This is a genomic window from Streptomyces sp. NPDC048331, assembly GCF_043201215.1.
In the GTDB taxonomy this organism is placed as follows: Bacteria; Actinomycetota; Actinomycetes; order Streptomycetales; family Streptomycetaceae; genus Streptomyces.
The window spans coordinates 283,087-340,395 of record NZ_JBICYT010000003.1; the positions used below are offsets into that span (position 1 = coordinate 283,087).

A 57,309-nucleotide genomic window follows, 5' to 3' on the forward strand; every position below is an offset into this window, starting at 1 on the left:
GAGGGAGTCCTCGTCCTCCCGCTCCCGCCAGCGCTCGGGCGCCGCCGGGCTCCGGCCGCCCGTACCGTTCCCGCCTACCGCCTGTGATGTCACGGCCGTACCTCCGCCCCTGAGTCGAGACGCAGCCGGGCCAGCGTCTCCAGCATCATTTCGGCGGTGCCGCCCGATATCCGCATCCCGGGGGCTTCGCGCAACGCCGCGTCGAGTGGGTGTGCCACCCCGTCGACCTCGGGGTCGTCGAGGGTCATGCTGCGGTCACCGTCGAGTTCCGCGGCCCACCAGGCCACCTCGGCGGCCAGCTCGGTGGTGTACCACTTGGCGGCGGCGGCCTCGTCCTCGTTGAGCTCGCCCCGGTCGAGGCGGGTGAGGACGCGCCGGACCAGCGTGCCCGCCGCCAGCAGCCGGGCGTTGAGTTTGGCCAGGCCGATCTGGTCGTGCTGGCCGGCCTCCAGCCGGTCGGTGTGGACCTCCAGCCGTTCCACGGCGGCCCGGTACCAGCGCAACGCCTTGACGTAGTAGTCGAGTCCGGTGCGCTCGAAGGCGAGCGTCTTGACCACGATGGCCCAGCCCTGGCCGGTCTCGCCGACCACGTCGTCGGCGGTCACGGCCACACCGTCGAGGGTGACCTCGTGGAAGGCGTCGTCGCCCATGCCCGGGATCTGCCGGATGGTGACACCGGGCTGGGCCAGCGGGACGAGGAACAGGCTGAAGGCGTCGTCCTCGCCGCGGGCCAGGCACAACCCGTAGTCGGCGAGTCGGGCGAAGAGCGAGTGGACCTTGGTGCCGTACAGCTTGTAGCCGCCCTTGCCGTCGGAAACGGCCCGGGTGGACAGGATGTTGAGGTCGGAACCGGCCTGGGGTTCGCTGAACAGCACGCAGCCGAAGGCGGTGCCGGCCGCGAAGCCGGGAAGGTGTCGGGCCTTCATGGCCGGGCTCGCGACGTTGAGCAGGGTGGATCCGACGATCTGCACGGTGAGGGTGTGCAGCAGGTCGGGGACGTCGTGCATGGCCAGTTCCTCGACCAGCACGGCGGCCGCGACCTGGCTGATGCCGCGGCCGCCGTACTCCTCGGGCCACTGGGGCGCGAGGAGGCCCTGTTCGCCCAGGGCCCGGTGGATGGGCCGGGGATCGCGGGTGCGCCGGGCCTCGGCCACGGGGGCCGAGACGAGGATGTCGTGGATGTCCTCGCGCAGGGCCCGCATGGGGGTGCGGGGCACGTCGGCCCCGCTCCGTACGAGCCCGCAGTCCGCGGGCGCGCGGTAGAACTCGGTGGTGAGCACGGGCAACTCCCTAGGTGGTGAGCGGGGATGCGGGCGCGGCGACGGCCCGGTCCAGCACGTCCTCGATTCCGGTGAGCAGCCCCCGCACGTCCTCGGGCGTGGCCGCGTGGCGGTTGTACTCGGCGGTGCCGCCGATCTCGCCGTCCCGTTCCACGAGGCCGATGCAGGCGAGGGCGGCGGCCGGGTCGGGGCTGTACAGCTCCAGGTGCCGGGCGGGCGGCCCGGGCAGCTGGCCGACCTCGATGCCCGGCAGGTCCAGGGGGACCGACGGGTAGTTGTGGAGGGCGAACAGGACGTTGTACGGCGGGGGTGTGCCGTCGTCGAACAGGACGTCCACGGGCAGGCGTTGGTGGGCGAGCGCTTCGGCCACCGCGGCTCGGGTGCGGTGCAGCAGTTCCCGGAAGGTGGGGCCGCCGGCGAGGTCGAGCCGGATCGGCACCACGGTGGTGAACTGCCCGACCGCGCCTTCGAGGGCTCCGGCGAAGCGGCCGGCCGCGGGGGTGCCGATCACCTGGGAGGTACGGCCCTGCCTGCGGGCCAGTACGACGGCCAGCGCGGCGAGCAGGGTCATGAACGGGGTGGCCCCCTCGGCCGCGCCGAGCTCCAGCCCGGCGTCGACGGGCCCGCGGGCCAGCCGTACGGGCAGATGACCGCGTGCGAATCCGCCGGGGGCCCGGGGAGCGGGCGGGTCGGCGGCGAAAGCCGCCCGGCGGCGGGCCAGTTCGGCGGAGCCGTCGGGGCCGGAGAGCCAGCGGTGCTGCCAGTCGGCGTAGTCGGGGAACTGGAGTTCGGGCGGGGTGAGGCCCTCGGGGCCCGCGCGGTAGCCGGCGGCCAGGTCCGCGAGGAAGACCCCGGAGGACCAGCCGTCGAAGACCGCGAGGTGGGAGGCGAGGATCAGGACGTGCTCGTCGGGGGCGAGCCGCAGCAGCCGGAAGGCGCTGGTGCGGCCGCTCGCCAGGTCCAGGACGGTGGAGGCGCTCTCGGTGCTCTGCAGGGCCACGCGTTCGGCGGCGGCCTGCGGGGTGAAGCCGGAGAGGTCGGCCCGGGTGAGCCGCAGCACCGGTTCCTCGTCCACGTGCAGCCGGGGTTGGCCGGTGGTGGAGACGGTGAGCCGGGCACGCAGTGCCTCGTGGCGGCGCAGCACCCCGGTGAGGGCCGCCACGAGCCGATCGGGGTCGAGCGGGCCGGTCAGCCGCAGGGCGTGCGAGCCGGTGGCGACGGCCGGGTGGGTGCGCTCACGGCGCCACAGGCGGGACTGGAGGGCGGTCGGGGGGACCGGCCCCGCGCCGGAGCGCGGGGCGGGGTGGGCGGGTACGGGCCGGCGGGCGGCCAGCAACAGGCGGGCGAGTTCACGCTTCGCCTCGGGGAGCGCGGCGAGCGCTCCTTCCACTCCGGCCGGGTCGGCCATCAGGGACCGTCCGGGTGCTGGAGGGAGCCGAGGAGGGCGGCGGCCTCGTCGTCGCTCATGTTCTCGATCTGCTCGAAGACCGCGAGCAGCCGGTCCTGTTCGCCGGCGGCCTCGGCCTTGGCGGTGCGGACCAGTTCGGCGAGGCCGGAGACGGTCGGGCGGCCGAAGAAGTCGGCGAGGGCGATGTCGATGCCGAAGAGGGCGCGGACCCGGGAGACCACGATGGTCGCCTGCAGGGAGCTGCCGCCCAGAGCGAAGAAGTCGCCCTCCACGTCCGGGTTCTGCCATTCGAGCAGCGGGGTGAGGATGTCCCGGCAGATCTGCTCCTCGATGGCGTCGCGGGGTGCGGTGCCACCCTCGGCCGACAGCTCGGTGGGCTGCGGCAGCGCGGCGGTGTCGACCTTGCCGTGCGGGGTGAGGGGCAATTCGTCCAGGACGACGACGACCGGCACCATGTAGCCGGGCAGTCGGCCGGCCGCGTAGGCGCGCAGGCCCTCGGCGTCGGCGACCTCGGAGGCGTACGAGCCCACCTGCTCGACGGTGACGTAGGCGGCCAACATCCGCTCGCCGCCCGCGGCGGGCTGGGCGACGACAACGGCCTGCTGCACGGAGGGGTGGCCGGTGAGCACGGACTCGACCTCGCCCGGCTCGATGCGGTGGCCGCGTACCTTGAGCTGGCGGTCGGTGCGGCCGAGGAAGTCCAGATTGCCGCCGGGCAGCCAGCGCACCAGGTCGCCGGTGCGGTAGAGGCGCTCGGTCTCCGGGCCGTCCGCGTAGGGGTTGTCGGCGAAGCGGTCGACGGTGAGCTCGGGGCGGCCCAGGTAGCCGCGGGCCACGCCGGGACCTGCGACGCACAGTTCGCCGGGGACGCCGGGCGGGACCGGCCGCAGCCGCTCGTCGAGGACGAAGGCCTGGTGGCCGGGCATGGGGCGGCCGATCGGCGGGTTGCGGTCGTAGCTGCCGGTGCAGTCCATGAGCGTGACGGCGACGGTCGCCTCGGTGGGTCCGTACCCGTTGACGAACCTGCGCTCCCCCGCGGTCCATTCGGCGACGAGCCGGCCGGGGAAGGCCTCGCCGCCCACCGAGACCAGCCGCAGGTCGGGCAGACCGGCCTGGTCGAGCAACGGCAGCAGGGCGGGCGGGAGTTCGGCGACGGTGACCGCGTCCTCGCGCATCCGGCTCTGGAGCAGTGCCGGGTCGCGGCGTTCGTCGTCGGTGGCGATGACGAGGGAGCCGCCCGCCAGCAGGGTGGTGAAGATCTCGAAGACGGAGACGTCGAAGGTGAGCGGGGCGAACTGCAGGACGCGGTCCTCGGCCCGGATCTCGTAGGCCTTGGCGATGGTCCGGGAGAAGTGCGTGACCGACCGGTGCTCGATCATGACCCCCTTGGGGGTGCCGCTGCTGCCGGAGGTGTAGAGCACATAGGCCAGGTCGCCGGGGGTGGCGGTCGGCGCGAGGGAGGGGACCTCCCGGACAGGGGCGGCCGTGCCGGTGGTCACCAGCTCCAGCGGGACGGGCAGTTGTGCGGCCTCGTCGACGAGCGCGTGCCGGACCTTGGCGTCGGCGAGGACCGCACGGGTCCGCTCGGCCGGGGCGGTCGGGTCGATCGGGAGGTAGTGGGCGCCGGCTTTGAGCACGCCCAGGACGCCGGCGACGGCGGCCGGGCCCCGGGAGACGCACACGGCGACGGGATCGCCGTGGCGGACCCCGCGGTCGCGCAGCCGGTGGGCGATGGCCTCGGACCAGCGGTCGAGGGCCGCGTAGTCGAGCCGGGTGGAGCCGTGTCGGACGGCGACGGCGTCGGGGTGGATCGTGGCCCGCTCGCGGAAGGCGCGGTCCAGGGTGGTGGTCCAGGCGGCCTCGTCGACGGGGCCGCCGCGGGACAGCTCGCGGGCGTGCCGGGAGGCGGCCGGCTCTTCGACCAGGCTGATGTCGCCGACCTGGAGGTCGGGGTTCTCGGCGACCTGCTCCAGGACCTGGCGGAAGGCGCCGAGCAGGGCGCTCGCGGTGCCGTGCCGGTAGAGGGAGGTGTTGTATTCGAGGGAGAGTTCCAGGCCGTCGTTCTCGCCGACCAGGAAGCTCATGTCGAACTTGGCCGCGCCGTCGTGCAGTTGGTCCATGGTGAACTCGACGTCCGCGGCCTGCGCCCGGTGGGTGCCCCAGCGGCCCAGCGAGGTGAACTCGATCTGGAAGAGCGGGTGGCGCAGCGGGTCGCGCACCGGGCGGACGGCCTCGACCACCTGCTCGAAGGGCAGCTCGCTGTTGGTGAAGGAGTCCATGACGGAGGACGCGGTGCGGGTGACCAGCTCGCGGAAGGTGAGCTGGTCGGTGACCTCGGTCCGCAGGGTGATCATCTGGACGAAGCAGCCGATGACCTGCTCCAGGTCGGGGTGCGGCCGGGAGGCACTGGCCGTGCCGACGACGACGTCCTCGGTGCGGGTCCAGTGCCGCAGCAGCGCGTTGAAGGCGGCGAGCAGGGTGGTGAAGACGGTGGTGCTGTGGGCGTCGGCCAGCTCGGTGAGGCGGTCCAGCAGCTTCTGGTCCAGGGTCAGTTTCAGCCCGCGGCCGTCGCCTCGGGTCTCGGGGCCGCGCGGGTGGTCGGGCAGCACCTCGGTGGCGACGGCGCCGGCCAGGATCTGGCGCCATTTGGTGGCCAGCGCCCGGCCGTGCTCGTCCTTTTCCAGCTTGGCCCGCTGCCAGGCCGCGAAGTCGGCGTACTCGACGGTGAGCCGGGGGGACTCGGGGCGCCGGCCCGCGGCGGCCGCGGCATAGCCGGCGGTCAGTTCCTCGGTGAAGATCCGGGTCGAGCCCGGGTCCCAGGCGACGTGGTGGACGACCCAGAGCAGGACGTGGTGCTCGGGGGCGAGCCGCACGAGGTGGGCGCGGACGGGCGGGCCGGCGGCCAGGTCGAAGGGGGCGGCGGCGCAGCTCGCGGTGAGCTCGGCGAGTGCGCGGTCCGCGTCCTCGCTGCCCGAGAGGTCGGTGCTCTGGACGCCGAGCACGAAGGAGGGGACGGGTTCCTGCCAGGGGACTCCGTCGATCTCGACGAGTTTGCTGTGCAGCACCTGGTGGCGGGCGACGACGGCGTTGAGCGCCTCGTGCAGGGCGGCCCGGTCGAGGGGGCCGCCCAGGCCTATGGCCAGGGCTATGTTGTTGCGGGCCTTGCCGGCGCCGAGCTTGTCGACGAACCACATCTGCTCCTGCTGGAAGGAGGAGCGGGAGCGGGGTCCGTGGTCGGCGCGCTTCAGTTCGACGCGGCGGCCCACGCCGGCCGTCATCTGGTTGCGCATCCGGCCCAGCAGCCGGGAGCGCTGTCCTTGGGGCAGACGGCCGAGCCGTTCGGCGAGATCAGACATGGTTTCCTCCGTTGCGGTGCAGGTCGGCGAGGAGAGCTGCCAGGGCCTCGGGCAGGTGCTTGGCGAAGTAGTGGCGGCCGCCGGGGATCACGGCGAGGCGTACGTCGGCCGCGTACCGGTCCCAGGCGCGGTAGCCGTTCTCGTAGCCCTCGGTCGCGTCGTCGGCGTCGCCGATGATGCAGGTGAGCGGGGTGGCCAGCGGGCGGTCGTAGCCTTCTGGGGTGCGCGCGAAGAAGCGGGCGGCCTCGGTCATGTCGTGGCGGACCATGCGCAGGACCGCGGTGAGGTCGCTGTCGTCGAGGACGCCGTCGAAGCCGTCCATGGTGGTCAGGTAGGCGACGAGTTCGTCGTCGCCGGAGACGCGTTCCATCTCCAGGGCGTACTCGGGGTCCTCCTCGGGGAGGGCCGCGGCGAGGTCGAGGGCGATCGGGCGCTGCCCCAGCCGTTCCAGTACGTGGGTGGTCTCCAGGGCGGTGACGACTCCGGCGCAGTGGCCGTAGACCGCGTACGGGCCCCGTACGGTGCGGGCGATCTCCTCGGCGGCGAGTTCCGCGAACTCGGGGACCGGCAGCATCGGGCCGGGGCGCAGCGGGTCGTGTCCGGGCGGGGAGACGGCCAGGAGTTCGATGTGCGGCGGGAGCTGGGCGGCGAGCGGCTGGTAGGCGATGGCGTCGCCGCCGCCGTGCGGGAAGCAGACGAGGGTGAGTTCGGTGGTGCCGGCCGGGCGTTCGGGGGTGAGCCGGTGCAGCAGTCGGTGGTGCCGCGCTCCCGCTGCGGTGTCCGGTCCGGCGAGTTCGGCGGTGCGGGCGGCGAGGCCGGCCGGTGTCGGGTTGCTGAACAGGTCGACGACGCGCAGGGCGGCGGCTCCGCCGTCGGGCAGGGCGGTGGCGACGGCGCGGACCGCGCGCACGGCGGCGAAGGAGTCCCCGCCGAGGGCGAAGAAGTCGTCGTCCGGTGCCACCTCCGCGACGCCGAGCACCTCGGCCCAGACGGCGGCGATCCGCAGGGCGACGGGGTCACCGTCCACCGGTACGGCGGTGGGCCGGTCCGGGGCGGCGGCGGGGCGCGGGTCGGGCAGGGCGCCGCGGTCGACCTTGCCGTTGGGGCTGAGCGGGAGCCGCTCCAGCAGGACCAGTTCGGCGGGGACGCAGTGCGGGGGCAGGACGGCGGCGAGGGCGGTGCGCAGGGCCGCGGGGTCGAGGTCGGCGCCCTCCTCGGGCACCACGTAGCCGACGAGGCGGTCGGAGCCGGCGGTGCGTCGGGCGGCCACGACGGCCTCGCGGACGCCGGGGCGCTCGCGTAGGGCGCTCTCCACCTCGCCGGGCTCGATGCGCAGCCCGTTCAGCTTGATCCGGAAGTCGGTGCGGCCGAGGAGTTCGATGGTGCCGTCGGCGCCGTAGCGGGCCAGGTCGCCGGTGCGGTAGAGGCGTTCGGTACGGCCGGGCTCCAGTTCGACGCGGACGAACTTCTCCTCGGTGAGCTCGGGCCGGTGCAGGTAGCCGCGGGCGAGGCCGACGCCACCGAGGTGGAGTTCGCCGGGTACGCCGACGGGGACGAGGCGGTCGTGCGGGTCGAGGATGTAGGTGAGCTGGTTGGCCATGGGCCGGCCGTACGGGAGCTTCGTCCACTGCGGATCGACCCGACCGACCGGGTACTCCACCGAGTGGATGGACGCCTCGGTCGCGCCGCCGAGTGCCACGAAGGACAGGTCCGGCGCGAAGGCGCGGATCCGGTCGGGCTGGGTGACGGGGATCCAGTCGCCGCCGAGGAACGCGGTCCGCAGCTTCGGCAGTCGGGGCCCGCCGGCGTGTTCGAGCTGGTCGGCGAGGAGCCCGAGGAGGGCGGGGGCGGAGTTCCAGACGGTGACGCCGTGCCGCTCGACGAGGTCGGCCCAGTGGGCCGGGTCCTTGGCGGCGGCCGGGTCGGGCAGGACGAGCGTGCCGCCGGCGGCGAGGATGCCGAGGGTCTCGTAGACGCTCATGTCGAAGCTGGGCGAGGACAGGGCGAGTACGGAGTCCGCGGGGCCGATGCCGTAGGAGCGGTTGAGGTCGAGGAGGTTGTTGACCACGCCGCGGTGTTCCAGGGCGATGCCCTTGGGGGTGCCGGTGGAGCCCGAGGTGAAGATGACGTAGGCCAGGTCCCTGGAGGTGACGGGGACGGACGGCCGGGTCGCCGGCAGCTCGGCGAGCGCGGCCCGGTCGGCGTCGAGCAGTACCTGGGCGGTGCCGGCGGGGACGGGCAGCCGGCCGATCAGCTCCGCGTCGGAGACGACGATCGGCGGCGCGGAGTCCCGCAGCAGCAGGGCCAGGCGCTCGGCCGGATAGTCGGGGTCGAGGGGGACGTAGGCGCCGCCGGCCTTGAGGACGGCGAGGATCGCGGTGACCAGGCCGGGGCCGCGGCGCAGGCACAGGGCCACGGTCCGGTCGGGGCCGGCGCCGGCTTCGATCAGCCGGTGCGCGAGCCGGTTGGCGCGTTCCTCCAGCTCCCGGTAGGTGACGTTCCAGCCGCCGAGTCCGCCGAGGACCACGGCGGGCGCGTCGGGCCGCCGGTCGACGTGCTGCTCGAACAGCTGGTGCAGGCAGGCGTCCTGGGGGAAGGGGGCGCGGGTGGCGTTCCAGTCGTCCAGGACGGTCCGGCGCTCGGCGTCGGTGAGCAGCGGCAGGGCGGACAGCGGGGCGTCGGGGCGGTCGAGCGCCCCTTCGAGGGTGGTGAGGAAGTGGCCGAGCAGCCGGTCCACGGTCGCGGCGTCGAACAGGGCGGTGGGGTACTCGACGAGGGCGCGGACGGCGGTGCCGGTGTCGTGGACGCTGATCATCAGGTCGTACTTGGTGGCGTGCGAGGAGAAGTCGATGGGCTCGGTGGCGACGCCGGCGAGGCCCGGGGCGGTGTCCGGTGTTTCGTCGAGGAGGAACATCACGGAGGTGAGCGGCGGCCGGCTGGGGTCGCGGGGCAGTCCGAGGGCGTCGACGATCAGGTCGAAGGGCAGTTCCTGGTGCGCGTACGCCTGGAGGGTGGTGTGGCGGGTGGCGCGGACCAGCTCGGCGAAGCCGGGGTCGCCGCCGGTTCTGATGCGCAACGGCAGGGTGTTGACGAAGAAGCCGATGAGCTCGCCGAAGGCCGGGTGGTCACGGCCGGAGACGGAGGTGCCGACGACGATGTCCTCCTGGCCGGTCCAGCGGCGCAGGGTGGCGGCGAAGCCGGCCAGCATCGTCATGTAGAGGGTGGCGCCCTCGGACTTGCCGAACTCCCGCAGCCGGGCGATGAGCCGGGGCGGGAGGTCGATGTAGCGGGAGGCGCCGGCGTGGCCGAAGACGGGCGGTCTGGGCCGATCGGTGGGCAGGTCCACGGGGGTGGCGCCGCCCAGTTCCTCGCGCCAGAAGGAGGTGAGGCTCTCCAGCCGGTCCCCGCTGACGCGGCGGCGCTGCCAGGTGGCGAAGTCCGCGTACTGGAGGGCGAGCGGGGCGGTCGCCTCGGCGGGGGCGCCGGTGCGGGCGGCGTAGGCGCGCTCCAGCTCGGTGTAGAGGACGCGCATGGACCAGCCGTCGGTGACGATGTGGTGCAGGTTGAGGACCAGGACGTGGTCCTCGGGGGCGATGCGGCCGAGCCGGGCCCGCAGCGGGACGGCGCCGGCCAGGTCGAAGGGGGCGCCCGCGTCGGCGTCGTAGAACGGGCGCGCCGCCGCCTCGTCGGGCAGTTCGGTCAGCGGCAGGGGCAGCCGGTAGCCGTCCACGACGCGGGGGACGGCCTCGGTGGCGCCCTCCTGGTAGGTGTAGACGGTCCGCAGCACCTCGTGGCGGTCCACGATGTCCTGGAGCGCCGCGTGCAGGGCGGGGACGTCGAGCGGGCCGCGGATGCGGGTGGCGACGGGCACGTTGTAGGCGGGGCTGCCGGGCTGCAGTTGGTCGATGAACCACAGGCGGCGCTGCGCGAAGGAGAGCACGGGCGCCTCGGCGGGGTCGCGGGGTGCCGGCTCAGGGTCCTCCCGTACGGCGGCGCGCCCAGCACCTCGGCCGGTCAGGGCCTGGAACAGTGCCCGGCGGGACTTCGGCAGTGCGGCTATGCGTTCGGCGAGGGACTCGCTCACCTTGAGCCTCCGTGCGTCTTCGGGAGTCGGGAGAGGGATACGGCGAGGTGGCGCCGCGGGGTGCGCGGCGCTGCGTGTGCGGGGTACGGACGCGGGTGCGGACGTACGGGGTGGGGCGCGGTGCGGAGTGGGTGCCGTTCGGCCGGCACCCACTCCCGCTCCCCCGTGGTGCGTCGATCAGGCGGTGATCCTGGCCTCGTCCGCCGCCGGAGATCCCTCCTCGGCGTTGTCACCGGCGGGCATTTCCTTGATCTTGGCCACGGGCCCGGTCAGCAGGGTCAGGCCGCCGACGATGGTGACCGCGCCGGCCACCGCGAGGCCGGCCGTCAGGCCGATGCCCTCGCCGAGCGCGCCGCCGGCGAAGTAGCCCAGCGACAGGGCGCCGTAGACGGCGGAGAGGGCGGTGCCGCTGACGCGGCCCATCTGCTCGTTCGGGGTGACCCCCTGGACGAGGCTGAGCACGTGGATGTCGAACATCGGGGAGACGAAGCCGATGACGGCCTGGACCACGATCAGTCCGACGAAGCCGCCGATCGAGCCGCCCGTCGGGACCAGGATGTAGCCGGCGCCGAGCACGACCGCCGTGATGACCAGGAGGCGGCCCACCGAGAGGCTCTTGGAGACCACCTCGGAGAGCACCGCGCCCACGATCACGAAGACCGACATGACGGCGAAGGCCGCACCGACCTGGCCGGGGCTGAGGTCCAGCACCTTGTACGCGTAGACGATCAGCAGGGCGTCACCCATGGCGGCACCGAGGTTGACCACGACGTTGGCGGTGAACAGTCCGCGCAGGACGGGGTTGCCGAAGAGGGTCCGCATTCCCTCCTTCATCTCCGCCTTCGCGGAGGCCTTGCGCTCCTCGGTCCGCTCGCGCACGTCCCGGTGGCGGATGACCAGCAGGGCGACGAGCGAGATGAGGAAGGTGAACGCGTCGGCGGTGATGGCGCGTGCGGCGCCGAGCAACTGGATGAGCGCGCCACCGGCGCCCGCGCCGACCGCCTCGGCGACGCTGCGGCTGATCTGGAGTTTGGTGTTGCCCTCGATGAGGTTCTCGGTACCGATGAGCTGGGGCAGCCAGGACTGGTACGAGACCTCGAAGAAGGTGGTGAGGCAGCCGGTGATGCCGGCCACGACGAAGAGATGGGTCATGGTGACGGAATCGAGCGCGAACGCCAGCGGAATCGTGGCCAGGGCCAGGAATCGGCCCAGGTCGGCCACGATCATCACCGTGCGCCGCGAGACCCGGTCGGCCACCAGCCCGGCGATCGGGGCGAGCAGCAGGAAGGGGAGGAAGCGCAGCGCGCCCAGCACGCCGACCTCCAGGGCTCCGCCGTTCAGGACCACGACCGCGAGAGTGGGAAGTGCCAGGAGGGAGATCTTGTCGCCGAAGTTGCTGACGGTCTGCCCGAACCACAGGCGATTGAAATCGGAATGCCGACCGAGTGCCATGTCGACGCCCTTTTCTGATTGGGTACGGAATTGTCGGACGGCACTGACGCTATGGACCGCGAGTTAGCGGCCGGTTATGAATCCGGGGACTGTAGAGCGCTTGTAGAGAGGCGATGAGATCAGCTGGAGAAGCGTCGGATGTCGGCGCTCTCGCGGGCGATGCCGGCCGCCACGGCGGGGGTGTGGGGCTCGGCCCCGGAGAAGGGCTCGACGGTCACCTGCGCCCCGCGGCGGCCTCCGGACCAGGTGCCGACGGCCAGGCCGTCGACCAGCACGGTGGCGCGGATCTGCCCGCCGCCGGGCCACACCCGGCGTTCGTGCGCGGCGGGTACGGACAGGTCCCGGCTGCGGTAGCCGACGAGGTAGTTGTCGTACGCCGGCAGCAGGCGTACGTCGGGCTCGCCCGGGGTGGGTAGCGGCTCGGGCCCGGTCTCGCGCACGGCGGCCCACGCGTTCTTGCCCGTGGTGGCCTTCAGCCCCGACCAGTGGACGAAGTCCAGGGCGTCGGAGGGGCCGTAGGCCACGCGGTAGCGGCGCGCGAGTTCGCGTTCGGCCGCGGCTCCGGTGAAGGGCAGGGGTCCGGTCGCGGGCAGCCAGTCGTCGAGGAGGACGAAGGTGGCCTCGCCCTCCCGCTGCGGTCCGTGGCAGATGAGGCCGGCGAGTGCGGCGCGGCGGATCAGGTGGAAGGCGGACTGGCCCTTCGGTTCCACCCCGAGTGTGGTGAGCCGGTCGGTGAGCTCGGCGCGGGTCAACGGGCCCTCGGCGCCGATCGCTTCGGTGATGAGCCGTTCCGAGCGCGTGCACAGGGACTCGTCGAGGCCCAGCTCGCGCAGCCGCCGGGCGGCGAGCGCGAGGTAGACCGGGCCGAAGAGGGCCAGCAGCCAGCGAGCGTCGGCGGCCGGCACCAGTTGGAGGGTGCCGCGCATGAACCAGCCGCGGACGGCGGTGCGTTCGGTGTCGGTGGCCCGGCGCACGGCGTCCTGGGTCAGCCCGCGGGCCCGCACCCGCAGGCCCAGCTCCGCGGCGGGCAGGTCCTGCGCCTGTACGGCCAGCACCCGGTCGAGGACGGCGGCCACCGATTCCTCCCTGGCCTCGCCCCCGATCGCCTGTGCGCGCGCCCTGAGCAGCCGGTCGGTCGTCGTACGTCGTTCCACGTGTCCAGTCTTTCAGCCGTGCGGCCGTGGCCGCGTCTTCTCACCGCGGGCCGCCGCGCGTCCGACGGCCCGTTCAGCACGACCGCTCCGGTGCTCCGAACCACGCGCGGGCCCTGTGCCGGGCGGCGGGGAGCCGCCCGGCACAGAGCCGGACCGGAGCGTGCGGTCGTCAGCGCTTGCGGCGCAGCACCGCGTAGTAGCCGGGCAGCCGCAGGGCGTCGGAGTCCGACCGCGGGTCGATCGCGTGCAGTTCTATCGCCTCGTCCTCGACGACCTCCCACCCGTCCGCGCCGAACGCCTCGGCCAGTTCGGGCCGGGTGAAGCGGTGCGAGTGCCGGACACCGGCCGCCTCCAACGGGCCGACCAGGTCCTCGGCGCGGCCGCGCTTGCCGCCGACGAAGCCGAGGTAGCCGAAGGAGTTGCTGGAGTAGTCGGGCTCGTGGACGATCAGGGTGCCCTCGTCCCCCAGCAGGCGGTCGGCGACGGCGGCGAGCCGGGCCCGGGCCTCACCGTCCAGGACGTGGAAGACGCCGCGGACGAAGATGTTGTACGGCCCCTCCCCCAGAACGGCGGCCTGCTCGGCGTCGGTCATGTCGATCGCCAGGTAGTCGACGTTCGGCACGCCCTCGGCCTCGCGCTTGGCGTGGTCGATGGCACTGGCCGAGACGTCGACGCCGATGACCGAGGGGTAGTGCGGGGCGAGCTCGCGGCTGTAGCGGCCGTTGCCGCAGCCCAGGTCGATGACCGGCAGGCCGTCGCGGAAGTGGCGCCGCGCCTGGTCGAGCAGCCAGTGGAACTCCTCGCCGCTGTCGGCGTCCCAGATGACGTCACCGCCGCGTCCGGTGCGCCGGATGCCGGCCCAGTACCGCTCCCAGGCGTCGCCGGTGTCGCGCTCCTCGGTCGTGACGGGGGCGGCGCTCTCCTCGCCGGGCGGCGGGGAGTGGCGCTCCCAGATCTCGTCCTCGGCGAGGGCGTCCAGCAGCGCGGTGAACTCCTCGAACATCGCGTCGATGAGCCCGTCCGGGTAGACGGCGGGCAGGAAGTCCCAGTTGAAGGTGAGGCCGTCGGGCTTCTCGAAGACCTGGAAGTCGAGGGAGACCTGCGGGGTCTGGGAGATGCCGTAGACGGGCGCGCCCAGTTCGGTCTCCTCGTACTGCGGCGGGTGGCCGGCCAGGCTGGTCATCACGACGGGCATGGCCGGGGCGAGAGAGCCGCGCAGCTTGGTCAGCTCGCGCAGCACCTGCACCCCACTGAAGTACCGGTGCTCCAGGTCGGCCCAGAGCCGGCGCTGGACGGCTTGGGCCCGTCCGGCGAAGGTGTTGTCCGTCTGCTCGACGGCCAGCAGCAGGGTGGTCGTGGTGTCCGCGAGCAACGAGTTGACCTGCGGGTGCAGCGGAAGGCGGTTGAACAGCGGGAAGTTGATGGTGAACCGGGCCTGTCCGGCGGCCCGGCCGAGGATCTCGGCGTAGGCGGCGGCCAGGACTCCGGACGGGGTCACCTCGCGGGCGTGGGCGCGCTCCTGGATCCGGCTCCACCGCTCGGGGGCGACGACGTGGCTGCGGCGCTCGAAGCGGACGGGCAGCTCGGGGGCGTCGGCAGGGCGCTCGGGCAGTTCGGGGGCGGGCGGGAGGGTGGCGAGACGGTCGCGCCAGTACCACTCGGAGCGGCGGTACAGCTCGCTGTCGCGCAGCGAGTTCCCGACGGCGAGCACGTAGTCGCGGAAGGTCAGCTCCAGCGGATCGAGTTCCGCGCCGGGTTCCACGTAGTAGGTGACCAGGTCGGGGATGAGGACCTGGAAGTAGCTCCAGGCGTCGGCGACGAGGAAGTCCAGGCAGAGGTGGATGCGGGCCCGGCCGCCGCCGAGCAGGCTGATCCGTACGTCGAACAGCGGCCAGGCGTCACCGTCGAGGACCTGGTGGGACAGCCGCTCGCGCAGCGCGGCCAGTTCGGTCCGCCGGGCTTCCTCGTCGAGGTCACCGAGGTCGGTGACGGGGATCTCGTAGGCCGGGATCTCCTCGAAGACCTGCTGGGTGCCGTCGGGCAGGACGCGGGTGCGCAGGGCGTCGTGGCGTTCGACGAGCCGGCGCCAGGCGCCCTCGAAGCGGGGCACGTCGAGCTTCTCGCTCTCCCACTCGAAGTAGCCGTGGCAGCCGACGTTGCCGAGCTCGACGAGGCCGCCGCGGCCGATCCACAGTGCCTGCTGGCTTTCGGTGAGCGGGAAGGGCTCGAAGCGCGCGGCGGGGTCCGGGACGATCGCCGGAAGTCCGCCGAAGGAACCGCGGCCGCCCGTGCGTTCGGTGGTGACGAGGGTGGCGAGTTCGGCGACGGTGGGGCAGGTGGAGAGGTCGGAGAGGCTGAGCTCGACGCTGTAGCGGCGGCGGATCTCGTCGATCAGCTGGAAGGCCAGCAGTGAATGTCCGCCCAGCTCGAAGAAGTTGTCGTGGATGCCGACGCCGTCGGTGCGGAAGGCCTCGGCCCACAGCCTGCTGAGCCCGTCCTCGACCTCGTTACGGGGTGCCTCGTAGCCGGCGCCGACCGCGTCGCGGCCCTCCGGGGGCTCGGGCAGGCTGCGCCGGTCGACCTTGCCGTTGGGCAGCCGGGGCAGGGAGGGCAGGACGACGACGGTGGCGGGGACCATGTAGTAGGGCAGGGTGCGGGCGACCTCGGCGCGCACGGCGGCGGAGTCCGGTGCGGCCCCGCCGGCCGGGGACACGTAGGCGATGAGCCGCTTGTCGCCGGGGCCGCGCTCCTGGGTGACGACGACGGCCTCGGCGATGTCGTCGAGGCGGGCGATGTGCGTCTCGACCTCGCCGAGCTCGACGCGGAAGCCGCGGATCTTGACCTGGGAGTCGGAGCGGCCGAGGAGTTCGACGGCGCCGTCCTCGCGGCGGCGGGCGAGGTCTCCGGTGTCGTAGAGCACCGGGTGCGGGTCGTCGGCGAGGAAGTTGGGGTGGAACTTCGCGGCGGTGAGCTCGGGGCGGCCGTGGTAGCCGGCCGCGACCCCCGCGCCGGAGACGTGCAGCCGGCCGACCTCGCCCTCGGGCACCGGGCTCCCGTCCTCGTCCAGGAGGTGGACGCGGAGGTTGGCGATGGGCACGCCGACCGGGACCTGTCGGGTGGCGCGGACCTCGTCGGAGGTGGCCTGGCTGGTGAAGTCGACGCCGGCCCCGAGGTCGAGGCAGGACAGGACGTTGGTGGTCTCGGTGGTGCCGTAGGTCATCACGACCCGGAAGGGGGTGTCGACGGGCGGCCAGCTGTGGACGCGCTCGGCGGTGGTCACCAGGATCCGCAGCGCGGTGTCCGCGGGCCAGTCCAGGCCCCAGGCGGGCTCGGCCAGGGCGGCCACCAGCATCGTGTGGGTGATGCCCTCGCCGACGAGCCAGTCGCGGATCTGCTCGGGGGTCTGTGCCTGGCCCGCCTCGGGGATGTGGATGGCCGCACCCGCGGGCAGGTAGGCGAGCCACTCCATGATCTGGACGGCGAAGCCGGGGGTGGACATCCAGGAGGCCCGGTCGCCGGGCCGGACCCCGTAGGCGCGGGTGGTCCAGTGCACGAGGTTGGTGAGCGCCCCGTGCCGTTCCAGGACCGCCTTGGGGGTACCGGTGGAGCCGGAGGTGTAGATGAGGTGGCTGACGGTGTCGGGGCCGGTGACGACCGTGGGCGCGGTGTCGGGCAGGCCGGCTCCGGCGGTGGCGACCTCGGCCCGCGGGACGTCCTCGGGTATGCGACGGCCGAGGTCGGCCGGGGTGAGGACGAGCAGCGGCGCGGCGTCGGTGATCATCGCCGCGAGCCGGTCGTCGGGGTTGACCGGGTCCAGGGCGACGATCGCGGCGCCGGTCTTGAGGATGGCGAGGGAGCCGATGACGTAGTCGGCGCTCCGGGGGTAGCACAGGCCGATCCGGGCCCCGGCGGCGGCGCCGCGGGCGATCAGCGCGTGCGCCAGCCGGTTGCTGGCGGCCTCCAGTTCGGCGTAGGTCCAGCTTCGGTCGCCCTGCGCGAGCGCGGTGGCCCCGGGGGTACGGGCGGCCTGTTCGGCGAGGAGCTGCGGATACCCGGTGGTGGGGAAGGCGGCGTCCGAACGGTTGAAGTCGACGAGTGCGGTGGTCACAGTGCGGGCCCTTTCTTACTTCGCGAAGGCTCGGCTGCGCAGCAGCCGCACGGGGAGACTGTTGATCCCCCAGGTGAAGTTGGAGGAGTTGAAGGTGACGGGTCCGGCGAGTTCGAAGCCGTCCAGCGCGCCGAGCATCTCGGTGAGCAGGGCGCCGAGTTCGAAGCGGGCCAGGCGTGCGCCGAGGCACAGGTGCCGGCCGTGCCCGAAGGCGACGTGCCGGTTGGGGCGGCGGTCGACCCGGAAGGCGTGCGGGTCGGCGAAGACCTCCTCGTCGCGGTTGGCCGAGACGTTCCACAGCGTCACCCGGGCGCCCGCCGCCACCGGGATCCCGTTGATCTCGGTGTCGCGGACGGCGGTGCGCAGGGCGTGCACCCCGGGGGTGGTCCAGCGCAGGATCTCCTCGACCGCCGGGGCGATGCCGGCCTGGCCGAGGCCGCGCAGCAGCCGCCACTGGTCGGGGTGTTCGGCGAACATGTGGACCGCGCCGGCCGCCGAGTAGCGGGTGGTCTCGTTGGCCCCGGAGAGGACGCCGTTGAGGTTGAAGACGATCTCGTGGTCGCTGAGCGGGCGCTCGACCCCGTCGCCCTCGTCCACGAGGGTGTCGTGCGCGATCTGGCTGACCAGGTCTTCGCCGGGGCGGGAGCGGCGCTCGGCGAGCAGCTCGATGAAGTAGAGGAAGATCTCCGAGTGCGCGTTGGTGCGGACCTCGTCGTCCGGGGAGTCGAAGGCGTCGGTGGTCAGGGCCCCGATCCAGGCCCAGTCGGCGCGCGGGATGCCCATCATGGCGCAGACGACCCGGTTGGGCAGTTGCTTGGCGAGGTCGATGAAGTCCAGTTCGTCGCGTTCGACGGCCTCGGTCACCAGCTCGCCGACCACCTTCTCGACCATGGCCTCCAGGCGCGGCATCTGCTGCGGTCCGAAGGCCTGGTGGAGGGCCCGCTTGAGGCGGGTGTGGTGGGGGACGTCGGAGACGATGAGCATGCGCTGGGCGACGGCGGCGACGGCGGCCGGGTCGCTGCCGAGGCGCATGCCGCGCGCCGAGCTGAAGGTGTCGCTGTCGGCGTAGACCTTCATGATGTCGCGGTGCCGGCTCAGCGCCCAGAAGCCGCCGTCCTCGCTGCCGGGCTCGGGGTGCCAGTGGACGGGCGAGTGGGCGCGCAGCCAGGTGAAGGTGGGCCAGAAGTCGTTGCGGCCGAAGGGGCCCGGGTCGAGCAGGTCGAACTCCATCTCAGGCTCCTCGTAGGCTGAGCGGGCGGGTGTCGGGCCAGTGGGCGTCCACGAAGCCGGCGCATTCGTCCTCGGTGCCGTCGAACCCGGCCGGCGTCCAGCCGTCGGGGGTCTCACGTGTGGCGGGGTACAGCGCGTACTGCCCCTCGTGGTTCACGAGGACCTGGTGGGTGGTGGGCACGGTGTCCTCCGGACTCGGGCGGGTGGGGACGGTCGGGCGCTCAGGCGCCGGTCGTGGTGGGTGCGGGGGCGGATGATTCGGCGCCCTCGGCCCGCAGCAGGGCGGTCAGTTGGTCCAGTACGGGCCGCGGGTGGCGCAGGACGGCGTGGTGGCCGCCCGTGGTGGTGTGCCGGGTGAAGGCGGCGGTGGTGATCGCGGCCCAGCCGTCCAGGTCGGCGGAGGTGACGGTCTCGTCGCCGTCGGCCCCCCAGGCGTGGACGGGCACGCCGAGGCGGACGCCGGGCCGGTGGACGTAGCTCAGGGACAGCTGGGCGTCCTTGCGGAGCATGGCGACCATCAGGGCGCGGGTGTCCTCGTCGAGCAGCTCGGGGTCGAGACCGGCCGTGTCGAAGAGCTTGTCCAGTTCCTCGCCGTCGTCGACGATGCCGCGGCCGGCGCCGTCCCAGTGGCCGGGGGCCCGGCAGCCGCTGACGACCAGGGCCCGCGGGGCGACGCGGCGGGCGACCTCGTAGCCGAGGAGGCCGCCGAAGCTGTGGCCGAACACGATCAGCGGCCGGTCGCCCACGGTGGACACCAGTTCGGTCGCGATGGCCTCGACGGCCTCGTCGAAGGTGTCCGGCATCGGTTCCCGCCAGCGGTTCTCCCGGCCCGGGAGCTGTACTCCGTACACCTGGGCGGCGCCGGCCAGCGCGGTCTGCCAGGGGCGGAACTGCTGGCAGCCGGCCCCGGCGGGGGGCAGGCACAGCAGGGCGGGCAGGTCCCGGTCGGCGGGGTCGTCGGTCCAGGTGGAGATCCAGGAGCCCATGGTTCAGGCTCCTTCGGCGGTGTCGTCGGCCGGGTCGGCGGCGGACGCCTCCCGCTCGGCGGAGAGCCGGTCGAGTTCGGCGGCGAAGTGCCGGACCGTCGGTTCGGCCAGCAACGCGCCGAGACCCACGCGCAGTCCGGTGACGCGGCGCAGTTCGGCGACCGCGCGGGCGGCGGCCAGGGAGTGGCCGCCCAGCTCGAAGAAGTCCGCCTCGGGGCCGGGGATCTCCGTGGCGAGCACGTCGGCCCAGACGGCCATCACGATGCGCTCGCTCGTCGTCGGTCCGCCGCCCGGGGCCACCCCCGGGGTGTCGGGCGTCCGTTCCGGCGCCGCCAGGGCCTTGGCCAGCGCCTCGCGGTCGGCCTTTCCGGTGCTGAGGGTCGGGATCCGGTCGAGCACCCGCACGGTGCCGGGCACCGCGGCCGCCGGCAGTTGCTTGCGGCAGCGTTCCACGACCAGTTCGGCGAGGCCCGCCGGGTCGGCGCCGGGGGCCGCGACCACGGCGAGGCCGAGCGTCTGCCCCGAGGCGAGCGGGCAGCAGGCGGCGGCGACGACCTCGGGGAGTTCGGCGGCGATCCGCTCCACCTCGCCCAGTTCGATGCGGTGGCCGCGGATCTTCACCTGGTCGTCGCGGCGTCCCCGGTACTCCAGTTCGCCGCTGGGGCGGCGGACCACCACGTCGCCGGTGCGGTACATGCGGGTGCCGCCGCCCTGGAAGGGGTCGGGCAGGAAACGGCTCGCGGTGAGTCCGGGGCGGCCCCGGTAGCCGCGGGCGACGGCCGGGCCGCCGAGGTAGAGCTCGCCCTCGGTACCGGCGGCGACCGGGCGGAGCTCCTCGTCCAGGACATAGGCCCGGTAGCCGGGCAGCGGTAGTCCGATGGTGGTCACGTCGTCCCCTCGTCGGCTGTCGGCCCAGGTCGCGGCGATGGTCACCTCCGTCGGCCCGTACACGTTGAGCAGCCGGCGGCCGCGGGCGAACCGCTCGGCGAGCGCGGCCGGGCAGGCCTCCCCGGCGACCACGACCACCTCGGCGGAGTCGATCCCGGCCCCGTGCGCGGCGAGCAGCGAGGGGGTGAGGGACACGGTGCGCAGGCCGGCGGGGAGCGGCTCGCGGCCCTCGGCGGCGGCCTGGCGCAGCCCGTCCAGGGAGAGGTCGGTCAGGGCGACCCCCTGGCCGTGCGTCAGGTAGAGCAGGGTGCACCAGAGCCAGCCGTCGAAGGCGGGCGAGACGGCGTTGAGGCCGAGCCCGCCGGGGGGCAGCCCGAGGCCGCCGAGGGCTTCCACGAAGGTGTCCAGGCCCCGGTAGGTGACTTCGACTCCCTTGGGGCGGCCGGTGGTTCCGGAGGTGTAGATGAGGTACGAGCAGCTGTCGGGGGCCGGTACGGACACCCCGAGCGGCCCTGGGGCGCTGCGGCGGATGTCGGTGGGGGCCAGCAGGGTGGTCCCACCGGGCTCCAGGCCCGTGGGTACCTCGGTGGCGACCAGGACGGCGGCCCCGGCGTCGCGCAGGACGCGGCCGAGGCGCTCGACGGGATGCGCGGGGTCGAGCGGGACGGCGGTCGCGCCGAGGCTCCAGACGGCGAGCAGGGCGGGCACGCTCTCCCGGGACCGGCCGAGCAGCAGCCCGACGGACGTCTCCGGGCCGACTCCGGCCCCGGCGAGCGCGGCGGCGTACCGGGCGCTGCGGGCGGTGAGCGCCGCGTAGGTGAGGGTGCCGTCGAAGGCCTTGACGGCGGTCTCGTTCGGCTGTTCGCGGGTCCACCGTTCCAGGCGGGCGAACAGCGGCGGGAGTGCGGCGGCGGCCGGCTCGGCGGGGCCCGGTTCGGCCCGGGCCGCGCGGGGCGGTGCGTCGTCGGCCGGTGCGCCCGGGGCGGTGGCCCCGGCGGACTCGGCGTGCCGGTCGGTCATCCGTCGTTCCTCTCGGTGTCCGCGGGGCGGGCGGCCGCGGTGGCCCGCAGGCGCGGGCCGACCACCTGGCCTCCCGCGCCCTGCGGGAGCTGCATCGACTTGGTCTCCAGGAAGGCCTCCAGTCCGGCGGTGCCGCATTCGCGCCCGATCCCGGACTGCTTGAACCCGCCGAACGGGGCGGCCGGGTTGAACTGACCGCCGTTCACGTCGACCAGGCCGGTGCGGAAACGCCGGGCCACCCGTTCGGCGCGGGCGTCGTCGCCGGACCAGACGGCGCCGTGCAGGCCGTAGCGGGTGCCGTTGACGATCCGGACGGCCTGGTCCTCGTCGTCGTAGGGGATGACCGAGAGCACCGGCCCGAAGATCTCCTCCTGGCCGATCGTGCTCAGCGGGTCCACGTCGGCGAAGATCGTCGGCCGGACGTAGTAGCCGGTGTCCAGGCCGGCGGGCCGGTCGGGGCCGCCGCGGACCAGACGCCCGGCGCCCTCCTCGATGCCCCGCCGGATGTGGTCGGTGACACGTGCGTACGCGGCCGCGGACACCAGCGGGCCGAGGTCGGTCGCGGGATCGCGCGGATCGCCGGTCACGTACCCGGCCATGGCCGCTCCGGCGAGCTGCACGGCCTCGTCCTGGCGGTCCCTCGGGACCAGCAGCCGGCTCCATTGCAGGCAGGTCTGGCCGGTGTTGAAGAGCATCTGGTCGACGGTGGCGGCCACGGACGCGGCCAGGTCGGCGTCGTCGAGGACGAGGCTCGCGTTCTTCCCGCCGAGTTCGAGGTGGACGCGCTTGACGGTGTCGGCGCCGAGCGCGGACACCTCGCGGCCGGCGCGGGTGGAACCGGTCAGGGAGGCCACGTCGATCAGCGGGTGGGTGACGAGCGCGGTGCCGACGGCGGCGCCGGTCCCGACGACCATGTTGAAGACGCCGGGCGGCAGATCGGCCTCGGCCACGGCCTCGGCGAGCAGCCGGGCGTGCAGCGGGGTGATCTCGCTCGGCTTGTGCACGACCGTGCAGCCGGCCGCGAGCGCGGGCAGGATCTTCTGGACGGTGAGCAGCAGCGGGGTGTTCCAAGGGGTGATGCACGCGGCCACTCCGGCGGCCTCGCGCACGACGAGCGAATGGCCGACGCGCTCCTCGAAGGTGTAGGAGGCGGCGGTCTCGACGCAGTGCGCCGCCATGCCGAGCGAGAGTCCGACATGGGTCTGGCGGGCCATCCGGGCGGGCGCCCCGACCTCGGCGGTGATGGTCTCGGCGAAGCGGTCGGCCCGGACCTCCATGGCCTCGACGACCCGGCGCAGCAGCGCGGTGCGTTCGCGCAGCGGGGTGGCGGCCCAGCGCGGGAAGGCGGCCGCGGCGGCGCGCGCCGCGAGGTCGGCGTCGCGGACGGTGCCCGCGGGCACCGTGGCCAGGGCGCGTTCGGTGGCGGGGTCGGTGACGACCAGGCGGCCGTCGGCGTCGGAGGCGACCCAGGCGCCGCCGATCCACTGGTCGGTGTAACGGGGCGGCAGGGGTGCCGCGGCGGGCTCGGCCCCGGCGGGTCTGGAGTCCTGTGGCTCGGTCGGCACGGTCAGCACGGTCACGGTGGGGTCCTCACTCGGTCACGGGATCACGGGCTCGCTGAACAGCTGGGGCGGTGTCACGCGGTGGCCTGGTCGGCCGCACGGGCCAGGGCGGCCGCGGCCCGGTTGTCGGGCCTGGCCCGCCGCACGGGGCGGGCCAGGGCGGTCGTACGGACCTCCGGGCTCCAGGCGGGGGTCCCGGCCCGGCGGGCCGTCGGTCGTAGCGCGCGGACGCTGGCGGGCGGGGCGCCGGTGACGGCGGAGACGGAAGCGGCGGCAGCGGCGCGCGCGGCGGCCGGGAGCAGGGCGCCCAGCAGCCGCTGGGTCTCGTGGCCGGGTGCCACGGCCAGCTCGTCGCGCATCCGGCGGGCGCACAGCTCGTACCAGCGCCGGACGCACGCGAGTTCACCGCGCCGGCCGTGCGCGGCCATCAGCGCGCGATAGGTCTCCTCGTGGTGGCGGTCGATCTCGAGGGTGCGCTTGCAGACCTCGATGAGCTCCACGAAGTCCTCGCGGGCCTCGGCGTCGGCGCGCAGCGCTCCCAGGGCCCGCAACGCGAGCGCCCTGAGGTACTCGCGCTGTTCGACGACCCAGTCGGCGCTCTCGCCCCGCAGGAACTCGCCGCCGTAGAGACCGATCGCCGCCCGTAGCCGGGTGCGGGCGAGCGGGGCGTCACCGGCCGCGGCGGCGCGCAGGCCGGTGTGCACCAGTTCCTGGAAGCGGTCCAGGTCGCACCAGAGGCCGGTGATGTGCAGGACGTAGCCGAAGTCCCGGTAGACCAGTTGGATCCCGGAGTCGCCGGGGCGGTCGGGGTGGGCGTCGAGCACCCGGCGCAGTGCGTGGGCGGCGACCTTCAGGGAGCTGCCCGCGGCGGAGTCGGCACCGGGCCACAGGGAGGCGTAGAGCCGGTCGCGGGTGAGCATCTGGCCGCGGTGCACCGCGAGGTACTGGAACAGGCCACGAGCCTTCCCGGCCCGCCAGCGCTGGACGGGGGTGCCGTTGACGGTCAACTCGAAGTCGCCCAGGAAGCGGACCCGTACCGCCGGCCCCGCTGTTTCGGTCGCTGCGGTGGTCATCGCGTCCTCCCGGTGGTTTTCAGCCTGCCGCTCTGCCTGCGAGGAGTGTGTCCGGGGGGTCTACAAGGGCCCTACAACGGCCGGATCCGAGCGGTGTAGAGCGGTGATAGGGCGCTTTTCGACACTGATGAGCACGACCACCCGAACCGCCGAATCCGAAATGAGGGCTGTTTCATGACCAGCAGCGACACCCGGCTTCAGAAGGTCGTCATCCTGGGCGGCGGCACGGCCGGCTGGATGACGGCCGCGTACCTCGGAAAGGCGCTGCAGGGGACGGTCGACATCACCGTGCTCGAAGCGCCGACGATCCCGCGCATCGGTGTCGGCGAGGCCACCGTGCCCAACCTGCAGCGTTCGTTCTTCGACTACCTGGGCATCGCCGAGGACGAGTGGATGCGGGAGTGCAACGCGAGCTTCAAGATGGCCGTGCGCTTCGTCAACTGGCGGACCGACGGGCAGGGCGAGTCGACGGCCCGTGAGCTGCCGGGCGGCGGTCCGGACCACTTCTACCACCCGTTCGGGCTGCTCCCCGATTACGACCAGACCCCGCTGTCGCACTACTGGTTCAAGCGCAAGTACGAGGGCCGCACCACCGAGCCGTTCGACTACGCCTGCTTCCGCGAGCCCCCCGTGATGGACGCGATGAAGGCGCCACGCTGGCTCGACGGCCGGCCGGCCACCCGCTACGCCTGGCACTTCGACGCCCAGCTGGTGGCCGACTTCCTGCGCCGCTTCAGCACCGAGAAGCAGGGCGTGAACCACGTGCAGGACGAGATGGTGCGGGTCGAGCAGGACGAGCGCGGCTACGTGACCACCCTGCACACCAAGGGCGGACTGGCTCTGGACGCCGACCTGTTCGTGGACTGCTCGGGCTTCCGCGGCCTGCTGATCAACCAGGCGATGGAGGAGCCCTTCATCGACATGAGCGACCACCTGCTGTGCGACAGCGCGGTGGCGACGGCCGTCCCGCACGACGACGAGGCGAACGGCGTGGAGCCGTACACGTCGGCGATCGCCATGTCCTCCGGCTGGGCGTGGAAGATCCCCATGCTGGGGCGCTTCGGGACGGGCTACGTGTACTCCAGCAAGTTCACCGACCAGGACACCGCCACCCGCGAGTTCGCGGACATGTGGGGGCTGGACCCGGAGGTGACGAAGTTCAACCACATCCGTTTCCGCGTCGGCCGCAACCGTCGGGCGTGGGTGAAGAATGTCGTCAGCATCGGCCTGTCCTCCTGCTTCCTGGAGCCGCTGGAGTCGACGGGCATCTACTTCATCACCGCCGCGATCTACCAGCTGGCCAAGCACTTCCCGGACAAGACCTTCAACGACGGTCTGATCAACAGCTTCAACCACGAGATCGAGGTGATGTTCGACGACACCCGCGACTTCATCCAGGCGCACTTCTTCTACGCGCCGCGCAACGACACGCCGTTCTGGCAGGCCAACAAGAAGCTGACCCTCCCCGAAAACATCCAGCAGAAGATCTCCGCCTACAAGGCCGGTCTGCCCATCAACTCGCCGATCACCGACGAGTCGACGTACTACGGCAACTTCGAGGCCGAGTTCCGTAACTTCTGGACCAACGGCAGCTACTACTGCATCTTCGCGGGGCTCGGCCTGGAGCCGGACGCCCCGCTGCCCTCCCTGGCTCACCGGCCGGACTCGGTGGCCGGTGCGGAACCCCTCTTCGACACGGTCAAGCGCCAACAGCAGAACCTGCTGGAGACGCTGCCCAGCGCCTACGACTACCTGCGCCAGTTGCACGGCGCGTAAGGCCCACCGCTCCCACGGCCCGGCAGTACGGCTCTCCCGCCGGCTGCCGGGCCGCAGTTGCTTCAGCCACCTCAGGAGTCAGACATGCCCCATCGCTCCGTGCCCCACCCCGCCGCACCGGACGAGTCGGCCGGGGGCCGGCCGACGGACCTCCGTCCCTTCATGGCCGCCTTCCCCACCGGGGTGTCCGTCGTCACCACACTGGACTCCGATTCCGTGCCGCACGGACTGACCTGCACCTCCCTCGCGAGCGTCGCGCTCGAACCGGCGACGCTCGTGGTGTGCATACGGGCGGCGAGCCCGACCCTCGCGGTGCTGCTCGCCCAGGGCCACTTCGCCGTCAACCTGCTGCACGAGGGGGCCCGCGGCACCTCGGACCTGTTCGCCTCCGGGGCGCCCGACCGTTTCGACCGCGTCGAGTGGCGGCTGCCGCTGGGGGCGGGCGGACCGCACCTGACGGCGGACGCGCACGCCGTCGCGGACTGCGCCGTGGTGAGAACCGTCGGCTTCGGGGACCACACGGCCGTGTTCGCCGAGGCCCGCCGGGTGACCGTACGGGAGGACCGGGAACCGCTGCTCTACGGGCTGCGCCGGTACGCCCCGTGGTCCGCGGCGGCCACGGCCCCGCCGCCGGCCGCGCAGTCGGCCGCGCGTCACGACCTGCCCGGCGCACTGCGGCCGGCCGCGCCCGAGGGAGGTACCCGTGTCGTCCGTTGACCCGCTGCCCGCCCTGCTGGTCGCCGTGCCGGTGGTGATCCTGGCCTGCCAGGTGGGGGCCGCCGTCTGCCGCCGGTTCGGCCAGCCCCCGGTGGTGGGCGAGATCGCGACCGGCATCCTGCTGGGCCCGTCCCTGCTGGGGTGGATCTGGCCGCAGGCGCAGCACGCGCTCTTCCCACCGTCCGTACTGCCGTACACCTCGGTGCTCGGCCAGCTCGGGCTGCTCGCCTTCATGTTCCTGGTCGGTCTGGAGCTGGACCTGAAGAGCCTGCGCGGTCACACCCGGGTCGCGGTGGCCGTGAGTCAGGCGGGCATGCTGCTGCCGCTGGCCCTGGGCGCGCTCCTCGCGGTCGCGATGTACGGCGAGTTCGCCCCCGACGGGGTGGGCCGGATGCCGTTCACGCTCTTCATGGCCGTGGCCATGAGCATCACCGCGTTTCCGGTCCTCGCCCGGATCCTCATCGACCGGGGCCTGTACGGGACTCCGCTCGGCGCGCTCGCCATGGCCTGCGCGGCCGTGGACGACGTCGTCGCCTGGTGCCTGCTGGCCCTGGTGGTGGCACTGGCCACCGCGGGGTCCCCGATGGAGGCGGCCACCACGGCCTCCCTCGCCGTGGCGTTCACCCTGGTGATGTCGTACGCGGTACGCCCCTTGCTGGCCCGGTGGTCGGCCCGCGCCGACCGGGCCGGCGACGCGGCGGTCCTGGTGGGGCTGTTCAGCGGGCTGAGCCTGTCCGCGCTGGCCACCGACCTGATCGGGGTGCACGCGCTGTTCGGGGCGTTCCTGTTCGGGGTGGTCACCCCGCGCACCGGCCGGCGCGTCGAGGCCTCGGCGGCCCGGCTGCGCGCGTTCACGGTGCCCGTACTGCTGCCGCTGTTCTTCGTGCACACGGGGCTGCGTACGGACATCGGTGGTCTGACGGCCGCGCCCGAGCTGTGGCTCTGGACGGCCGCGATCCTCCTGGTCGCCTTCCTCGGCAAGTGGGGCGGCGCGGCGGGCGCGGCGCGCGCCTGCGGAAGACCGTGGCGGGAGGCCCTGTCGATCGGTGCCCTGATGAACTGCCGGGGGCTGACCGAGCTGGTGGTGCTCAACGTCGGTCTGGAACTCGGCGTCATCGGGCCGCAGCTGTTCACCATGCTGGTGCTGATGGCCCTGGTGACGACGGCGATCACCAGCCCGGCCCTGACCCGGCTGCGCGCCGGGGAGGAGGTGAGCCGCCGGGCCCCGGTGCAGGCCGAGCCCGAAGGCGCCCTCTCCGGGCCTTGACGGGCGGACCGGGACCGGAGGGTGTCCGGCCGCGCCGGCCGCACCACGACTGTCAGGCGTCCTCCGGCCCGGTCGGTACGCACAGCACCGGGATCGGCGACAGGTGCAGCAGCTTGTGCGGGGTGGAGCCGAGCAGCGCTCCGCGCATCGGGCTGTCGCCCCAACTGCCGACGATGATGACGCGGGCCCGGTGGCGCTCGGCGGCGTCCAGCAGGGCCTGCGCGGGCTTTTCGTCGGCCACCTCGACCGTGGAGGGCACCCCCGCGGCATCGGCTTCCTCGACGGCGTGCGCGAGCGCGCTGCGGCCCGCCTGGCGGACGGCTTCGCGGTGGGCGCGGGACTCCTCGCCGGTGGGGCCCGGGGCGGCCGCGCCGTAGACGAGGACGAGGGGCTCGCCGAAGGCGGTGGCCACCTCCAGCGCCACCTGCAGGGCCCGTTCGGCGCCCGGTGATTCGTCGTATCCGAGGACCACGGACATCGGGGGCTCCTAGGAGGGTTTCCGGGGCTTCCCGGCGTGGACGAGTTCCGGGTCGACGACGCCGCGTCGCTCCTGCCAGAACCTGCCGTCCCGGACCCGCCAGAAGCACATGACGGCCACGCCCACGAGCGCGATGCCGATCCCGATGACCAGCGGCGGGCCGAGCCCGAACCAGGAGACTCCGCCGGCGGAGTTCTCCGGGTCGGACATGTCGCCGATCGACTCCACCAGCAGCCAGGCCAGCAGGCCGGCGCCGATCACCGGGCCGAGTCCGATCAGGAGGAAGTTGTGCGCGTTCTCGAGGAGGTGTCGGCGGTAGTAGACGGCGCAGGCCAGGCCGGTGAGCGCGTAGTAGAACGCGATGAGCAGGGAGAGCGCGGTGAGCGAGTCCAGGAGCGCGTTCTCGCTGATCTGGTTGACGACGAGGTACCAGCCGATGGCGATGCCGGCCACCCACCACGTGCTGACGTCAGGGGTGCGGAACCTCGGGTGGATGTGCGCGAGCCGGTGCGGCAGGGCGTGTCGGCGGGCCATGGACAGGGCGGTGCGGGAGGCGGGGATGATCGTGGTCTGGGTGGAGGCGAGGGCCGAGGTGCAGACGGCGAGGAGCACCACCCAGTCCCAACCGCCCATGACCTCGTGGGCGAGGACCGCGAAGATGGCCTCCTCCTCGCCCGCGTTCTCGGCGAGGTAGGCGGTGCCCGCGTAGGCGACGACCGCGAAGCCCACGGACAGGTAGGTGACCAGGAGGATCACGGTCGACCAGATGCCCGCTTTGCCGGGCGCGGTGGCGGAGTTCTCGACCTCCTCGGTGAGGTTGACCGCCGATTCCCAACCCCAGTAGATGAACACGCCGAGCAGCAGCCCGCCGGTGAGCGCGGCGCCGCCCGCGCCGAAGGGGTTGAGCCAGCTGAGGGACGGCTCGATCGAGTCCAGGGTGCTGGTGTCGGCGTAGACGCGGTAGATGGCGACCACGGCGAAGGCCAGCAGGAAGAAGACCTGGGCGAGGATGAGAACGTCCTGGAGGTGGGCCGAGAGCTCGGTGCCGATGACGCAGATGCCGGTCATGGCGAGGATCACCGCGACGGTGAGGCCTTGGCGGATCCAGGCGTTGGCGGCCCAGCTGTCGAGTCCGACGGCGAGCAGTCCGAAGTTCACGGCCACGTCCGCGAGTGAGCCGATGACGAGGACGCCCGTCATGGCGATGGCCCAGCCGCCGAGCCACCCGGCCCAGGGGCCCATGGCACGGGTGACCCAGGAGAAGGTCGTCCCACAGTCCTGGTCGACCTTGTTGAGGTAGTAGAAGGCGGCGGCGATGAGGAGCATCGGAACGAAGGAGGCCAGCATCACGCCGGGCGCGTAGATGCCGGCCAGCGCCACGATCGGGCCGAGGACGGCGGCCAGGGAGTAGGCGGGCGAGGTGGAGTTCAGGCCGATGACGAGTGCGTCGAGGAACCCGATCGCGTTGGCCTTGAGCCTCTCGTCCAAGCCCTCCGGTCCGGCACCCGCACTGCCTTCGTCCGTGTACGCGTCGTGACCCATGTACGAATGGTCACGCACACGCCTGCGCCGCGCGAGGCGAGGCGACCGCGTCCGGCGCCCTGTCAGGGGCGGGTGTTCCAGCCCGCGATCACCGGGAGGTCGTGCTCGGTGGACAGCACGCTGACCGTCCCGGTGCGCAGCAGGAACAGGCGGCCGTGTTCGGGCTCCAGGCGCAGGTAGCGGGCGGTGAGGACGCGCAGGAAATGGCCGTGGGCGACGAGGACCACGTCGCCGCCACCGGCGCGGAGCACGGGGGCGACGCGGGCCAGGGCGCGGTCGGCGCGGGCGCCCACCTGGGCGGCGCTCTCGCCCGGGTGCTCGGCGTCGCCGGGCGGGACGCCGTGGGTCCACAGGGACCAGTCGGGCGTCGTCTCCCGGATCTGCGCGGTGGTGATCCCCTCGTAGCCGCCGTAGTCCCATTCGTACAGGTCGGGGTCGGCCTGGCCGCCGGTGAGCCCGGCGAGTTCGGCGGTGGCGACGGCTCGGCGCAGGGGGCTGGTCAGCACCAGGGCGGGCCGCTGGTCCCGGAAGAAGGGGGCCAGCGAGATGGCTTCCTCGATGCCGCGCGCGGTCAACGGCAGGTCGGTGCGCCCCGTGTGTCGCCCGTTCGCGCTCCAGGCGGTCTCGCCGTGCCTCACCAGCAGCAGGTCGCTCATCCTTCGGACCCTATGCCTTCCGGCATGTCGACGCCGGAGCACCTGGGCGGGCGTGTCACTGTCGGGCGTCATGGACGAGAACCGGGAGGCCGGGCGGAGGGCCGGTTCGCCGCTGCTCCCCCCGCACATGCCCGCGCTGATGGTCGTACTGACCGGGGTGACGGGGCTCGTGGAGGCGGTGAGTCTGCTGGCGCTCGGGCCGGCCTTCACGGCGATGCAGACGGGCAATGTGCTGTTCGTGGCCTTCGGGGCGGCCGGGGCGGGAAGACTGGAGACGCTGGCGCCCGGGGTCTCCTTGGTCGCGTTCGTGGTCGGGGTGGTGTGCGGGTCGCACCTGGAGTCGGTGACCGAGGTCCGTGGGAGGCGTTGGTTCGTCATCGGCCTCCTCGCCGAGGCGGGGCTGATCCTGATCGCGGCGGGCATCGGCTGGGGGTTGCCTCCCCGGTACGGGGCCCCGACGGTGCGGCATCTGGCGGCGATGGTGGTGCTGGCCCTGGCGATGGGGCTGCGCAACACCACGATCATGCGGGCGAACGTGCCCGGCGTACCGACGACGCTGGTCACCCGGTCCATGACCGCCTTCATCGGGGCTTCGGCCATGGGTCGGGAGAACCTGTACGGGTACCGGACGGCCGGCTGGCGGCTGCGCGGTCTCTCCGTCCTGGCGATGTTCGCCGGCGGGTTCCTCGGGGCGCTGCTGCTGCGGGCCGGTCGGTCGGTGGGATGGCTGCTGCTGCCGGCCGCCGCCATCGTGCTGGTCGTGGGCCTGCTCTACCGGAACCAGCCGGCGCTGCACACCGACCGGGCACCTGGCCAGGAACCATCGGGGTGAACGGGGCCATTGGTACAGTCGGGGCGTGGCGGTGGACGAGCTCGACACCAGAATTCTGCGCCTGCTGATCGAGCAGCCGCGTACCAGTGTCCGCGAGTACGCCCGGATCCTCGGCGTCGCGCGCGGCACCCTCCAGGCACGGCTGGACCGGCTGGAGCGCACCGGCGTGATCACCGGCACCGGGCCGGTGCTCTCCCCCGCCGCGCTGGGCCATCCGGTGCTGGCGTTCGTGCACATCGAGGTCACCCAGGGCCATCTGGACGAGGTGGGGGACGCGCTGGCCGCCGTGCCCGAGATCATCGAGGCCTTCTCGATCACCGGGGGCGGGGACCTGCTGACCCGGGTGGCGGCCCGCGACAACGGGCATCTGGAGGACGTGATCCAGCGACTGATCCAGCTCCCGGGCGTGGTCCGCACCCGAACGGAGGTGGCGCTGCGCGAGCGGGTGCCGCACCGCTTGTTGCCGCTGGTCGAATCCGTGGGCAGAAATGCAGGCAAAACCTGACAGGATGACCGGAACAGGACGCGACCTGTAGGACGGGCGTATCGGATGATTTCTGTCATATTCGATCTCGACGGCACCCTCGTGGACAGCGAGCCCCACTACTACGAGTCCGGCCGCCGCACCCTGGAGCGGCACGGGGTCCCCGATTTCACGTGGGAGCAGCACTCCCGCTTCATCGGCATCGGCACGCGGGAGACCCTGGAGATCCTGCGGGACCGGTACGGGATCCAGGCCCCGGTCGATCAGCTGCTCGCCGAGCAGAACGCCGCCTACCTGGAGCTGGCCCGTACCCGGATCGAGGTCTTCCCGCAGATGCGGGCGTTCGTCGAGCGGCTGCACGGCGAGGGCGTCGCGATGGCGGTGGCGTCGGGCTCCTCGCTGGAGGCGATCGACGCGGTGCTGTCGGGCACCGGGCTGGACAGGCTGTTGAGGACGACGGTCTCCGCCGAGGAGGTGGCGCGGGGCAAGCCCGCTCCGGACGTGTTCCTGGAGGCGGCCCGCCGGCTGGGCGCCGATCCCGCCGACTGCGTGGTCGTCGAGGACGCGGCGCCCGGGGCGCGGGCCGCGCGCGCCGCGGGCATGGCCTGCGTGGCGGTCCCGTACACCCCGGACATGGCGCGGGACCCGGCCTTCGCCTCGGCCGGACTCCTCTTCCCGGGCGGGCAGCCGCAGTTCAGCGCGGACGCGGCGTACGCGTGGTTGTCGGCGCGCCGGACCGCGTAGGTCGGGCGGTATCCGGCGCCCCTCCTCGGCGACCGCGCGCCGGAGTTCAGTCCTCCGGACGGGCCAGGCGGCCGAGCAGGGCCAGCGCGTCGCCGAGGGGCACCGGCCGGAAGAACTCCGCGTCGGCCTGCTCGACGGCGGCGATCGCCCGCGGGGCCAGTTCGGCTCCGGCGTCGGTCACGCGCAGCCGTTTGGCGCGGGCGTCGGCCGGGTCGACCTCCCGCGCCACGAGCCCCTTCTGTTCCAGGGCGCGCAGGACCTGGGAGGTCATCTTCACGTCGGTGCCGGCCTGGCGGGCGACGGCCAGCTGATGGGGATGCTCACCCTGACCGTTGAGCCACCAGGTGCAGGCGAGCAGCACGAACTGCACGTGGGTCAGGTCGAGCGGGGCCAGGGCCGCGGTGATGTCGCGCTGCCAGCGCAGGGTGGCGTGCCACAGCAGGAACCCGGGGCTCTCGCCGGGGCCGAGCGCCATCAGCGGAGCGCCGACTCGGCCAGTGCGGCCATCGTGTCGGGCCAGTCGGCGGTGATGCCCGGACCGATCTGCGGGCCGATCACGTCGGCACCCTCGCCGGTGATCTCCATCCGGTAGACGACACGGATCCGGTCCTGGCCGATCGGGTCGATCCGGTGGACGGTCCGCAGCAGCAGGCCGTCGAAGCGCGCCTCGTCGACGAACAGCTCACCTTCGATCACTTCGGTGAGGCGCAGCGGGATCGGGTCCGCCCCCGGCGGCGTCATCGTGATCCGCGTACCGGTCGCGAAGGGGCCGTCGATCTCGATCTTCTGGATCTCGGCGTTCCAGGCGCCCCAGTTCGCCACGTCCGCCCAGAGCCGCCAGATCGCCTCGGCGGTGGCGTCGGTCTCGATGCTGTGCTCGTACTCCCACATGGGTGGCCTCCCCGACCGGATCATCTACGCGAAGATTATCTACGCGCAGACTATCAGTCGACGACGCCGAGCCCGATCCCGTCGAGCAGACCCTGTCCGATCCCTGGCGGCCCGCGGGGGCGGCCGGCACCATGCCTGCGTGACCGCGACCGCGACCTCGAACCCGGGCACCCGGAGCGGCGGACCGCGCCGCTGGCCGTTGCTCGGCAACCTGCCCGCATTCGCCCGCGACCCCTTGGCCTTCTTCGAGTCCCTGCGCGACGACTACGGGGACTGGGTGCCCTGGGCACTCGGCCGCCGGCGCAACATCCTGGTCTCCCGACCCGAGCACGCGGGCGAGCTGCTCGGGGCCGTCGAATCCACCTTCCGTCCGACGGAACTGGGCTGGGCCTTCCGTCAGTTGCTGGGCAACGGGGTGGTCGTCGCGACCGGGGACGACTGGCGGCGCAAGCGCGCGCTGGTCCAGCCGGCCGTACGGCCGCGCCAGGTGCGCGCGTACGCCGCCACCATGGTCGAGTGCGCGGACGCCCTGGCGAGCGGCTGGCGCGCGGGGCAACGGATAGACGTGCACCGGGAGATGGCCGGACTCACCCAGCGGATCGCGGTCCGCACGTTGTTCGGGAGCGACGCCGCCGGTCGGGAGAGGTCCATCAGCGCGGCCATGGCCACGGCGCAGCGGGAACTGGGCGCGGAGTTCCGTGGGCTGACGCTGTTCCTGCCACCCTGGGTACGTACTCCCGGGCGCCGCCGGATGCGGGAGGCCGTGGAGGTGCTCGACCGGGAGATCGAGCACGTCATCCGGGAGCACGAGGCGGCGTCGGCGGCCGGCGCGGAACGGGACGACCTGCTGAGCCGACTGCTCGCGGCCCGCGACGAGACCGGCGGCCCGCTCTCCCGCAAGGAGCTGCGGGACGAGTCCCTCACCCTCTACATCGGCGGCCACGAGACCACCTCGACCACCCTGACCTGGGCCTGGCAGCTGCTGTCAGGAGCGCCCTCGGCACGGGACCGGCTGACGGATGAGCTCGATCGGGTGCTGGGCGGGCGACTGCCGACCTACGACGACTACGCGCGGTTGCCCTGGACCCAGCAGGTGGTCAAGGAGGCCCTGCGGATCTATCCGCCGATCTGGCTGATCTCGGCGGTGGCCACGGAGGGGGCGACCCTCGACGGGCGCCCGATACCGGTCGGAACCTCGGTGTGGACCAGCCCCTGGTCGATGCACCGCGACGCCCGCTGGTTCCCGGACCCGGAGGCCTTCCGCCCCGAGCGGTGGGACGCGGACGCCCCGCAGCCGGTGCCCGAGCACGCCTGGTTCCCCTTCGGCGGCGGACCGCGCGCCTGCCTGGGCGCGCGGTTCGCGCTGGTGGAGGCCGCGCTCGTACTGGCGGTACTGGCGCAGCGGTTCCACCTGGACAGCGGGAGCACACGGGCCGGGGTCTTCCCCGGGCTCACCTTGCAGCCGACCGATCCGGTCCTGGCGACCCTGCGCCCCGCCGGCGCCGTGGCCCGGGAAGATCCGGGGCCCGCCGCAAGTTGGTAGAACCGTGAACAACATGACGTGGAACGCCGACGTGGACGTGGACGTGGTGGTCGTCGGTGCCGGGCAGGCGGGCCTGTCCAGCGCCTACCACCTCGGCCGTGCGGGGATCGAGCACGTGGTCCTCGACCAGGCGCCGCGCCCGGGCGGCGCCTGGCAGTTCCGCTGGCCCTCGCTCACCTACGGCAAGGTCCACGGCATGCACGCCTTGCCCGGCATGGAGCTGACGGGCGCCGACCCGCTCCGGCCGTCCTCGCAGGTCGTCGGGGAGTACTTCGCCGCCTACGAGGACCGCTTCGACCTGCGTGTACGCCGCCCCGTGGACGTGTCCGCCGTACGCGAGGGGGAGGCGGGGCGGCTGCGCGTGGAGACCTCGGCCGGCATCTGGTCGGCCCGGGCCCTGATCAACGCCACCGGAACCTGGGACCGGCCGTTCTGGCCGCGCTACCCGGGCCAGGAGACCTTCCGCGGCCGTCAACTGCACACCGCGAACTATCCGGGGCCGCGGGAGTTCGCCGGGGCGCGAGTGATCGTCGTCGGCGGTGGCACCTCGGCGGTGCAGCACCTGTTGGAGATCGCCGAGGTGGCGGCGGGAACCACCTGGGTGGCCCGGCGGCCCCCGGTCTTCCGCGACGGAAGCTTCGGGGAGGCCGAGGGCCGGGCCGCGGTGGCCCTGGTGGACGAGCGGGTGCGCCGGGGACTGCCTCCGCAGAGCGTGGTCAGCGTGACGGGACTCCCGCTGAACGACGCCGTCCGGGCCGGTCTGGCCTCGGGCGTGCTCGACCGGCGGCCCGTCTTCGACCGGATCACCCCCACCGGCGTCGCCTGGGCGGACGGGAGCCACGTGGACGCGGACGTCATCCTGTGGGCCACCGGTTTCCGGGCGGCCGTCGACCACCTGGCCCCGCTGCGCCTGCGCGAGCCGGGCGGCGGCATCCGGGTCGAGGGGACCCGCGCCGTGCGCGACGGGCGGATCCACCTGGTGGGCTACGGCCCGTCGGCATCGACCGTCGGAGCCAACCGCGCGGGCCGCGCCGCGGTCCGCGAGATCCGCCGGCTCCTGAGACACGAAACGGCGGGAGCGCCGGTCGGCCGATCCGCTCGCCTGCCCGCGTAGGGTCGACGGGCATGACCACCCCCTCACCGGCGCAGACCGTACAACGCCTGTTCCCGCTGCTGGCCGAAGGGAGGAGCGCGGAAGCCGCGGCTCTGTTCGCCGACCCGGTGTCGTTCTCGATCCCGCATCCGCCGGGCATCCCCTGGGTTCCCGAGGTCGACTCCCCCGACGGCATGCGAACGTTCTTCGACCTGCTGCGGACCCATGTGCGGACCAAGGAGTTCGATCTCCGCCAGGTGATCGCCGAGGGCGACGACGTCGTGCTCCTCGGCCGCATGGTGTCCGAGGTCCGGAAGACCGGCCGGGACATCGACACCGCGTTCGCGCTGCACGCCACGGTCCGGGACGGTCGGATCACCCGCTATCACCTCTACGAGGACACCTACGCGGTGGCCGAGGCCTACTTCGGCGACTGATCGGCCGCCGGCGTTCTACTGTGCTCGCATGGAACAGCGCATCACCCTGGTCACCCTCGGGGTTTCCGATCTCGCCCGCGCGAAAGGTTTCTACGGGGCCCTGGGCTGGCGGGGGCAAGAGGTCGAGAAGACGGTCTTCTTCCAGGCCGGCGGGCTCGCACTGGTGCTGTGGGACCGGGACGAGCTGGCACGCGACTGCGGGGTCGAGCCCCGACCGGTCGGCGGGTTCGGCGGGATCGCGCTCGCCCACAACGTCCGCTCCGAGGCCGAGGTGGACGAGGTGCTGGCCTCGGTACGGCGGGCGGGCGGCACCGTCACGAAGCCCGCGGCCCTCAACGCGATCGGGTTCTACTCCAGCGCTTTCACGGACCCGGACGGCCATTGCTGGGAAGTCGCGCACAACCCCGGTTTCCCCCTCGCCGCCGACGGCTCGCTCACCCTGCCCGATTTCGGCGGCCCGAAGACCTGATCGAGGCCGCGGGACACGACGGACCGACCGGCGGACCGGCGGACCTGCGGGCGGACCGGCGGACCGGCGGACCGACCGGCGTGGCCCCGCTCGCCCCTCACATGGCCAGGACGGGGAACTCCCGGTCCGGGGTGGAGGCGGCCTGCGCCCCCTCGTCCACGTAGACGCGGACCGTCCCGTCCCGCACGTCGACGACCGGGTCCCGCCAGTTCTCGGTGGGTCCGGGGACCAGGACGTGCGGGATCCTCGACTCGGCGTCGTAGACCAGGAGCGACACGATGTCGTAGAGCCATTGGCCGATGGAGGTGTACCCCTGCTCGGGATGATCGTCCGGGCCGCCGATCCGGATGACGTAGAACCGCCCGTCCAGCCAGTGGCCGCCGTTGTCCAGCCACTCCCCCTCCAGGACGGGAACACCGTCCACCCACAGTCGTGCCCGGTCGGGGCCGCCCAGGAGCAGCATCACCGCGCTGTGGCGGTCGTCGTCGCTGAAGCGGACCCGGATCTCGTGCGAGCTGTAGCAATCGATGAAGGAGCTGCACGCCCCCGGGACGGGTCCGCTGCGGCGGTAGGGGCGGTCGTCCGACCGCGGCTCGGGGTCCTGCCCGCAGATCTCGGGGGTTCGGCAGGCCCGGTCGACACGCCGGGAACAGCCGAGCCCCATGGCCGCGAGATCGCGCGGGGCCGCCCGGGAGAGCAGTTCGGCGAGGCGTTCGCGGTATCGCTCCTCGCCGACGAGCGGAACGAGGTCGTTCTGCTTGTGCCACCACAGGTACAGGTCCACACCGGCCGGGGACCGGGCCAGCCAGTCCGCCCAGGCCGCCGTCCGACCTCCCCAGCGTTCTTCGATCGCATGCCGCCGGGCCGTTTCGGCCCGCTCGGCCTGCTCTGCGCGGGCGGGCTGCTCGGCGCGGGCACCCGGCCCGCCTCGCGGCGGCTTCGCCTTCCATGGCCAGTTCACGGCTCAGGCCCCCTCGGTCGACGCGTCCGGCAGGTCGCCGATCGTAGGGCCGCCGCCGGGGCCGGCGCCCCTCATTTCCCGGGGGGCCCGGCCTGACCTGTGCGGGAGCCCTTGCTCGCGTGGATCCGGTTGAACTCCGCGACGTGCTTCTTGTGTTCCTCGTAGGTCGCCGAGAAGCGGGTGTCGCCCGGCTTGACGGTGACGAAGAACAACCAGTCGCCGTGCGTCGGGGCGACCGCTGCCGCCATCGCCTCCAGTCCGGGGCTGTCGATCGGCGTGGGTGGCAGTCCCTGGCGTTCGTAGCTGTTGAAGGGGCTGTCGATCCGGGTGTCGCTCAGCTTGGTGTCCAAGGTGCTGCGGTTCAGCGCGTAGTTGATGGTGGAGTCCATCTGGAGCGGCATCGACTTCGCCAGCCGGTTGTGCACCACGCGTGCGACCTTGCCCATATCGGCACGGCCGTCGACCTCCGCCTCGATGATGCTCGCGAGGGTGGCCGTCTGGTACGGGGTCATCCCGTGGGCCTTGCCGCCGTCGGCGACCGCCCGGGTGGCGAGCTTCCGGTTCGCCGTCCGCACCATGTGCGCGAGCAGGGTGGCCGGGGTGGACTTCGAGGTCACGGGGTACGTCGCCGGGAAGAGAAAGCCCTCCGGATTGCCCCTGGCCTCCGCGGGCAGTGCCAGCCCGGCGGTGGCCACCGCCGTCTTCGTGGATCCCGGCGGAAGCTTCAGCTCGTGGTCGATCGCGGCGTACACCTGGGGGGCCCGCCAGCCCTCCGGAATCGTCAGCCGACGCGGCGTCTCCGGCACGTCGCCACCGCGCAGCATCGGTATCAGGACCGCCGCGCCCAGGGCGATCAGCGTGCCGAGGAAGAGCGCCAGCCGGCCCCGGCGGGTCAGCCGGGAACGGCGCTGCGGCGGCCGGTACTCATGACGCATGCGGGAACGCTAACCCGCGATTCGTCACATTTCCGGCACCTGACCCGTGCGTCGGTCATACCGTCACACATTCACCGGAGCCAGCTGGACGCCCTCCGGCGGCTCGGGCGCCGGCTGGGCGTCCCGGTCCCGGCGGACCAGCGCCGCGTACCGACCGTCGACCTTCAGCAGCTCCTCGTGGGTGCCGCGTTCGGCGATGCGCCCGGCGTCGAGGACCACGATCTGGTCGGCGTCGCGGACGGTGGAGAGGCGGTGGGCGATGGTGATGGTGGTACGTCCCGCGGAGAGGTTGTCGATGGCCCGCTGGACGGCGTGCTCGGTACGGGTGTCGAGGGCGCTGGTGGCCTCGTCGAGGATCAGCACCGGCGGATCCCGCAGGATGGTGCGGGCGATGGCCAGGCGCTGCTTCTCGCCTCCGGAGAACCGGTAGCCGCGCTCGCCGACCAGGGTGTCGTACCCGGCGGGCAGGGAGGCGATGTGGTCGTGGATCTGAGCCGCGCGGGCCGCCTCGGTGATCTCCTCGTCGGTGGCGTCCGGCTTGGCGAAGCGCAGGTTGTCGGCGACGGAGGCGTGGAAGAGGTACGTCTCCTGGGAGACCACGCCGATCGAGCGGGCCAACGAGTCGAAGTCGAGGTCACGCACGTCCACCCCGTCGAGGGCGACCCGTCCGCCGGTGACGTCGTAGAGCCGTGGCACCAGGTAGCTGAGCGTGCTCTTGCCGGAGCCGGTCGGGCCGACGACGGCGAGGGAGCCGCCGGCCGGGACGGTGATGTCGATCCCCGAGAGGGTCGGGCCGTTCTCGGCGTCGTACGCGAAGTGCACGTCCTCCAGGGTGACCTCGCCCTTGGCCCGGTCCAGGCGCACCGCGTCCGCGCGCTCGGTGATGTCGACCGGGAGGTCGAGGTACTCGAAGATGCGGGCGAACAGCGCGAGGGAGGTCTGTATCTGCACACCGGTCGACAGCAGGCTCACGGCGGGCCGGAACAGGCCCTGCTGGAGCGTGACGAAGGCGACGAGGGTACCGACGGAGAGCGAGGGTGCGCCCGTCTGGAGGGCTATGCCGGCCGCCCAGTAGATGAGCGCGGGCATCGCGGCCATGACGATGCCGATGGTGGACATCCGCCAACGCCCGGCCATGCTGGAGCGCACCTCGAGGTCGACGAGCTTCTCCGACTCCGCGGAGAAGGCCTCGGTGAGGGACTCGGAGCGGCCCATGGTGCGGCCGAGCAGGATGCCGCTCACCGAGAGCGACTCGGTGACCGTCGCGGCCATGGCGGCCATCTGCTTCTGCCGCTTCGTCGTGATCCGCTTGCGCTCATGTCCGACCCGCCGGCTGATCCACACGAAGACGGGCAGCAGGAGCAGCGAGACCACGGTGAGCCGCCAGTCGAGCGCGAGCATGGCGACCACCGTGGCGATGACGGCCGTCAGGTTCGAGACGAGCGAGGTCGCGGTGGAGGTGACGGTGGCCTGCATGCCACCGATGTCGTTGGCGATGCGGGACTGGACCTCTCCTGTGCGGGTCCGCGTGAAGAAGGCCAACGGCATCCGCTGGAGCTGCGCGTAGACGGCGGTGCGCAGGTCGTGCATGACGCGCTGGCCGACGGTGGTGGAGATGAAGGTCTGGAGCACGCCGAAGACGCTGGTGACGACGGCGGTCAGGATCATGCCGAGCGCGAGCAGGCTGAGCAGCCCCGTGCGCCCCTGCGGGATCGCGACGTCGAGTATCTCGCGGAGCATGAACGGCGAGGCGACGCCGACCAGCGAGGAGGCGCCGACCAGCAGGCCGACGACGGCGAGCCGGCCGCGGTAGGGCCGGAACAGCCCCACGATGCGGCGCAGCTCACGCGGCTGCTCCGCCGGGGCGGGACGGGCGGGGTCGATGGGGTCTTTCGATGGGATCCACTTCGGTTCGTCGTGCGGCATGGGCACCCTCTCGGGGGTCGGAGGTCGGTGGTCGGGTTCGACCGTCGGATCCGGCGGTCGGGGCGGTCGGTCTGCGCGAAGGTCCCCTTCGGTGAGGTCGCGACCATGGGAGCATAGGTTATTGTTACCTATGTTCACAATGAACGGCATCCTGATATCGTTCCCGCATGAGCTCCGCCTCCGACAGCGATCGCCTCCTCGCCGAACAGCTCCTGCGCCTGACGCGCAGGCTGCACCGGATCCAGAAACGCCACATGGTGCCGCTCGGGATCACTCCCGCCCAGAGTCGTTTGCTGCGCCTCGTCTCGCACTACGAGGGCGAGCAGGCACCCCGTATGGCGGATCTCGCCGCCCGTCTGGAAGTCGTCCCGCGCGCGGTGACCACCCTCGTGGACGGCCTGGAGGCGGCCGAGTGCGTACGGCGCGCGCCCGACCCCGCGAACCGCCGCGTCATCCGGATCGAGCTCACCGACACCGGTCGCGCCACGCTGCGGCAGCTGCGCAACGCGCGAACCGACGCGGCGGAGGAGATCCTGGCTCCGTTGACCGCCGACCAGCGCGAAGTGCTCGGCGGGCTGCTGAACGCCCTGTCGGACGCCCCGGCGGAGCGCACCTGCTGAGTAGGCCACCCGAGGGCCTCGACGACGCGAGGGGGCCGCAGATGCCGTTGCTGGAACCGAAGCCGGGGGCGCTGCGCCCCCGGGGCATCGGCGGCCCCGCCCCTGACCGGCTCCCCGGGCACCGGGCCGGCGGCACGCCCGAGCCGCTGCGCACCGAGCTGACCGAGCTGCTCGGCCCCGAGAAGGTGCTGTGGAAGGTCTCCGACCTGGTCCGCTATGCCTCCGACGCCTCCCCGTACCGCTTCGTCCCCCAGGTCGTGGTGATCGCCGAGGACATCGACGACGTCTCCGCGGTGCTCTCGTACGCCCACGGCCGGCAGCGCGACGTCGTCTTCCGGGCCGCCGGCACCTCGCTCAACGGCCAGGCCCAGGGCGAGGACATCCTGGTCGACGTACGCCGCCACTGGGCCGGGATCGAGGTGCTGGAGGAGGGCAGGCGGGCCCGGATCCGGCCCGGCACCACCGTGGCCCGGGCGAACGCGGCCCTCGCCCGGTACGGCCGGATCCTCGGCCCCGACCCGGCCAGCGCCGCCGCCTGCACCCTGGGCGGGGTCGTCGCCAACAACGCGTCCGGCATGACCGCGGGCACCACCCGCAACTCCTACCGCACCCTCTCCTCCCTCACCTTCGTCCTGCCCGGCGGCACCGTCGTGGACACCGCCGACCCACTGGCCGACGAGGAACTGGCACGCGCCGAACCGGCCCTGTGCCGCGGGCTGCTGGAGATCAAGCGGGAGATCGAGGCCGATCCCGCGCTGGTCGCCCGGATCCGCGCCAAGTACGAGATCAAGAACACCACCGGCTACCGCCTCGACGCCTACCTGGACGGCACCACCCCCGTCGAGATCCTGCGCGGGCTCATGGTCGGCTCGGAAGGCACCCTCGGCTTCATCTCCGAGGTCGTCTTCGACACCCTCCCGCTGGAGCGCGAGGTCTGCTCGGCCCTGCTGTTCTTCCCCTCGCTGCCCGCGGCGGCCGCGGCGGTGCCCCTCTTCAACGCGGCGGGCGCCGTCGCCGTCGAACTGATGGACGGCAACACCCTGCGCGCCTCCGTCAGCGTCGCGGGGGTGCCCGCCGATTGGGCCGACCTGCCCCGGGAGACCACGGCCCTGCTCGTGGAGTTCCGGGCTCCGGACCGGGCCGGCCGGGACGCCTGCGCGGAACGGGCCGCCCGGCTCCTCCACGGGATCGACCTGGTCGCCCCGGTGGCCTCGATCACCAACACCTTCACCGCCGACCCGAAGACCGTGGGCGGCTACTGGCAGGCCCGCAAGGCCTTCGTCACCGCCGTCGGCGGAGCCCGCGCCCGGGGCACCACCTTGATCACCGAGGATTTCGCGGTGCCTCCGGGCCGGCTGGCCGAGGCCTGTGAAGCACTCCTCGCCCTCCAGGCGGAGCACGGCTTCGACGCGGCCGTCGCCGGTCACGCGGCCCACGGCAACCTGCACTTCCTGCTCGCCTTCGACGCCGCCGACCCGGCCGACGTCGAGCGGTACGGGGCCTTCATGGACGCCTTCTGCCGGCTCACCGTGGAGCGGTTCGACGGCTCCCTGAAGGCGGAGCACTCCACGGGCCGCAACATGGCCCCCTTCCTGGAGCTGGAATGGGGCCCCGCGGCCGCCGCCCTGATGTGGCGCACGAAGCGGCTGGTCGACCCGGACGGCGTCCTCGCGCCACGCGTCCTCCTCGACCGCGACCCGCGCGCCCATCTGCGCGGCCTGAAGACCATTCCGCAGGTGGAGGCGGTGGCCGACCCGTGCATCGAGTGCGGCTTCTGCGAACCGGTCTGCCCCAGCCAGGACCTGACGACCACCCCACGCCAGCGGATCGTGCTGCGCCGTGAGATGACGCGCCAGCAGCCCGGCTCCCCCGTGCTGGACGGACTGCTCGCCGCCTACGGCTACGACGCGGTGGACACCTGCGCGGGCGACTCCACCTGCAAGCTCGCCTGCCCGGTCGGCATCGACACCGGGGCGTTGATGAAGGACTTCCGCCGCCGCCGGCACGGCCCGCGCGAGGAGGCCGCCGGCGCGCTGGCCGCCCGGCGGTTCGGGGCCGCCGAGTCCGCCGCCCGGCTGGCGGTCGCGGCCGCCGACCGGATCCCGTCCCGGGTCGGGGACCCCCTGCTGGCGGCGGTCACCGGGGCCGCGCGCAAGGCCGTACGTCCGGACCTGGTCCCGCGGTGGCTCGCGGAGCTCCCGGGCGCCGCGGCGCGGCGACTGCCCGCGACCCGGCGGGTGGGCGCGTCGGCCGTGTACTACCCGGCCTGCGTCAACCGGATCTTCGGCGGCCCGCAGGGCCGGTCCGGTCCCTCGTTGCCCCAGGCCGTGGTGGCCGTGTCGGAACGGGCCGGCCGGCCCGTCTGGATCCCCGGTGACGTCGGCGGCACCTGCTGCGCGACGATCTGGCATTCCAAAGGCTACGAGGCCGGTACCCGGGTGATGGCCAACCGGATCGTCGAGGCGGCCTGGGGCTGGACGGCGGGCGGGCTGCTGCCGCTGGTCGTCGACGCGTCCTCCTGCACGCTGGGCATCGCGCGCGAGGTGGTCCCGTACCTGACTCCGCGGAACCGGGCCCTCCACGCGGAGTTGCGGGTCCTCGACTCGATCGTGTGGGCCGCCGAGGAGTTGCTGCCCCGTCTGGAGATCCGACGCACGGTGGGCTCCGCCGTGCTCCACCCCACCTGTTCGATGCGGCACCTGGGCGACGAGGACCGGCTGCGGGCGGTCGCCGAGGCCTGCGCCGAGGAGGTGGTGGTCCCCGACGACGCGGGTTGCTGCGCCTTCGCGGGCGACCGGGGCATGCTGCATCCCGAGCTGACGGCGTCGGCGACGGCGCGCGAGGCGAGGGAGGTGACCGCGCGGGCCTTCGACGCCCATCTGTCGGCGAACCGGATGTGCGAGGTGGGCATGGACCGGGCGACGGGACGGACCTACCACTCGGCGTTACTCGAACTGGAGCGCGCCACCCGTCCCTGAGCGCCGGGGCGTGCGACCCCCGTGACCAGGTGCCACGTCGCCGACCGCCGCCGTAAACCTGCTGGCCGCGGCGGGCACCCCGCGGAAAATCGATTGCCCGGCACCGGCCCGGAAGGCGAACCTTGCACGGTTTGGACCACTCGACCAGTCATGGGGCGTCATGCAGATCAGCGATCTTCCGTATCCGGATCCAGGGGTACCCGACGCTCGGTCCGGCCCCCGGTTCCTGCTGTGGCTGGGGCGCGGTCAACTCGGCGGACAGGCCAAGAGCCTGTGCTGGGGCATGCTGCACTTCACCGGTGTCGCCGCCCTGCCGTACGCCGTGGGCCTCGGTGTCGACGCCGTGGTCGACCACGAACCGAACCGGCTGCTGCTCGCCGGCGCGCTGCTCCTGGTCATCGGTGTCGCCATCTCGGTCGGCGACTCGATGCTCCACCGCACCGCCGTCACCAACTGGATCACCGCCGCCGCCCGGGTGCAGCAGCTCCTCGCGCGCAAGACGGCCGAGCTGGGCTCCGCCCTCACCCGACGGGTCGCCGCGGGTGAGGTGGTCGCCGTGTCCACGGGCGACGTGGAGAAGATCGGATGGTTCGTCGAGGCGGTCTCGCGCTTCCTCGCGGCTCTCTTCTCCGTCGTCCTCGTCTGCGTGGGCCTGTTGTTCCTGGCCCCCGAGCTGGGTGTGGTCGTCGCCGTCGGCGTCCCGCTGATCGCCCTGTCACCGCTGCCCCTGCTGCCGCGCGCCACCCGACGCGCGGACGTCCAGCGGGAGAAGGCGGGCAAGGCCACGGAGCTGGCCTCCGACACCGTCGCCGGCCTGCGCGTGCTGCGCGGCATCGGCGGTGAGGAACTCTTCCTCGGCCGTTACCGCGAGGCCTCGCAGCAGGTCCGCGAGGCGGCCGTGCGCAGCGCGCGGATGTGGGCGCTGATCTCGGCGATCCAGGTGGTCCTCCCGGGCGCCCTGATGATCACGGTGGTCTGGTACGGCGCCACGCTCGTCTCGGACGGGCGCATCGCGGTGGGCGAACTCGTCGCCGTGTTCAGCGCGGTGGCGACCCTGCTCTACCCGCTGCGGCATTTCCAGGAGATCGCCATGGCGTACTCCTTCTCCCGTCCGTCCGCCAAGCGCGCCGCCCGGGTGCTGTCGCTGAACCGGACGGACGCCGTCGCCGCCGAGCACCCCGCGCGCACCGAGCCGGTGCGGGCACCGGCCCCCGGCGGGGACCTGTACGACCCGCGGACCGGGCTGTTGGCTCCCGCGGGACGGTTCACCGCCGTCGTGTGCGGGGACCCGGACCTGGCGGGGCGGCTCGCCGAACGCCTGGGCGGCCACGCGATGGACGAGGCCGCCGCTTCGGACGCCGGGGCGGATGTCTCGGCCGAGGCCACGGCGGAAGCCGCGACCGGCACGGCCGGTGCGCCGTCCGTGCTCCTCGGCGGGGTCGCGCTGGACGAGCTGGAGCTGGACACCGCGCGCACCCTGGTCCTCGTACAGGACAAGGATCCGGTGCTGCTGTCCGGGACCCTGCGGGAGCTGTTCGACGTACCTGCCTCCGGAGCGGTCGAGTCCGCCGCGGCGTTGGGCGCGGCCCAGTGCGCGGACGTCCTGGACGCGCTGCTGCAGTCGGCGCCGGACGGGGTCGAGGACCCGATGGACGCTCGGATCACCGAACGTGGCCGGTCCCTGTCGGGCGGCCAGCGCCAGCGCCTCGCGCTGGCACGGTCCCTGGTCACGGACCCGGAGGTCCTCGTGCTCGACGAGCCGACCTCCGCGGTCGACTCGCACACCGAGGCGCGGATCGCGGACGGCATCGGCGCCCTGCGCGCCGGACGGACCACGGTGGTACTGGCGTCCTCGCCGCTGCTGCTGGACCGCGCCGACCGGGTCGTGCTCATCGACGGGGGAACGGTGGCGGCCGTCGGTACCCACCGCGAGCTGCTGCGGCGCGAGCCGCGCTACCGGGCGGTCGTCACGCGCGAGACCGACGAGGAGCAGCGGCTCGGCCGACCGGAACTGACGGAACTGGAAGAAGTACTCACAGAGATCGAGGAATCCGCATGATCGGCGTGGCGCCGCCGGAGTACGATCCGGCCGCCCCGGAGTCGGCCGCGACCCTGCCCGTGGGCACGTCGGCGACCGTACGGGGCTATGTGCGCGGCCTGTTCCGGCGCCACCGGAGAGCCTTCGTGGTGCTGGTGAGCGTCAACGCGGCCGCGGTGATCGCCTCCATGGCCGGCCCGTACCTGCTGGGCCAGGTCGTGGACGACCTCTCGGCCGGGGCGCGCGAGCTGCATCTGGGGCGTGTCGCGCTGCTGTTCACGCTGGCACTGGCGGTCCAGACGTTCTTCGTCCGGCTGGTCCGGCTGCGCGGGGCGATGCTCGGCGAGGAAATGCTGGCCGATCTGCGCGAGGACTTCCTGGTGCGGTCGGTGGGTCTGCCGCCGGGCGTGCTGGAGCGGGCCGGTACCGGTGACCTGCTGTCGCGGATCACCACCGACATCGACCGGCTGGCGAACGCCATGCGCGAGGCCGTGCCGCAACTGACCATCGGCGTGGTGTGGGCGGGTCTGCTGTTCGGGGCGCTCGCGGTGACCGCGCCACCGCTGGCGCTCGCCGCGCTGGTGGCGCTGCCGGTGCTGGTGATCGGCTGTCGCTGGTACTTCCGGCGGGCGCCGTCGGCGTACCGCTCGGAGGCGGCCGGCTACGCGGCGGTCTCGGCCGTGCTCACCGAGACGGTGGACGCGGGCCGCACGGTCGAGGCGCACCGCCTCGGGCCGGAGCGGATCGCGCTGTCGGAACGGCGGATCTCGCAGTGGGTGGCGTGGGAGCGGTACACACTCTTCCTGCGGACGGTCCTCTTCCCGGTCATCAACGTCACCTTCGTGACGATCCTCGGCTCGGTGCTGATGATCGGCGGGTTCTGCGTGATGCGGGGCTGGATGTCGGTCGGACAGCTGACCACGGGCGCGCTCCTCGCGCAGATGCTGGTCGATCCGATCGGTCTGATCCTTCGCTGGTACGACGAGCTGCAGGTCGCCCAGGTCTCGCTCGGCCGCCTGGTGGGCGTGCGGGAGATCGAACCGGACGCCGGGGACGCGAAGGTGGCGCCCGAGGGTCGGGACGTGCGGGCCCAGGAGGTCCACTTCGGTTACCGGGAGGGCGTGGACGTCCTGCACCAGGTGTCGATGGACGTGCCGCCGGGTACCCGGATGGCGCTGGTCGGCCCCTCGGGGGCGGGCAAGTCCACCCTGGGACGGCTGCTCGCGGGCATCTACGCGCCCCGGACCGGCGAGGTCACCCTCGGTGGGGCACGGCTGTCGCGGATGCCCGCGGAACGGGTGCGGGAGCACGTGGCCCTGGTCAACCAGGAGCACCACGTGTTCGTGGGCACGCTGCGGGACAACCTCCGCCTGGCGCGGACGGACGCCGGGGACACCGAGCTGTGGGCGTCGCTGGCCGCGGTGGACGCCGACGGTTGGGCCCGGGCCATGGAGGCCGGTCTGGACACCGAGGTCGGTTCCGGCGGCACGGTGCTGACCCCGGCGCAGGCGCAGCAGATCGCACTGGCCCGGCTGGTGCTGGCCGATCCGCACACGCTGGTGCTGGACGAGGCCACCTCGCTGCTGGACCCGCGCGCGGCCCGGCACTTGGAGCGCTCGCTGGCCCGGGTGCTGGACGGCCGTACGGTCATCGCCATCGCCCACCGGCTGCACACCGCGCACGACGCGGATGTGATCGCGGTGGTGGAGGGCGGCCGGATCAGCGAACTCGGCTCGCACGACGAGCTGGTCGCGGCCGACGGGGCGTACGCGGCCCTGTGGCGCTCCTGGCACGGCTGAGCCGGGCCACCGAAACACCGGGCGGCGGAGGTGACCGGTCCCTCCGCCGCCCGGTCTCCTGTCAGATGAAGCCGAGGGCCGAGGCTCCGCCGAAGCCGCCCAGCAGGATGAACACCGGCATGAGGACCTTCAGCTCCACCCAGCTGCCGGCACGGAAGCGCATCGCCTTCGGCGGGCCGATCGGGTACCAGCGCTTGCCGGCGATCGGCAGCGGCCACAGGACCGGGCAGCCGGAGACGGTGAGCGCGTCGCCGATGTCGTGGACCAGGGCCCCGAGGACGATCGGCAGGCCGAGCCAGAGGTACTCCTGGCCCGTACCGGTGAACAGCCAGTTCGCACCGTTGCCGGGCTGGTCGAGCACCCCGGCCAGGATCCAGGCGCTGGTCGCGCCGAGCAGCCAGACCAGGACGTCGCTGGACATCCGGGCCGCCCGCCACAGCAGCCCCTCGACCGCCAGCACCAGGTGCACGAAGAGCAGGGCGAGCACGCCCCAGCGGTCGGCGCTGACGGCGAGCAGGGAGGACCCTCCGCCGATCAGCACGGCCCACAGCCAGGTGTGTGTCAGGGTGCGGTGGCCGCCGGTGCGGCGGGCGTCCTTCTTGGAACGGGTGCCCTTGTAGACGGCGTAGGAGATCTTGTCGACCACCTCGCACACGCCTTTGGAGAGCGGTCCGAAGGCGCGCGAGATCGTCGCCGACTTGTGGTCGAGGTCGGGGGCGAGGGCCGCCCCGGCGCAGATCAGCGCGCCGACGACGAGGACCGGCCAGGGCATGGGATGGCCGGCGGCCGCGGTGGCCGCTCCCACCCCCAGCCAGGCCGCTGCACCGGACAGTGAGTGCGCCGGACCCATCATGGTCGTTTCCCGCCCCGCTGGTGTGTGTTCGGGCCCGGTCGACTGGTTCGTGGGGGCCGCATCGACGGCACAGCGTACCGGCGGTGATCTTCGTTCCGTCCGCCGGTTCCCTGATCCGGGGGTAAGCCAGGCAAGATGGGGGGTGTGACCCTCATTGATCAGCTCCCGCCGAACGCCGACCCCGACGCCCTCTTCGAGGCTTTCTCCTCGTGGGCCGAGGACCAGGGCATCACCCTGTACCCGGCTCAGGAGGAGGCGCTGATCGAGGTCGTCTCCGGGGCGAACGTCATCCTGTCCACCCCCACCGGCTCCGGCAAGAGCCTGGTGGCGGCCGGCGCGCACTTCACCGCCCTGGCGCAGGACAAGGTCACCTTCTACACGGCCCCCATCAAGGCGCTGGTGTCGGAGAAGTTCTTCGACCTGTGCAAGCTCTTCGGCACCGAGAACGTCGGCATGCTGACCGGCGACGCCTCCGTGAACGCGGACGCCCCGGTGATCTGCTGCACCGCCGAGGTGCTGGCCTCCATCGCCCTGCGCGACGGCAAGCACGCCGACATCGGCCAGGTCGTGATGGACGAGTTCCACTTCTATGCCGAGCCGGACCGCGGCTGGGCCTGGCAGATCCCGCTGCTGGAGCTGCCGCAGGCGCAGTTCGTCCTGATGTCGGCGACCCTCGGCGACATGAAGCGGTTCGAGGAGGACCTGACCCGGCGCACCGGCCGGCCCACCTCGGTGGTCCGCTCCGCGACCCGGCCCGTCCCGCTCTCCTACGAGTACGTCACCACCCCGATCACCGACACGATCACCGAGCTGCTGGAGACCCGGCAGGCCCCCGTCTACATCGTGCACTTCACGCAGGCCCAGGCGGTCGAGCGGGCGCAGTCGCTCATGAGCATCAACATGTGCACGCGCGAGGAGAAGGACAAGATCGCCGATCTGATCGGCAACTTCCGCTTCACCACCAAGTTCGGCCAGAACCTCTCCCGCTACGTCCGGCACGGCATCGGCGTGCACCACGCGGGCATGCTGCCCAAGTACCGCCGCCTCGTCGAGAAGCTCGCCCAGGCCGGTCTGCTGAAGGTCATCTGCGGTACGGACACCCTCGGGGTCGGCGTCAACGTCCCGATCCGTACGGTGCTGTTCACCGCCCTGACCAAGTACGACGGCAATCGGGTCCGCACGCTGCGCGCCCGGGAGTTCCACCAGATCGCGGGGCGCGCCGGCCGGGCCGGCTTCGACACCGCGGGCTATGTGGTCGCCCAGGCCCCCGAGCACGTCATCGAGAACGAGAAGGCGCTCGCGAAGGCCGGCGACGACCCGAAGAAGCGCCGCAAGGTGGTGCGCAAGAAGGCTCCCGAGGGCTTCGTCGCCTGGTCGGACACCACCTTCGAGAAGCTCATCGCCGCCGACCCGGAGGCGCTCACCTCGCGCTTCAAGGTCACCAACATCATGCTGCTGTCGGTGATCGCCCGGCCGGGCGACGCCTTCCAGGCGATGCGCCACCTGCTGGAGGACAACCACGAGCCCCGCAAGGCCCAGCTGCGGCACATCCGCCGGGCCATCGCGATCTACCGCTCGCTGCTGGACGGCGGTGTGGTCGAGAAGCTCGACACCCCGGACGCGGAGGGCCGCACCATCCGGCTCACCGTCGACCTCCAGCAGGACTTCGCGCTCAACCAGCCGCTGTCCACCTTCGCCCTGGCCTCCTTCGACCTGCTGGACCCGGAGTCCCCCTCCTACGCGCTGGACATGGTCTCCGTGGTGGAGTCCACGCTGGACGACCCGCGGCAGATCCTGGCCGCCCAGCAGAACAAGGAGCGCGGCATCCAGGTCGGCCAGATGAAGGCCGACGGGATCGAGTACGAGGAGCGGATGGAACGGCTCCAGGACGTCACCTATCCCAAGCCGCTCGAAGAGCTCCTCTCGCACGCCTACGACGTGTACGCGAAGAGCCACCCGTGGGTGCGCGACCACCCGGTCTCGCCGAAGTCGATCATCCGCGACATGTACGAACGCGCGATGACCTTCACCGAGTTCACCTCCTTCTACGAGCTGGCCCGTACCGAGGGCATCGTGCTGCGCTACCTGGCGAGCGCGTTCAAGGCGCTGGACCACACGATCCCCGACGACCTCAAGTCCGAGGACCTCCAGGACCTGATCGCCTGGCTCGGCGAGCTGGTCCGCCAGGTCGACTCCAGCCTGCTGGACGAGTGGGAGCAGCTGGCGAACCCGGAGGTGGAGACGGCGGAGCAGGCCCAGGAGAAGGCCGACCAGGTCAAGCCGGTCACCGCGAACTCGCGCGCCTTCCGTGTCCTGGTCCGCAACGCCATGTTCCGTCGGGTGGAGCTGGCCGCCCTCGACCACGTCAACGTGCTGGGCGAGCTGGACTCCGAGTCCGGCTGGGACGCGGATGCCTGGGGCGAGGCCCTGGACGGGTACTGGGACGAGTACGACGACCTGGGCACCGGCCCCGACGCCCGCGGCCCCAAGCTGTTGCAGATCGAGGAGGACCCGGCGCACGGCCTGTGGCGCGTCCGCCAGACCTTCGCGGACCCCAACGGCGACCATGGCTGGGGCATCAGCGCCGAGGTCGACCTGGCCGCCTCCGACGAGGAGGGCCGGGCCGTCATCCGGGTCACCTCGGTCGGCGAGCTCGGAGCGCTCTGACCGTCCACCGCACCCCGCCGTACCCGCCCGCCCCATCGGACCTGCCGGACCCGCCGGACCCGACCGTGGAGATCCTCTGATGACGAACCCCGCCGAGAGACTGGTCGATCTGCTCGATCTGGAGCAGATCGAGGTCAACATCTTCCGCGGCGCCAGCCCGCAGGAGTCGCTCCAGCGCGTCTTCGGCGGGCAGGTGGCCGGCCAGGCGCTGGTGGCCGCGGGACGCACCGTCGAGAGCGACCGCCCGGTGCACTCGCTGCACGCGTACTTCCTGCGCCCCGGCATCCCCGGGGTGCCGATCGTGTACCAGGTGGAGCGGGTGCGCGACGGGCGGTCCTTCACCACGCGCCGGGTCACCGCGGTCCAACAGGGCAAGACGATCTTCAATCTCACCGCCTCCTTCCATCAACCGGAGGAGGGTGGCATCGAACACCAGCTGCCTCCTCACCACGTTCCTCATCCGGACACGCTCCCCAAGCTGGCGGACGAGATCCGCGAGCACCTCGGGGCGCTGCCGGAGGCGCTGGAGCGGATGGCCCGCCGCCAGCCCTTCGACATCCGGTACGTCAACCGGCTCCGCTGGACTCCCGAGGAGCTCAAGGGATCCGATCCCCGCAGCGCGGTGTGGATGCGTGCGGTCGGCCCGCTGGGCGACGACCCCCTCATCCACACCTGCGCCCTCACCTACGCGAGTGACATGACCCTCCTCGACGCCGTGCGCATCCCGGTGGAACCCCTGTGGGGCATGCGCGGTTTCGACATGGCTTCGCTGGACCACGCCATGTGGTTCCACCGGCCCTTCCGTGCGGACGAGTGGTTCCTGTACGACCAGGAGTCGCCCATCGCCCACGGCGGCCGTGGTCTGGCCCGGGGCCGCATCTACGACGTGGAGGGAAGGCTGCTGGTGTCCGTGGTCCAGGAGGGCCTCTTCCGCCCGTACGCCGCCAAGCCGTCCTAGCCGGCCCGGCCGACCCCGCAGACCCGGCCCACCCGGACGTCCGAGCCCACCCCGAAGAACTGAGCACACCCATGCCCACCCCTGCCGTCCCCTGCCCCTGCGGGCTGCCCGCCCCCTACCAGGAGTGCTGCGGCCCCTTCCACTCCGGTGCTCGCTCGGCGCCCACCGCCGAGCGGCTGATGCGCTCCCGGTTCAGCGCCTTCGCCGTGGGCGACACCGCCTACCTGCTGCGCTCCTGGCACCCCGACACCCGTCCGGACCGCCTCGACCTGGATCCCGAACAGCGCTGGGAGCGGCTGGAGATCCTCGCAGCCGAGCGCGGCGGGATGTTCGAGACGGAGGGCTCGGTGGAGTTCCGCGCCCACTACCGCGAGGGCCGGCACACCGGCTCGCTGCACGAGCACAGCGGCTTCTCCCGCGAGGGCGGAGCCTGGGTCTACGTCGGCCCCCTCTCCCCCGTCGACTTCGACTGACCCCGCGCCCCCGCCAGGGCGAAGTCCAGGCTGGTGCGGTACCAGTGGATCTCGTCCGGCGGGCCGGCCTTCAGCAGTCCCGCTGCCACCTCGGCAGCCGCCGGAACCTGCGGGTGCCCGTACGGCGGGGGCGGGCCGAGGGCGGCCAGGAGGATCCGCTCCCCCGGGTCGGGCACGGCCTTCAGCAGCTCGTCCTCGGGGAGCACGGAGGCCAGCACAGCGGCACGCTCCCACGGGTCGGCGGTTCGTCCCAGCAGCAACCCGATGTGCCGCCCACGCCACTTGCGCGGGCGCAGATCCGACTTGGCCGCCATCAGCTCCCGGTCCGCCGAGGGCGCGATGCCGCGCAGCAGTGCGGGCTCACGCGCGGCGAAGCTTCGTAGCTCCGTGGTCAGATAGAGCCACACCACGGCCCGGTACCGGTTGATCCGATAGCCGACCGGGGTCACGTGCCCGCAGCGCGCGAGCCGTGTGAAGCGGCTCGGACCGACCCCCACCACCTCGGCCGCGGCCTCCGCCCCGGCCACCGTCTCGACCTGCTCGCGCAGCGCGCCCGGCGGGCCCGCCGCCGACCTGATCCGGTCCAGCTCTGCCCGTGCGTAGCGCGCGGCGCCGCCGAGGGCGCGCGGCCCGGCCCGGACGATCCCCAGCTGGACGGCCCTGGCGAACTCGCCTCGGCTCAGCCCCAGTTCATCGGCGGCCTGCGCGCCTCCCAGCAGCACGTCCGCGGCACCGCCGGCCATGTCGTCCCGAAGTGCGATCCCCATCTGCGTCATCACGGTCCTCCCCCACGAGCAGCGATTACTCTGTGTGAAGAACGTAACTCAACGCAATGACACCCCGCGAGGCCTGTGGACAACTCCCCGAGCGGCATCGCACTCGGCCCCGCCCACCCCTGCCCGCCCCGGCCCGACCGGGCCCGGCTCCGCTCGATGCGACTCAGCCGCCGGTGATGCGTCGTTCCGCGACACCCAGGTGCTCGCCCACCCGGTTGACCAGCAGCGTCATCTCGTACGCGACCTGGCCGATGTCCGACTCGGCGGCGCTGAGCACGCACAGGCTGCTGCCCGCGCCCGCCGCCATGACGAAGAGGGCTCCCTCGTCGTACTCGATCATCGTCTGCCGTACCTCGCCGGCCCGGAAGTGGCGACCGGATCCCTTGGCAAGGCTCTGCAGGCCGGCCGCGACGGCGGCCAGGTGTTCCGCGTCCTCCCGCGCCAGCCCCGCGCTCGCCCCCGTGACCAGGCCGTCGTTGGACAACACCACCGCGTGCCGCACCTGCTGGACCCTGCGCGTCAGGTCGTCCAGCAGCCAGTCCAGTTGCTTGTCCAGTGCCATTCCCAGCCCCTCCCCGTCGACGTCGGCCACTCGGCCGCGCCCCACCCCGCGTACTCGTGCCGCAAGCCTTCCCCACCAGCGCCTTTCGGGCAAGGAGGATGTCCCCATGGCGAAGAAGATGACTCAAGAGGAATGGCGGGCATTCGTCTCGCACTCCAGCCGCACCGGAAAGCTCTCCACCGTGCGCGCGGACGGAAGTCCGCACATCGCTCCCATCTGGTTCGTGCTCGACGGCGATTCCTTCGTCTTCAACACCGGGAAGGACACCGTCAAAGGGCGCAACCTCGCCCGCGACGGCCGGGTCGCGCTCTGCGTGGACGACGACCGGCCGCCTTTCTCGTTCGTGATCCTGGAGGGGCGTGCCGAGATCACCGAGCACGGCGACGGCCCCGACGAACTGCTCACCTGGGCCACCCGGATCGGCGCCCGGTACATGGGCGAGGAGCACGGGGAGGCCTTCGGTCGCCGCAACGCCGTCCCGACCGAGCTCCTCGTCCGGGTGCCCATCGCCAAGGTGATCGCCCTCGCCGGCATCGCCGACTGACATCCGCCCCCGCCGACCGGCCGGTTCACACGGAATCGGCCTGCGGCTCCACCGAGTCCAGCAGCCGGGCGGTGTGCACCCGCCCGGCGTACTCGACCAGCCTGATCAGGACTTCCTTCCCCGAGTCCCGGTCCCGCGCGTCACACAGCACCACCGGGGTCCCCTGCTCCAGGTCCAGCGCCCGCGACACGTCGTGCGCCCCGAACCGCCGGGCGTCCGTGAAGCAGTTCACGGCCACCACGAAGGGGATGCGCCGGTGCTCGAAGTAGTCCACCGCCGGGAAGCAGTCCTCCAGCCGCCGCGTGTCGGCGAGGACCACCGCGCCCAGCGCGCCCTGCGACAGCTCGTCCCACAGGAACCAGAACCGGTCCTGCCCCGGCGTGCCGAACAGGTACAGGGACAGCCCGGATCGGATGGTGATCCGCCCGAAGTCCATGGCCACGGTCGTGGTCGTCTTCTGGGCCACACCACCCGTGTCGTCGACCAGTTCACCGGCCTCGCTCAGCGCTTCCTCCGTCCGCAGCGGCCGGATCTCGCTGACCGCTCCCACCAGCGTGGTCTTGCCCACCCCGAAGCCGCCCGCGACCAGGATCTTCAGCGCGAGCGCGGCCAGTTCGGGGTCCTCGCCCGGACCGGGGTCCACGCCCGGGGCCGGTCCGGCAGATCGGTCGTCATGCTGTCCCATCAAAGCGCTCGCAATCCCTCGATGACTTCACGCAAAATCCGCTCGTCCGGCAGTTGTGCGGGCGGTACGGGCCGGCTGACCTTGACGTGCCCGCCCTCCAGCAGGTCCCCGAGCAGCACCCGCACCACCCCCACCGGCAGGTCGGCGTCGGCGGCGAGTTCGGCCACCGACTGGGTCTCGGACCGGCACAGTCCGAGCAGCGCCCGGTGCTCGGGGCCCAGCAGGGACTCGGCCACCTCGTCCGTCCCGTCCGGATCGACCACGACCAGCGCGATCAGGTCGAAGCGGACCCCGTGGGGTCCCGGCTTCGTACGCCCGCCGGTCATGGCGTACGGACGGACGAGCGGCCCCGCCTCGGCGTCGTACCACTGGCCGTTCATGTGCCCGACCGCCGCCCTCAGCCTGCGGCCGGCGGGCGCGCCGCGAACCGGGGCGGGGTGTAGAGGTGCTCGCCGACCCGCTTCACCAGTCGGGCCATCTCGTAGGCGATCAGGCCGATGTCGGCACTGGCGGCGCTGAGCACGGCCAGGCAGGAACCGTCGCCGGCGGCCGCGACGAACAGGAAGCCGTCGTCCATCTCGACCATCGTCTGGCGCACGCCCCCGGCATGGAAGTGCCGGCCCGCGCCCTTGGCCAGGCTGTGGAATCCGGACGCCACGGCGGCCAGGTGCTCGGCGTCCTCCCGGCTGAGCGCGCTGGAGGCGCCGACCGCCAGGCCGTCGTTGGAGAGGACCACGGCGTGCCGGACCTCGCGGACCCGGAGCACCAGGTCGTCGAGCAGCCAGTCCAGTTCGCCGGACCTGCGGCCGCCGTCGAGGTCGATCCGTTGGTGTTCGATCATCACACTTCTCCTTCGCTACCTGAGTGAGGGGAGTTCTCCTGGGCGCCACGGACCCAGCCGGCCCGGTAGGCCGCCATCCGGTCCCGGGCCTGCTCCGGGCTGCGGCCCGGCGGCTCCTCGGGTGGCCGGGACGCGGCCGGGGCCTGGGGGGTGGGTGCTTCCCGGAGCTGCGGAACGAGGCTGGCCTGGCGCACCCGGCGCGGCAGTTCCGTCACAGAGGCCGGGGGCGCCGCGGCGGCCGTCCGGGTACGGGCGCCCGCGCCACCGGCGGCGCGCGGCCGGAGCGAGGCCACCGGGGCCGGGCGGGGCTCCTCGCCCACGGGTTTCGGGGCCGGGGCCTGGGCGTGGGCGGGAGCCTCGGGCTGCGCGTCCTCCCGTACGACGGTGATGGCGGGCGGCTGTTCGGCCTGCGCGACCGCCTTCGGAGCCGGGGAGGAGGACACGGAAGAGGACGAGGACGAGGCACGGGCCGGGGCCGGGGACGAGGCACGGGCCGGGGCCGGGGACGGGGCACGGCCCGGAGCGGGCGCCGCCGGCTCCGGTCGCGCGGCCGGGTCGGTCTCCCGGGCCGCGGCGGAGCCCGAAGCCGAACCGTGGGCGGCAGCGGCGGCGGAAGCTCCGGCGGCCGGGACTCCGGCGGGGGCTCCGGCGGGGGCTCCGGCAGGGGCTCCCGCCGTGATCGCGCTCTGGAGCATGGAGTTGGGCAGGAGCACCACCGCGGTGGTGCCACCGTAGGGCGACGTGCGCAGGTGCACCTTCACTCCGTGGCGCGCCGAGAGCCGACTGACCACGAAGAGCCCGAGCCGGTCGCTGTCGAAGAGGTCCAGCGACTCGGACTGCTCGATGCGACGGTTGGCGTCGCCGAGGGTTTCGGTGCCCATGCCGAGTCCGCGGTCCTCGACCTCCAGGACGTAACCGGCCCCGACGGGTTCGCCGCTGACCCTGACCTTGGTGTGCGGCGGGGAGAACTGGGCGGCGTTCTCGATGAGTTCGGCGAGCAGGTGGGTGAGGTCGGCGACGGCGCCCCCGACCACGGCGGCTTCCGCCAACTGCCGCACCTCGATGCGCGGGTAGTCCTCGACCTCGGAGACGGCGGCCCGCACCACGTTCGTGAGCGGGACCGGCATCCGCCAGGCCCGGCCCGGGGTGGCACCCGACAGGAT

General features: G+C 72.9%; 46 protein-coding genes and 1 pseudogene (2 of these 47 cut by a window edge). 18 read left to right on the forward strand and 29 right to left on the reverse strand.

What is annotated here, in order from left to right; genetic code table 11:
* The 14 genes and pseudogenes from ACGFYY_RS07290 to ACGFYY_RS07355 all read right to left on the reverse strand — a co-directional run.
* Positions 1-93 carry the 5' end (the start) of an acyl-CoA dehydrogenase family protein gene (locus ACGFYY_RS07290; RefSeq protein WP_365266318.1) on the reverse strand. Its footprint begins 1,053 nt before the window's first position, so only the first 93 of its 1,146 coding nucleotides appear in the window; it begins with the start codon at positions 91-93; the stop codon falls past the left edge of the window.
* The gene (locus ACGFYY_RS07295; RefSeq protein ID WP_393707519.1) at positions 90-1,280 is read right to left on the reverse strand and encodes an acyl-CoA dehydrogenase family protein; all 1,191 of its coding nucleotides are present in this window, start codon (positions 1,278-1,280) and stop codon (positions 90-92) included. Before ACGFYY_RS07295 ends, ACGFYY_RS07290 begins: the two co-directional genes overlap by 4 nt.
* A gap of 10 nt (positions 1,281-1,290) precedes the next feature.
* Positions 1,291-2,688: a condensation domain-containing protein gene (locus ACGFYY_RS07300; RefSeq protein ID WP_393707520.1), complete on the reverse strand. Its 1,398-nt coding sequence runs from the start codon at positions 2,686-2,688 to the stop codon at positions 1,291-1,293.
* Positions 2,688-6,044: an amino acid adenylation domain-containing protein gene (locus ACGFYY_RS07305; protein WP_393707521.1), complete on the reverse strand. Its 3,357-nt coding sequence runs from the start codon at positions 6,042-6,044 to the stop codon at positions 2,688-2,690. The genes ACGFYY_RS07300 and ACGFYY_RS07305 overlap by 1 nt, the downstream gene beginning before the upstream one ends.
* On the reverse strand, positions 6,037-10,128 hold the full coding sequence (locus tag ACGFYY_RS07310) for an amino acid adenylation domain-containing protein (RefSeq protein WP_393707522.1): 4,092 nt from the start codon (positions 10,126-10,128) through the stop codon (positions 6,037-6,039). The genes ACGFYY_RS07305 and ACGFYY_RS07310 overlap by 8 nt, the downstream gene beginning before the upstream one ends.
* 177 nt (positions 10,129-10,305) lie before the next feature.
* Positions 10,306-11,580, reverse strand: coding sequence for an MFS transporter (locus ACGFYY_RS07315; RefSeq protein ID WP_393707523.1), 1,275 nt, complete (start codon positions 11,578-11,580; stop codon positions 10,306-10,308).
* 119 nt (positions 11,581-11,699) lie between these two features.
* Entirely contained in the window at positions 11,700-12,734 is a 1,035-nt protein-coding gene (locus ACGFYY_RS07320) for a winged helix DNA-binding domain-containing protein (protein WP_393707524.1), read from the reverse strand.
* Positions 12,735-12,903: 169 nt separating this feature from the next.
* Positions 12,904-16,842, reverse strand: coding sequence for an amino acid adenylation domain-containing protein (locus ACGFYY_RS07325; RefSeq protein WP_393707525.1), 3,939 nt, complete (start codon positions 16,840-16,842; stop codon positions 12,904-12,906).
* A gap of 15 nt (positions 16,843-16,857) precedes the next feature.
* Positions 16,858-18,072, reverse strand: coding sequence for a cytochrome P450 (locus ACGFYY_RS07330; RefSeq protein ID WP_393707526.1), 1,215 nt, complete (start codon positions 18,070-18,072; stop codon positions 16,858-16,860).
* Between the two features lies 1 nt (position 18,073).
* Positions 18,074-18,256: pseudogene (locus ACGFYY_RS07335) on the reverse strand (MbtH family protein); the annotation flags it as partial.
* Between the two features lie 37 nt (positions 18,257-18,293).
* Entirely contained in the window at positions 18,294-19,058 is a 765-nt protein-coding gene (locus ACGFYY_RS07340; protein ID WP_393707527.1) for a thioesterase II family protein, read from the reverse strand.
* 3 nt (positions 19,059-19,061) lie between these two features.
* Complete coding sequence (locus tag ACGFYY_RS07345; protein WP_393707528.1) at positions 19,062-20,966, reverse strand: non-ribosomal peptide synthetase; 1,905 nt, start codon at positions 20,964-20,966, stop codon at positions 19,062-19,064.
* A complete protein-coding gene (locus ACGFYY_RS07350) occupies positions 20,963-22,474 on the reverse strand; it encodes an aldehyde dehydrogenase family protein (protein WP_393707637.1) in 1,512 nt (503 codons plus the stop codon). The genes ACGFYY_RS07345 and ACGFYY_RS07350 overlap by 4 nt, the downstream gene beginning before the upstream one ends.
* Before the next feature lie 128 nt (positions 22,475-22,602).
* Entirely contained in the window at positions 22,603-23,601 is a 999-nt protein-coding gene (locus ACGFYY_RS07355) for a BTAD domain-containing putative transcriptional regulator (protein WP_393707529.1), read from the reverse strand.
* Between the two features lie 174 nt (positions 23,602-23,775).
* Between ACGFYY_RS07355 and ACGFYY_RS07360 the strand changes: the two genes are divergently transcribed.
* The 3 genes from ACGFYY_RS07360 (at position 23,776) to ACGFYY_RS07370 (ending at position 27,361) form a co-directional block, all read left to right on the forward strand.
* Positions 23,776-25,377, forward strand: a complete 1,602-nt coding sequence (locus tag ACGFYY_RS07360) for a tryptophan halogenase family protein (protein WP_393707530.1) — start codon at positions 23,776-23,778, stop codon at positions 25,375-25,377.
* An 84-nt stretch (positions 25,378-25,461) separates the two neighbouring features.
* Positions 25,462-26,094: a flavin reductase family protein gene (locus tag ACGFYY_RS07365; protein ID WP_393707531.1), complete on the forward strand. Its 633-nt coding sequence runs from the start codon at positions 25,462-25,464 to the stop codon at positions 26,092-26,094.
* A complete protein-coding gene (locus ACGFYY_RS07370; RefSeq protein WP_393707532.1) occupies positions 26,081-27,361 on the forward strand; it encodes a cation:proton antiporter in 1,281 nt (426 codons plus the stop codon). Before ACGFYY_RS07365 ends, ACGFYY_RS07370 begins: the two co-directional genes overlap by 14 nt.
* A gap of 52 nt (positions 27,362-27,413) precedes the next feature.
* Here the strand turns inward: ACGFYY_RS07370 and ACGFYY_RS07375 are convergent, their stop codons facing one another.
* From ACGFYY_RS07375 to ACGFYY_RS07385, 3 genes are all read right to left on the reverse strand, one after another.
* Positions 27,414-27,839: a universal stress protein gene (locus tag ACGFYY_RS07375; RefSeq protein WP_365266355.1), complete on the reverse strand. Its 426-nt coding sequence runs from the start codon at positions 27,837-27,839 to the stop codon at positions 27,414-27,416.
* A gap of 9 nt (positions 27,840-27,848) precedes the next feature.
* On the reverse strand, positions 27,849-29,381 hold the full coding sequence (locus ACGFYY_RS07380; RefSeq protein ID WP_393707533.1) for an APC family permease: 1,533 nt from the start codon (positions 29,379-29,381) through the stop codon (positions 27,849-27,851).
* A gap of 62 nt (positions 29,382-29,443) precedes the next feature.
* Positions 29,444-30,037, reverse strand: coding sequence for a histidine phosphatase family protein (locus ACGFYY_RS07385; protein ID WP_393707534.1), 594 nt, complete (start codon positions 30,035-30,037; stop codon positions 29,444-29,446).
* Between the two features lie 70 nt (positions 30,038-30,107).
* Here ACGFYY_RS07385 and ACGFYY_RS07390 point away from each other — a divergent pair, with 70 nt between their 5' ends.
* From ACGFYY_RS07390 to ACGFYY_RS07400, 3 genes are read left to right on the forward strand one after another with little or no spacing between them, the layout of a single operon-like run.
* Positions 30,108-30,869: a YoaK family protein gene (locus ACGFYY_RS07390; protein WP_393707535.1), complete on the forward strand. Its 762-nt coding sequence runs from the start codon at positions 30,108-30,110 to the stop codon at positions 30,867-30,869.
* Between the two features lie 25 nt (positions 30,870-30,894).
* Complete coding sequence (locus ACGFYY_RS07395) at positions 30,895-31,374, forward strand: Lrp/AsnC family transcriptional regulator (RefSeq protein ID WP_301372899.1); 480 nt, start codon at positions 30,895-30,897, stop codon at positions 31,372-31,374.
* Between the two features lie 45 nt (positions 31,375-31,419).
* Positions 31,420-32,097: an HAD family hydrolase gene (locus tag ACGFYY_RS07400; RefSeq protein WP_393707536.1), complete on the forward strand. Its 678-nt coding sequence runs from the start codon at positions 31,420-31,422 to the stop codon at positions 32,095-32,097.
* 46 nt (positions 32,098-32,143) lie between these two features.
* Here the strand turns inward: ACGFYY_RS07400 and ACGFYY_RS07405 are convergent, their stop codons facing one another.
* Positions 32,144-32,572, reverse strand: coding sequence for a MarR family winged helix-turn-helix transcriptional regulator (locus tag ACGFYY_RS07405; protein WP_393707537.1), 429 nt, complete (start codon positions 32,570-32,572; stop codon positions 32,144-32,146).
* A complete protein-coding gene (locus ACGFYY_RS07410) occupies positions 32,572-32,988 on the reverse strand; it encodes an SRPBCC family protein (protein WP_393707538.1) in 417 nt (138 codons plus the stop codon). Before ACGFYY_RS07410 ends, ACGFYY_RS07405 begins: the two co-directional genes overlap by 1 nt.
* Positions 32,989-33,127: 139 nt before the next feature.
* Here ACGFYY_RS07410 and ACGFYY_RS07415 point away from each other — a divergent pair, with 139 nt between their 5' ends.
* From ACGFYY_RS07415 to ACGFYY_RS07430, 4 genes are read left to right on the forward strand one after another with little or no spacing between them, the layout of a single operon-like run.
* The gene (locus ACGFYY_RS07415; RefSeq protein WP_393707539.1) at positions 33,128-34,531 is read left to right on the forward strand and encodes a cytochrome P450; all 1,404 of its coding nucleotides are present in this window, start codon (positions 33,128-33,130) and stop codon (positions 34,529-34,531) included.
* Positions 34,532-34,544: 13 nt separating this feature from the next.
* Complete coding sequence (locus ACGFYY_RS07420; protein ID WP_393707540.1) at positions 34,545-35,645, forward strand: FAD-dependent oxidoreductase; 1,101 nt, start codon at positions 34,545-34,547, stop codon at positions 35,643-35,645.
* Positions 35,646-35,656: 11 nt separating this feature from the next.
* Complete coding sequence (locus ACGFYY_RS07425; RefSeq protein WP_365266380.1) at positions 35,657-36,061, forward strand: nuclear transport factor 2 family protein; 405 nt, start codon at positions 35,657-35,659, stop codon at positions 36,059-36,061.
* A gap of 28 nt (positions 36,062-36,089) precedes the next feature.
* Positions 36,090-36,530 carry a VOC family protein gene (locus ACGFYY_RS07430; protein ID WP_393707541.1) on the forward strand — a complete coding sequence of 147 codons (441 nt, stop codon included), beginning with the start codon at positions 36,090-36,092 and terminating at the stop codon, positions 36,528-36,530.
* A gap of 97 nt (positions 36,531-36,627) precedes the next feature.
* Here ACGFYY_RS07430 and ACGFYY_RS07435 read toward each other — a convergent pair whose 3' ends face one another.
* From ACGFYY_RS07435 to ACGFYY_RS07445, 3 genes are all read right to left on the reverse strand, one after another.
* Entirely contained in the window at positions 36,628-37,491 is an 864-nt protein-coding gene (locus ACGFYY_RS07435; protein ID WP_393707542.1) for a hypothetical protein, read from the reverse strand.
* A 71-nt stretch (positions 37,492-37,562) separates the two neighbouring features.
* Positions 37,563-38,426 carry an endolytic transglycosylase MltG gene (mltG, locus tag ACGFYY_RS07440; RefSeq protein ID WP_393707543.1) on the reverse strand — a complete coding sequence of 288 codons (864 nt, stop codon included), beginning with the start codon at positions 38,424-38,426 and terminating at the stop codon, positions 37,563-37,565.
* 63 nt (positions 38,427-38,489) lie between these two features.
* Positions 38,490-40,352: an ABC transporter ATP-binding protein gene (locus ACGFYY_RS07445; protein ID WP_393707544.1), complete on the reverse strand. Its 1,863-nt coding sequence runs from the start codon at positions 40,350-40,352 to the stop codon at positions 38,490-38,492.
* A 167-nt stretch (positions 40,353-40,519) separates the two neighbouring features.
* Between ACGFYY_RS07445 and ACGFYY_RS07450 the strand changes: the two genes are divergently transcribed.
* The 4 genes from ACGFYY_RS07450 (at position 40,520) to ACGFYY_RS07465 (ending at position 47,787) form a co-directional block, all read left to right on the forward strand.
* A complete protein-coding gene (locus tag ACGFYY_RS07450; RefSeq protein ID WP_393707545.1) occupies positions 40,520-40,972 on the forward strand; it encodes a MarR family winged helix-turn-helix transcriptional regulator in 453 nt (150 codons plus the stop codon).
* 41 nt (positions 40,973-41,013) lie between these two features.
* Positions 41,014-43,950 (forward strand): FAD-binding and (Fe-S)-binding domain-containing protein, encoded by a 2,937-nt coding sequence (locus tag ACGFYY_RS07455; RefSeq protein ID WP_393707546.1) that lies wholly within the window; start codon positions 41,014-41,016, stop codon positions 43,948-43,950.
* Between the two features lie 160 nt (positions 43,951-44,110).
* A complete protein-coding gene (locus ACGFYY_RS07460; protein ID WP_393707547.1) occupies positions 44,111-46,009 on the forward strand; it encodes an ABC transporter transmembrane domain-containing protein in 1,899 nt (632 codons plus the stop codon).
* The gene (locus ACGFYY_RS07465) at positions 46,006-47,787 is read left to right on the forward strand and encodes an ABC transporter ATP-binding protein (protein WP_365266405.1); all 1,782 of its coding nucleotides are present in this window, start codon (positions 46,006-46,008) and stop codon (positions 47,785-47,787) included. The genes ACGFYY_RS07460 and ACGFYY_RS07465 overlap by 4 nt, the downstream gene beginning before the upstream one ends.
* Before the next feature lie 61 nt (positions 47,788-47,848).
* Here ACGFYY_RS07465 and ACGFYY_RS07470 read toward each other — a convergent pair whose 3' ends face one another.
* Positions 47,849-48,640, reverse strand: a complete 792-nt coding sequence (locus tag ACGFYY_RS07470; RefSeq protein ID WP_365266408.1) for a metal-dependent hydrolase — start codon at positions 48,638-48,640, stop codon at positions 47,849-47,851.
* A gap of 144 nt (positions 48,641-48,784) precedes the next feature.
* On the opposite strand from ACGFYY_RS07470, the gene ACGFYY_RS07475 reads away from it, so the two are divergent.
* From ACGFYY_RS07475 to ACGFYY_RS07485, 3 genes are all read left to right on the forward strand, one after another.
* On the forward strand, positions 48,785-51,307 hold the full coding sequence (locus tag ACGFYY_RS07475) for a DEAD/DEAH box helicase (protein WP_393707548.1): 2,523 nt from the start codon (positions 48,785-48,787) through the stop codon (positions 51,305-51,307).
* A 79-nt stretch (positions 51,308-51,386) separates the two neighbouring features.
* Entirely contained in the window at positions 51,387-52,265 is an 879-nt protein-coding gene (locus ACGFYY_RS07480; protein ID WP_393707549.1) for an acyl-CoA thioesterase, read from the forward strand.
* Between the two features lie 71 nt (positions 52,266-52,336).
* Entirely contained in the window at positions 52,337-52,738 is a 402-nt protein-coding gene (locus tag ACGFYY_RS07485; protein ID WP_365266417.1) for a YchJ family protein, read from the forward strand.
* On the opposite strand, the gene ACGFYY_RS07490 is transcribed toward ACGFYY_RS07485, so the two are convergent.
* Both ACGFYY_RS07490 and ACGFYY_RS07495 read right to left on the reverse strand, forming a co-directional pair.
* On the reverse strand, positions 52,702-53,514 hold the full coding sequence (locus ACGFYY_RS07490) for a DUF6397 family protein (RefSeq protein ID WP_393707550.1): 813 nt from the start codon (positions 53,512-53,514) through the stop codon (positions 52,702-52,704). The two genes, ACGFYY_RS07485 and ACGFYY_RS07490, sit on opposite strands and share 37 nt — an antisense overlap.
* Positions 53,515-53,677: 163 nt before the next feature.
* Positions 53,678-54,076 carry a roadblock/LC7 domain-containing protein gene (locus ACGFYY_RS07495; protein WP_030009154.1) on the reverse strand — a complete coding sequence of 133 codons (399 nt, stop codon included), beginning with the start codon at positions 54,074-54,076 and terminating at the stop codon, positions 53,678-53,680.
* Between the two features lie 106 nt (positions 54,077-54,182).
* Between ACGFYY_RS07495 and ACGFYY_RS07500 the strand changes: the two genes are divergently transcribed.
* A complete protein-coding gene (locus tag ACGFYY_RS07500) occupies positions 54,183-54,620 on the forward strand; it encodes a PPOX class F420-dependent oxidoreductase (protein WP_393707551.1) in 438 nt (145 codons plus the stop codon).
* A gap of 25 nt (positions 54,621-54,645) precedes the next feature.
* On the opposite strand, the gene ACGFYY_RS07505 is transcribed toward ACGFYY_RS07500, so the two are convergent.
* The 4 genes in view from ACGFYY_RS07505 to ACGFYY_RS07520 are tightly spaced (at most 17 nt apart) and all read right to left on the reverse strand, a layout consistent with a single transcriptional unit that may run on beyond the window.
* Positions 54,646-55,308, reverse strand: coding sequence for an ATP/GTP-binding protein (locus tag ACGFYY_RS07505; protein WP_375137936.1), 663 nt, complete (start codon positions 55,306-55,308; stop codon positions 54,646-54,648).
* On the reverse strand, positions 55,305-55,685 hold the full coding sequence (locus ACGFYY_RS07510) for a DUF742 domain-containing protein (protein WP_393707552.1): 381 nt from the start codon (positions 55,683-55,685) through the stop codon (positions 55,305-55,307). Before ACGFYY_RS07510 ends, ACGFYY_RS07505 begins: the two co-directional genes overlap by 4 nt.
* 17 nt (positions 55,686-55,702) lie before the next feature.
* Positions 55,703-56,146, reverse strand: a complete 444-nt coding sequence (locus ACGFYY_RS07515) for a roadblock/LC7 domain-containing protein (protein WP_365266429.1) — start codon at positions 56,144-56,146, stop codon at positions 55,703-55,705.
* Positions 56,146-57,309 carry the end of a nitrate- and nitrite sensing domain-containing protein gene (locus tag ACGFYY_RS07520; RefSeq protein ID WP_393707553.1) on the reverse strand. 1,560 nt of this gene lie beyond the right edge of the window, so the window shows 1,164 of its 2,724 coding nt (coding positions 1,561-2,724); its start codon lies beyond the right edge, outside the window; it ends in the stop codon at positions 56,146-56,148. The genes ACGFYY_RS07515 and ACGFYY_RS07520 overlap by 1 nt, the downstream gene beginning before the upstream one ends.

Bases quoted from the DNA above. Each gene is read 5' to 3' on its own strand.
- ACGFYY_RS07300 (WP_393707520.1), bottom strand. From the start codon at position 2,688: ATGGCCGACCCGGCCGGAGTGGAAGGAGCGCTCGCCGCGCTCCCCGAG.
- ACGFYY_RS07305 (WP_393707521.1), bottom strand. From the start codon at position 6,044: ATGTCTGATCTCGCCGAACGGCTCGGCCGTCTGCCCCAAGGACAGCGC.
- ACGFYY_RS07315 (WP_393707523.1), bottom strand. From the start codon at position 11,580: ATGGCACTCGGTCGGCATTCCGATTTCAATCGCCTGTGGTTCGGGCAG.
- ACGFYY_RS07330 (WP_393707526.1), bottom strand. From the start codon at position 18,072: ATGGAGTTCGACCTGCTCGACCCGGGCCCCTTCGGCCGCAACGACTTC.
- ACGFYY_RS07340 (WP_393707527.1), bottom strand. From the start codon at position 19,058: ATGGGCTCCTGGATCTCCACCTGGACCGACGACCCCGCCGACCGGGAC.
- ACGFYY_RS07345 (WP_393707528.1), bottom strand. From the start codon at position 20,966: ATGACCGACCGGCACGCCGAGTCCGCCGGGGCCACCGCCCCGGGCGCA.
- ACGFYY_RS07355 (WP_393707529.1), bottom strand. From the start codon at position 23,601: ATGACCACCGCAGCGACCGAAACAGCGGGGCCGGCGGTACGGGTCCGC.
- ACGFYY_RS07360 (WP_393707530.1), top strand. From the start codon at position 23,776: ATGACCAGCAGCGACACCCGGCTTCAGAAGGTCGTCATCCTGGGCGGC.
- ACGFYY_RS07365 (WP_393707531.1), top strand. From the start codon at position 25,462: ATGCCCCATCGCTCCGTGCCCCACCCCGCCGCACCGGACGAGTCGGCC.
- ACGFYY_RS07375 (WP_365266355.1), bottom strand. From the start codon at position 27,839: ATGTCCGTGGTCCTCGGATACGACGAATCACCGGGCGCCGAACGGGCC.
- ACGFYY_RS07380 (WP_393707533.1), bottom strand. From the start codon at position 29,381: ATGGGTCACGACGCGTACACGGACGAAGGCAGTGCGGGTGCCGGACCG.
- ACGFYY_RS07385 (WP_393707534.1), bottom strand. From the start codon at position 30,037: ATGAGCGACCTGCTGCTGGTGAGGCACGGCGAGACCGCCTGGAGCGCG.
- ACGFYY_RS07390 (WP_393707535.1), top strand. From the start codon at position 30,108: ATGGACGAGAACCGGGAGGCCGGGCGGAGGGCCGGTTCGCCGCTGCTC.
- ACGFYY_RS07400 (WP_393707536.1), top strand. From the start codon at position 31,420: ATGATTTCTGTCATATTCGATCTCGACGGCACCCTCGTGGACAGCGAG.
- ACGFYY_RS07405 (WP_393707537.1), bottom strand. From the start codon at position 32,572: ATGGCGCTCGGCCCCGGCGAGAGCCCCGGGTTCCTGCTGTGGCACGCC.
- ACGFYY_RS07410 (WP_393707538.1), bottom strand. From the start codon at position 32,988: ATGTGGGAGTACGAGCACAGCATCGAGACCGACGCCACCGCCGAGGCG.
- ACGFYY_RS07420 (WP_393707540.1), top strand. From the start codon at position 34,545: ATGACGTGGAACGCCGACGTGGACGTGGACGTGGTGGTCGTCGGTGCC.
- ACGFYY_RS07425 (WP_365266380.1), top strand. From the start codon at position 35,657: ATGACCACCCCCTCACCGGCGCAGACCGTACAACGCCTGTTCCCGCTG.
- ACGFYY_RS07430 (WP_393707541.1), top strand. From the start codon at position 36,090: ATGGAACAGCGCATCACCCTGGTCACCCTCGGGGTTTCCGATCTCGCC.
- mltG (WP_393707543.1), bottom strand. From the start codon at position 38,426: ATGCGTCATGAGTACCGGCCGCCGCAGCGCCGTTCCCGGCTGACCCGC.
- ACGFYY_RS07445 (WP_393707544.1), bottom strand. From the start codon at position 40,352: ATGCCGCACGACGAACCGAAGTGGATCCCATCGAAAGACCCCATCGAC.
- ACGFYY_RS07450 (WP_393707545.1), top strand. From the start codon at position 40,520: ATGAGCTCCGCCTCCGACAGCGATCGCCTCCTCGCCGAACAGCTCCTG.
- ACGFYY_RS07455 (WP_393707546.1), top strand. From the start codon at position 41,014: ATGCCGTTGCTGGAACCGAAGCCGGGGGCGCTGCGCCCCCGGGGCATC.
- ACGFYY_RS07460 (WP_393707547.1), top strand. From the start codon at position 44,111: ATGCAGATCAGCGATCTTCCGTATCCGGATCCAGGGGTACCCGACGCT.
- ACGFYY_RS07465 (WP_365266405.1), top strand. From the start codon at position 46,006: ATGATCGGCGTGGCGCCGCCGGAGTACGATCCGGCCGCCCCGGAGTCG.
- ACGFYY_RS07470 (WP_365266408.1), bottom strand. From the start codon at position 48,640: ATGATGGGTCCGGCGCACTCACTGTCCGGTGCAGCGGCCTGGCTGGGG.
- ACGFYY_RS07480 (WP_393707549.1), top strand. From the start codon at position 51,387: ATGACGAACCCCGCCGAGAGACTGGTCGATCTGCTCGATCTGGAGCAG.
- ACGFYY_RS07485 (WP_365266417.1), top strand. From the start codon at position 52,337: ATGCCCACCCCTGCCGTCCCCTGCCCCTGCGGGCTGCCCGCCCCCTAC.
- ACGFYY_RS07490 (WP_393707550.1), bottom strand. From the start codon at position 53,514: ATGACGCAGATGGGGATCGCACTTCGGGACGACATGGCCGGCGGTGCC.
- ACGFYY_RS07495 (WP_030009154.1), bottom strand. From the start codon at position 54,076: ATGGCACTGGACAAGCAACTGGACTGGCTGCTGGACGACCTGACGCGC.
- ACGFYY_RS07500 (WP_393707551.1), top strand. From the start codon at position 54,183: ATGGCGAAGAAGATGACTCAAGAGGAATGGCGGGCATTCGTCTCGCAC.
- ACGFYY_RS07510 (WP_393707552.1), bottom strand. From the start codon at position 55,685: ATGAACGGCCAGTGGTACGACGCCGAGGCGGGGCCGCTCGTCCGTCCG.
- ACGFYY_RS07515 (WP_365266429.1), bottom strand. From the start codon at position 56,146: ATGATCGAACACCAACGGATCGACCTCGACGGCGGCCGCAGGTCCGGC.